This is a genomic window from Frigoribacterium sp. CFBP 13729, from assembly GCF_014841875.1.
Lineage (GTDB): Bacteria > Actinomycetota > Actinomycetes > Actinomycetales > Microbacteriaceae > Frigoribacterium.
This window is the reverse complement of sequence record NZ_JACYUR010000004.1, coordinates 114716-170651: the sequence shown is the minus strand read 5'-3', so window position 1 is coordinate 170651 and position 55936 is coordinate 114716. Positions and strand designations below refer to the sequence as shown.

The 55936-nt window shown below is 73.6% G+C and carries 52 protein-coding genes (2 of these 52 cut by a window edge); 21 read left to right on the top strand and 31 right to left on the bottom strand.

Annotation, left to right across the window (positions count from 1 at the left end; all coding sequences use genetic code 11):
* The 3 genes in view from IFT77_RS13095 to IFT77_RS13085 are tightly spaced (each overlapping or abutting the next) and all read left to right on the top strand, a layout consistent with a single transcriptional unit that may run on beyond the window.
* On the top strand, window positions 1-1124 hold the 3' portion of the coding sequence (locus IFT77_RS13095; protein WP_192170226.1) for an acyl-CoA dehydrogenase. It extends 154 nt beyond the left edge of the window; the window shows 1124 of its 1278 coding nt (coding positions 155-1278); its start codon lies off the left edge, out of view; the stop codon is at window positions 1122-1124.
* Complete coding sequence (locus tag IFT77_RS13090; RefSeq protein ID WP_192170225.1) at window positions 1118-2833, top strand: bifunctional PIG-L family deacetylase/class I SAM-dependent methyltransferase; 1716 nt, start codon at window positions 1118-1120, stop codon at window positions 2831-2833. The genes IFT77_RS13095 and IFT77_RS13090 overlap by 7 nt, the downstream gene beginning before the upstream one ends.
* Window positions 2830-3624, top strand: coding sequence for a glycosyltransferase family 2 protein (locus IFT77_RS13085; protein WP_192042965.1), 795 nt, complete (start codon window positions 2830-2832; stop codon window positions 3622-3624). The genes IFT77_RS13090 and IFT77_RS13085 overlap by 4 nt, the downstream gene beginning before the upstream one ends.
* Window positions 3625-3629: 5 nt before the next feature.
* Here the strand turns inward: IFT77_RS13085 and IFT77_RS13080 are convergent, their stop codons facing one another.
* Window positions 3630-4118 carry a glutathione peroxidase gene (locus IFT77_RS13080; RefSeq protein WP_192042966.1) on the bottom strand — a complete coding sequence of 163 codons (489 nt, stop codon included), beginning with the start codon at window positions 4116-4118 and terminating at the stop codon, window positions 3630-3632.
* A gap of 119 nt (window positions 4119-4237) precedes the next feature.
* Here IFT77_RS13080 and IFT77_RS13075 point away from each other — a divergent pair, with 119 nt between their 5' ends.
* The 3 genes from IFT77_RS13075 to IFT77_RS13065 all read left to right on the top strand — a co-directional run bounded on the left by IFT77_RS13075 (window position 4238) and on the right by IFT77_RS13065 (window position 8035).
* A complete protein-coding gene (locus IFT77_RS13075) occupies window positions 4238-5200 on the top strand; it encodes a helix-turn-helix domain-containing protein (protein ID WP_192042967.1) in 963 nt (320 codons plus the stop codon).
* Window positions 5201-5291: 91 nt separating this feature from the next.
* Window positions 5292-5726 carry a hypothetical protein gene (locus IFT77_RS13070; protein WP_192042968.1) on the top strand — a complete coding sequence of 145 codons (435 nt, stop codon included), beginning with the start codon at window positions 5292-5294 and terminating at the stop codon, window positions 5724-5726.
* 116 nt (window positions 5727-5842) lie between these two features.
* Window positions 5843-8035: a choice-of-anchor I family protein gene (locus IFT77_RS13065; protein ID WP_192170224.1), complete on the top strand. Its 2193-nt coding sequence runs from the start codon at window positions 5843-5845 to the stop codon at window positions 8033-8035.
* Window positions 8036-8284: 249 nt separating this feature from the next.
* Here IFT77_RS13065 and IFT77_RS13060 read toward each other — a convergent pair whose 3' ends face one another.
* The 3 genes from IFT77_RS13060 to IFT77_RS13050 all read right to left on the bottom strand — a co-directional run bounded on the left by IFT77_RS13060 (window position 8285) and on the right by IFT77_RS13050 (window position 11428).
* Complete coding sequence (locus IFT77_RS13060) at window positions 8285-9208, bottom strand: diacylglycerol kinase family protein (protein ID WP_192170223.1); 924 nt, start codon at window positions 9206-9208, stop codon at window positions 8285-8287.
* A 347-nt stretch (window positions 9209-9555) separates the two neighbouring features.
* Window positions 9556-9984, bottom strand: a complete 429-nt coding sequence (locus IFT77_RS13055) for a DUF4383 domain-containing protein (RefSeq protein ID WP_192042970.1) — start codon at window positions 9982-9984, stop codon at window positions 9556-9558.
* Between the two features lie 58 nt (window positions 9985-10042).
* Complete coding sequence (locus tag IFT77_RS13050; RefSeq protein WP_192042971.1) at window positions 10043-11428, bottom strand: AAA family ATPase; 1386 nt, start codon at window positions 11426-11428, stop codon at window positions 10043-10045.
* Window positions 11429-11530: 102 nt separating this feature from the next.
* Between IFT77_RS13050 and IFT77_RS13045 the strand changes: the two genes are divergently transcribed.
* Complete coding sequence (locus IFT77_RS13045) at window positions 11531-12529, top strand: hypothetical protein (protein ID WP_192170222.1); 999 nt, start codon at window positions 11531-11533, stop codon at window positions 12527-12529.
* Window positions 12530-12733: 204 nt separating this feature from the next.
* Here the strand turns inward: IFT77_RS13045 and IFT77_RS16965 are convergent, their stop codons facing one another.
* The 7 genes from IFT77_RS16965 to IFT77_RS13010 form a co-directional block, all read right to left on the bottom strand.
* Window positions 12734-18568 carry a GH92 family glycosyl hydrolase gene (locus IFT77_RS16965; RefSeq protein WP_371741054.1) on the bottom strand — a complete coding sequence of 1945 codons (5835 nt, stop codon included), beginning with the start codon at window positions 18566-18568 and terminating at the stop codon, window positions 12734-12736.
* 436 nt (window positions 18569-19004) lie between these two features.
* On the bottom strand, window positions 19005-19910 hold the full coding sequence (locus tag IFT77_RS13035) for an NmrA family NAD(P)-binding protein (protein WP_192170221.1): 906 nt from the start codon (window positions 19908-19910) through the stop codon (window positions 19005-19007).
* Window positions 19911-20117: 207 nt separating this feature from the next.
* On the bottom strand, window positions 20118-20879 hold the full coding sequence (locus tag IFT77_RS13030) for a hypothetical protein (protein WP_192170220.1): 762 nt from the start codon (window positions 20877-20879) through the stop codon (window positions 20118-20120).
* The gene (locus tag IFT77_RS13025; protein WP_192170219.1) at window positions 20876-21859 is read right to left on the bottom strand and encodes an ABC transporter ATP-binding protein; all 984 of its coding nucleotides are present in this window, start codon (window positions 21857-21859) and stop codon (window positions 20876-20878) included. Before IFT77_RS13025 ends, IFT77_RS13030 begins: the two co-directional genes overlap by 4 nt.
* The gene (locus IFT77_RS13020; protein ID WP_192042976.1) at window positions 21856-22215 is read right to left on the bottom strand and encodes a GntR family transcriptional regulator; all 360 of its coding nucleotides are present in this window, start codon (window positions 22213-22215) and stop codon (window positions 21856-21858) included. Before IFT77_RS13020 ends, IFT77_RS13025 begins: the two co-directional genes overlap by 4 nt.
* A gap of 202 nt (window positions 22216-22417) precedes the next feature.
* A complete protein-coding gene (locus IFT77_RS13015) occupies window positions 22418-24118 on the bottom strand; it encodes a ribonuclease J (protein ID WP_123548473.1) in 1701 nt (566 codons plus the stop codon).
* Between the two features lie 440 nt (window positions 24119-24558).
* The gene (locus tag IFT77_RS13010) at window positions 24559-25068 is read right to left on the bottom strand and encodes a GNAT family N-acetyltransferase (protein ID WP_192170218.1); all 510 of its coding nucleotides are present in this window, start codon (window positions 25066-25068) and stop codon (window positions 24559-24561) included.
* A gap of 43 nt (window positions 25069-25111) precedes the next feature.
* Here IFT77_RS13010 and IFT77_RS13005 point away from each other — a divergent pair, with 43 nt between their 5' ends.
* The 3 genes from IFT77_RS13005 (at window position 25112) to IFT77_RS12995 (ending at window position 27985) form a co-directional block, all read left to right on the top strand.
* On the top strand, window positions 25112-25426 hold the full coding sequence (locus IFT77_RS13005) for a hypothetical protein (RefSeq protein WP_192042978.1): 315 nt from the start codon (window positions 25112-25114) through the stop codon (window positions 25424-25426).
* A gap of 223 nt (window positions 25427-25649) precedes the next feature.
* Complete coding sequence (locus IFT77_RS13000; RefSeq protein ID WP_228506932.1) at window positions 25650-26183, top strand: PadR family transcriptional regulator; 534 nt, start codon at window positions 25650-25652, stop codon at window positions 26181-26183.
* A gap of 101 nt (window positions 26184-26284) precedes the next feature.
* Window positions 26285-27985 (top strand): AarF/UbiB family protein, encoded by a 1701-nt coding sequence (locus tag IFT77_RS12995; RefSeq protein WP_192170217.1) that lies wholly within the window; start codon window positions 26285-26287, stop codon window positions 27983-27985.
* A gap of 21 nt (window positions 27986-28006) precedes the next feature.
* On the opposite strand, the gene IFT77_RS12990 is transcribed toward IFT77_RS12995, so the two are convergent.
* Genes IFT77_RS12990 through IFT77_RS12980 form a run of 3 tightly spaced genes read right to left on the bottom strand, consistent with a single transcriptional unit; the run spans window position 28007 to window position 30751 of the window.
* Window positions 28007-28684, bottom strand: a complete 678-nt coding sequence (locus tag IFT77_RS12990; RefSeq protein ID WP_233569182.1) for a methionine ABC transporter permease — start codon at window positions 28682-28684, stop codon at window positions 28007-28009.
* Window positions 28677-29714, bottom strand: a complete 1038-nt coding sequence (locus tag IFT77_RS17520; protein WP_192170216.1) for an ATP-binding cassette domain-containing protein — start codon at window positions 29712-29714, stop codon at window positions 28677-28679. Before IFT77_RS17520 ends, IFT77_RS12990 begins: the two co-directional genes overlap by 8 nt.
* Complete coding sequence (locus IFT77_RS12980) at window positions 29711-30751, bottom strand: MetQ/NlpA family ABC transporter substrate-binding protein (protein WP_192170215.1); 1041 nt, start codon at window positions 30749-30751, stop codon at window positions 29711-29713. The genes IFT77_RS17520 and IFT77_RS12980 overlap by 4 nt, the downstream gene beginning before the upstream one ends.
* A 209-nt stretch (window positions 30752-30960) precedes the next feature.
* Between IFT77_RS12980 and IFT77_RS12975 the strand changes: the two genes are divergently transcribed.
* From IFT77_RS12975 to IFT77_RS12955, 5 genes are all read left to right on the top strand, one after another.
* Window positions 30961-32268, top strand: a complete 1308-nt coding sequence (locus tag IFT77_RS12975; protein WP_192170214.1) for an acyl-CoA dehydrogenase — start codon at window positions 30961-30963, stop codon at window positions 32266-32268.
* 405 nt (window positions 32269-32673) lie between these two features.
* Window positions 32674-32901: a hypothetical protein gene (locus IFT77_RS12970; protein ID WP_123548481.1), complete on the top strand. Its 228-nt coding sequence runs from the start codon at window positions 32674-32676 to the stop codon at window positions 32899-32901.
* 20 nt (window positions 32902-32921) lie between these two features.
* On the top strand, window positions 32922-33974 hold the full coding sequence (locus IFT77_RS12965) for a phosphotransferase (protein ID WP_192170213.1): 1053 nt from the start codon (window positions 32922-32924) through the stop codon (window positions 33972-33974).
* 245 nt (window positions 33975-34219) lie between these two features.
* Window positions 34220-35383: an inorganic phosphate transporter gene (locus tag IFT77_RS12960; RefSeq protein ID WP_192170212.1), complete on the top strand. Its 1164-nt coding sequence runs from the start codon at window positions 34220-34222 to the stop codon at window positions 35381-35383.
* A 2-nt stretch (window positions 35384-35385) separates the two neighbouring features.
* Window positions 35386-35760 carry a hypothetical protein gene (locus IFT77_RS12955; protein ID WP_192170211.1) on the top strand — a complete coding sequence of 125 codons (375 nt, stop codon included), beginning with the start codon at window positions 35386-35388 and terminating at the stop codon, window positions 35758-35760.
* A 151-nt stretch (window positions 35761-35911) separates the two neighbouring features.
* Here IFT77_RS12955 and IFT77_RS12950 read toward each other — a convergent pair whose 3' ends face one another.
* On the bottom strand, window positions 35912-36880 hold the full coding sequence (locus tag IFT77_RS12950; RefSeq protein ID WP_192042987.1) for a GlxA family transcriptional regulator: 969 nt from the start codon (window positions 36878-36880) through the stop codon (window positions 35912-35914).
* A 97-nt stretch (window positions 36881-36977) separates the two neighbouring features.
* On the opposite strand from IFT77_RS12950, the gene IFT77_RS12945 reads away from it, so the two are divergent.
* Together IFT77_RS12945 and IFT77_RS12940 are read left to right on the top strand one after the other, a co-directional pair.
* The gene (locus tag IFT77_RS12945) at window positions 36978-37679 is read left to right on the top strand and encodes an HD domain-containing protein (RefSeq protein ID WP_192170210.1); all 702 of its coding nucleotides are present in this window, start codon (window positions 36978-36980) and stop codon (window positions 37677-37679) included.
* Between the two features lie 137 nt (window positions 37680-37816).
* Entirely contained in the window at window positions 37817-38866 is a 1050-nt protein-coding gene (locus IFT77_RS12940; RefSeq protein WP_192170209.1) for an LLM class flavin-dependent oxidoreductase, read from the top strand.
* Between the two features lie 187 nt (window positions 38867-39053).
* Here the strand turns inward: IFT77_RS12940 and IFT77_RS12935 are convergent, their stop codons facing one another.
* The gene (locus IFT77_RS12935) at window positions 39054-40034 is read right to left on the bottom strand and encodes a helix-turn-helix transcriptional regulator (RefSeq protein WP_192170208.1); all 981 of its coding nucleotides are present in this window, start codon (window positions 40032-40034) and stop codon (window positions 39054-39056) included.
* Between the two features lie 101 nt (window positions 40035-40135).
* Between IFT77_RS12935 and IFT77_RS12930 the strand changes: the two genes are divergently transcribed.
* Window positions 40136-40828, top strand: coding sequence for an SDR family NAD(P)-dependent oxidoreductase (locus IFT77_RS12930; RefSeq protein ID WP_192170207.1), 693 nt, complete (start codon window positions 40136-40138; stop codon window positions 40826-40828).
* A 174-nt stretch (window positions 40829-41002) separates the two neighbouring features.
* Here the strand turns inward: IFT77_RS12930 and IFT77_RS12925 are convergent, their stop codons facing one another.
* The 14 genes from IFT77_RS12925 to IFT77_RS12860 all read right to left on the bottom strand — a co-directional run bounded on the left by IFT77_RS12925 (window position 41003) and on the right by IFT77_RS12860 (window position 53026).
* Window positions 41003-41188 (bottom strand): hypothetical protein, encoded by a 186-nt coding sequence (locus tag IFT77_RS12925; RefSeq protein ID WP_192042992.1) that lies wholly within the window; start codon window positions 41186-41188, stop codon window positions 41003-41005.
* A 119-nt stretch (window positions 41189-41307) separates the two neighbouring features.
* The gene (locus tag IFT77_RS12920) at window positions 41308-43287 is read right to left on the bottom strand and encodes a cytochrome c oxidase assembly protein (RefSeq protein WP_123548598.1); all 1980 of its coding nucleotides are present in this window, start codon (window positions 43285-43287) and stop codon (window positions 41308-41310) included.
* A 140-nt stretch (window positions 43288-43427) separates the two neighbouring features.
* Window positions 43428-43715: an HU family DNA-binding protein gene (locus IFT77_RS12915; RefSeq protein WP_043595940.1), complete on the bottom strand. Its 288-nt coding sequence runs from the start codon at window positions 43713-43715 to the stop codon at window positions 43428-43430.
* A 138-nt stretch (window positions 43716-43853) separates the two neighbouring features.
* Complete coding sequence (rpsN, locus tag IFT77_RS12910) at window positions 43854-44159, bottom strand: 30S ribosomal protein S14 (protein WP_056058637.1); 306 nt, start codon at window positions 44157-44159, stop codon at window positions 43854-43856.
* A 2-nt stretch (window positions 44160-44161) separates the two neighbouring features.
* Window positions 44162-44329 carry a 50S ribosomal protein L33 gene (rpmG, locus tag IFT77_RS12905; RefSeq protein WP_043595944.1) on the bottom strand — a complete coding sequence of 56 codons (168 nt, stop codon included), beginning with the start codon at window positions 44327-44329 and terminating at the stop codon, window positions 44162-44164.
* Window positions 44329-44565, bottom strand: coding sequence for a 50S ribosomal protein L28 (gene rpmB, locus IFT77_RS12900; protein WP_123548488.1), 237 nt, complete (start codon window positions 44563-44565; stop codon window positions 44329-44331). The genes rpmG and rpmB overlap by 1 nt, the downstream gene beginning before the upstream one ends.
* A 237-nt stretch (window positions 44566-44802) precedes the next feature.
* Complete coding sequence (locus tag IFT77_RS12895; protein WP_133738809.1) at window positions 44803-45240, bottom strand: Fur family transcriptional regulator; 438 nt, start codon at window positions 45238-45240, stop codon at window positions 44803-44805.
* 39 nt (window positions 45241-45279) lie between these two features.
* Complete coding sequence (locus tag IFT77_RS12890) at window positions 45280-46197, bottom strand: metal ABC transporter permease (RefSeq protein ID WP_192170206.1); 918 nt, start codon at window positions 46195-46197, stop codon at window positions 45280-45282.
* Complete coding sequence (locus tag IFT77_RS12885; RefSeq protein WP_370544969.1) at window positions 46194-47000, bottom strand: metal ABC transporter ATP-binding protein; 807 nt, start codon at window positions 46998-47000, stop codon at window positions 46194-46196. Before IFT77_RS12885 ends, IFT77_RS12890 begins: the two co-directional genes overlap by 4 nt.
* A gap of 71 nt (window positions 47001-47071) precedes the next feature.
* Window positions 47072-48079 carry a metal ABC transporter solute-binding protein, Zn/Mn family gene (locus tag IFT77_RS12880; protein WP_192170205.1) on the bottom strand — a complete coding sequence of 336 codons (1008 nt, stop codon included), beginning with the start codon at window positions 48077-48079 and terminating at the stop codon, window positions 47072-47074.
* A gap of 75 nt (window positions 48080-48154) precedes the next feature.
* Complete coding sequence (locus tag IFT77_RS12875) at window positions 48155-49693, bottom strand: 2-oxo acid dehydrogenase subunit E2 (RefSeq protein ID WP_192170204.1); 1539 nt, start codon at window positions 49691-49693, stop codon at window positions 48155-48157.
* Window positions 49694-49706: 13 nt separating this feature from the next.
* Window positions 49707-50672 carry an alpha-ketoacid dehydrogenase subunit beta gene (locus IFT77_RS12870; RefSeq protein WP_244638810.1) on the bottom strand — a complete coding sequence of 322 codons (966 nt, stop codon included), beginning with the start codon at window positions 50670-50672 and terminating at the stop codon, window positions 49707-49709.
* A gap of 95 nt (window positions 50673-50767) precedes the next feature.
* A complete protein-coding gene (locus IFT77_RS12865; RefSeq protein WP_123548494.1) occupies window positions 50768-51925 on the bottom strand; it encodes a thiamine pyrophosphate-dependent dehydrogenase E1 component subunit alpha in 1158 nt (385 codons plus the stop codon).
* A gap of 30 nt (window positions 51926-51955) precedes the next feature.
* On the bottom strand, window positions 51956-53026 hold the full coding sequence (locus tag IFT77_RS12860; protein WP_192042998.1) for a histidinol-phosphate transaminase: 1071 nt from the start codon (window positions 53024-53026) through the stop codon (window positions 51956-51958).
* 30 nt (window positions 53027-53056) lie between these two features.
* Here IFT77_RS12860 and IFT77_RS12855 point away from each other — a divergent pair, with 30 nt between their 5' ends.
* The 3 genes from IFT77_RS12855 to purB are packed head-to-tail and all read left to right on the top strand — an operon-like array spanning window position 53057 to window position 55340.
* Entirely contained in the window at window positions 53057-53461 is a 405-nt protein-coding gene (locus tag IFT77_RS12855; RefSeq protein WP_123548496.1) for a phage holin family protein, read from the top strand.
* A gap of 50 nt (window positions 53462-53511) precedes the next feature.
* Window positions 53512-53961, top strand: a complete 450-nt coding sequence (locus IFT77_RS12850; RefSeq protein ID WP_146905901.1) for a low molecular weight protein-tyrosine-phosphatase — start codon at window positions 53512-53514, stop codon at window positions 53959-53961.
* On the top strand, window positions 53958-55340 hold the full coding sequence (gene purB, locus IFT77_RS12845) for an adenylosuccinate lyase (RefSeq protein WP_192042999.1): 1383 nt from the start codon (window positions 53958-53960) through the stop codon (window positions 55338-55340). Before IFT77_RS12850 ends, purB begins: the two co-directional genes overlap by 4 nt.
* 394 nt (window positions 55341-55734) lie before the next feature.
* On the opposite strand, the gene IFT77_RS12840 is transcribed toward purB, so the two are convergent.
* Window positions 55735-55936, bottom strand: partial view of a hypothetical protein gene (locus tag IFT77_RS12840; RefSeq protein ID WP_123548498.1) — the 3' portion only. The gene runs 44 nt beyond the window's last position; only the last 202 of its 246 coding nucleotides appear in the window; its start codon lies beyond the right edge, outside the window; its stop codon occupies window positions 55735-55737.

Genomic DNA, 55936 nt, shown 5'->3' with positions numbered 1-55936 from the left:
TGTGGCTGGCCCTCGCCACCCTCGCGGCCCACGACGTCGGAGCGGCCCGGGCCGTCGAGCCGCACCTCGACGCGACCGCGATACTCGACCAGGCGCGGGAGGCAGGCACGGTCGTGCTGCCGGCCCGCGCCTCCTCGGCGGAGGGGTTCACCTGGGGCGTGTTCGCGGCCGAGGGCCCGGGTGCGAAGCTCGTGGCCGAGCCCGCCGAGCCCGCCGAGCCCGCCGACCGCGTCGACCCTGTCGACCCTGCCGCCGCCTCCACGACCGGCGGGGGTGCCGGAGACGCGGCCCGCACCTCCTGGACGCTCAGCGGCACCAAGCCGTGGTGCTCGCTCGCGGGCGTGCTCGACGGCGCGCTCGTGACCGCCTGGGTCGGCGACGAGCGTCGCCTGTTCGCCGTCGACCTCCGCGAGGCCGGCGTCGAGGTCGTGCCCGGCGCCTGGCACGCGCGCGGCCTGGTCGAGATCCCGTCGGGCCCCGTGACGTTCGCGTCCGTGCCCGCGACGCCCGTCGGGGAGCCCGGCTGGTACCTCCGCCGCCCCGGCTTCGAGTGGGGCGGCATCGCCGTCGCCGCCTGCTGGTACGGCGGGGCGGTCGGCGTCGCCGGCGCCCTGCTGAGGTCCGCGGTCGCCCGCGACCCCGACCCCTGGGTGCTCCGTGCGCTCGGCGTCGTCGACGAGCGCCTCGGCGACGCACGTCGCGCACTCGAGGAGGCGGCCGTCGCCGTCGACTCCGGCCGGGCGGTCGGGCAGGAGGCGCGGCTCCTCGCGAAGAGGACGCGCGCGACGGTCGCCCACGCGGCCGAGGACGTGCTCGCCGCCGTCGGCGGTGCGCTCGGCCCGGCGCCGCTCGCCTCCGACCCGGAGCACGCCAAGCGCGTGGCCGACCTCGAGCTGTACCTGCGGCAGCGTCACGCGTCGAAGGACGACGCGTCGCTCGGCGGCGCCGTGCGCGACGCGGCCGTCGCCGCGGCCATGCCCGAGGCCGTCGAGGTGACGCTCCCCGGGGGTCCCGCGGCGCCGGACGCCCCCGGAGCGTCACCTCGAGGACCCGCCGACGTCGGCGGAACCGTCGCCACCGCCAGCTCCGGCGGCACGGGCACCGCGGGGATCGCCCCGTGGTGAGCTTCGACGCGCGCGAGCCCGGCACCTCCGTGGCGACCTGGCGCTCCGACCCGCGCTGGGCGATGATGCCCGCGCCGCGTCCCCTCGACCCCGCGATCGTGCCTGCCGTCGCCGAGCCGGACGCGCCCGGCGCGTTCGACCTCGTCGGCGCCTCCGGCCCGGTGGTGGTCCTCGCCGCGCACCCCGACGACGAGACGCTCGGCGCCGGCTCGCTGATCGCGCAGCTCGTGCGGCACGGCCGCGCCGTGACGGTCGTCGTCGTCACCGACGGAGCGGCGTCGCACCCGCGCTCGACGTCGACGCCGGCCGGGTCGCTCCGCGAGCTGCGCCTGGCCGAGGCCCGCGCCGCCCTCGACGAGCTCGTCGGGCTCGGCGACCCTGCCGGACTCCGCCACCGTGCCGAGCAGAGCGCGCAGAGCGCCCCGAGCGCCCAGAGCGCCCAGAGCGCCCAGAGCGCCCTGAGCGCCCAGAGCGCCCAGAGCGCCCTGATCGAGCTGGTCGCCCTCGGCGTCCCCGACGGCGGTCTCCGCGAGGCCCGCGACGACGTCCACCGGCAGCTCGCCGACCTTCTCTCGGAGCGTCGGCCCGTGCTCGTCCTCGCCCCGTGGCGGGGCGACGGGCACCGCGACCACCGGGTGCTCGGCGAGGTCGCGGCGGAGCTCGTGGGAGGCGACGGGTCCGCGCTGCCGGACGCCCGCCTCCTCGAGTACCCGATCTGGATGTGGCACTGGGGCGGGCCCGACCACCCCGACGTGCCGTGGGACGCGCTCGTGCGCGTCGACGGAGGCGAGGAGGCGGGCCTCGCGAAGCAGCGGGCGCTCGCGCGGTACTCCTCGCAGGTGCTGCCGCTGAGCGACCGGCCCGGCGACGAGGCCGTGCTGCGGCCCGACTTCGTCGAGCACTTCGTCGGCGGCGCGGAGGTCTTCGTCGAGGCGCCCGCACCCGCGCCCGAGCCCGAGCCCGCGCCCGAAGATCCCCTCGAGGGCGGGCATTCCGGGTCGAGGGCGGGTCGCGCGGAACCCGCCCTCGACGCGACCGACCCGCCCTCGACGGACAGCACGCTCGCACTCGCACCTGCGCCTGAGCACGTGCCCGCCGACACGCTCGCGCCGTCGTTCGACGCGACGCACGCGCGCCGAGACGACCCCTGGGGCGTCACGACGCGCTGGTACGAGCGCCGCAAGCGCGCCCTCGTGCTCGCCTCCCTGCCCGACGAGCGCCTCGGCCGGGTGCTCGAGATCGGCTGCTCGATCGGCGTCGTCACCGAGCAGCTCGCCCTGCGCGCGGACTCCGTGCTCGCCGTCGACGTCTCGTCGGTCGCCGTCGAGCGGGCCCGCGCGCGCCTGGCCGCCCAGCCGCACGTGCGCGTGGAGGTCGCCGACGTCTCGGCCGGGCTGCCCCAGGGCGACCACGAGCTCGACCTCGTCGTGCTCGGCGAGGTCGGCTACTACCTGTCTCCCGAGGCGCTCGGAGCGCTGCTCGTCGACGTCGACCGCGTGCTCGCGCCGGGCGGCTCGCTCGTCGCCTGCCACTGGCGGCACGGCGCCGACGACTTCGCCCAGGGCGGCGACGAGGTGCACGAGGCGCTCGCCGCCTGGGCCCGCGACTCCGGCCTGACGCGCGTCGTCGGCCACGTCGAGGAGGACTTCCTCCTCGACGTCTTCTCGCGCGACCCCCGGTCGGTCGCGAGCCGGACGGGCCTCCGATGACCCCGCAGCCCGTGACCCCGCAGCCCGCGACCCCGCCGCGGATCGCCGGCGTCGCGGTCGTCGTCCCCGCGCGCGACGAGGCCGAGCTGGTCGCCCGGTGCCTCGCCTCGATCCGCGACGCGCGCCTCCTGCTGGCCGGTCGTGTCGCAGCGAACGGCTCCGCACCAGACGGCGCCGCAGGGCAGGGCCCAGACGAGGAGGTGCGGGTCGTCACCGTCGTCGTGGCCGACGACTGCTCTGACGACACGGCCGCGATCGCGGCCGCCGTGCCCGACGTGACGGTGGTCGAGACCCGCCTCCGCTCCGTCGGCGCCGCGCGCTCGGAGGGCGCCCGGGTCGCCTTCGCCCGGCTCGCGGAGCTCGGCGTCGCCCCCGACGCCGTCTGGCTGGCCGCCACGGACGCCGACTCGGCCGTCCCGCCCGCGTGGCTGACGTCGCAGCTCGACCTCGCCGACCGCGAGGGGGCGGACGTCGTCGTGGGCACGGTGCGCCCGGACTTCGCCGACCTCTCGGACGCGCAGGTCGCGGCCTGGTTGTCGCGGCACACGCCCGGTCGGCCGAACGGACACGTGCACGGCGCCAACCTCGGCCTCCGTGCGACGGTCTACGAGGCGGCCGGAGGCTTCGGCGAGCTCGACCTGCACGAGGACGTCGAGCTCGTGGCCCGCGCCCGCGGCGCCGGGGCGGTCGTCGTCGCGTCGGAGGCCGGTGAGGTCCTCACCTCGGGCCGCCAGGTCGGCCGCACCCGCGGCGGCTACGCCGGCTACCTCGCGAACGACCTGCTCGCGTAGCGCCGTCAGCCCTGCGGCAGAGCCGCCTCGATCACGCCGACGATCGCGGGGTCGTCCGGCTCGGTCGTCGGGCGGAAGCGGTGCACGTCGCCCGAGGGCGTGACGACGAACTTCTCGAAGTTCCACTTGACCTTCCCGGCCTTGCCCTCGGCGTCGGCCGTCTTCTTGAGCTCCGTGTAGAGGGGGTGCTCCGAGCGTCCGTTGACACGGACCTTCTCCATCATGGGGAACGTCACGCCCCAGGTCGCCGAGCAGTACTCGTCGATGGCCTCGGACGAGCCGAGCTCCTGCAGGAACTGGTTGCTCGGGAACCCGACGACGGTGAAGCCACGCTCGCCGTAGGTCTTCTGCAGCTGCTCGAGCTTCTCGTACTGCGGTGCGAGCCCGCAGCGCGACGCCACGTTGACGACGAGCACCACCTTGTCGGTGAAGGCGCCGAAGCGGGTGTGCTCGCCGCGGAGGGTGGTCAGGTCGATGTCGTCGAGGTCGCTCATGGGCGCGACGCTACTCGCACACCTGACGAGCGACCTGCACCGCAGCACGACGCGCCTCCTCCCGTCAACCCCCTCTCGGCGACTTGTCCCGGCCTGTGTCTCCGGCCAAGATCAGAGGGATGTCCGCCGATCCCCGACGCCGTGTCCTGGTGGAGGCGCAGGGCGACGACGTCGACGGGGCGGCCCGGTTCTTCGGCTCGGGCTACGGCGAGGTGGGCGGCCTCCGGTTCGTCGCCTCCGACAAGCCCTTCCACTGGCGGCACACGACGCGCGGCGACGGCGAGCTGACGCTCCGCACGACGCACTTCTCCGGCGAGGTCACCGGCACCATCCAGCCGCGGGGCGAACGGATCATCCAGTGGATCGGCCGTGGCTCCGCCCTGATGGACATCGGGCGCGACGAGGTGACTCCCGAGCTCGGGCAGCCGATGCCGTTCCCCTGGGGCCGGCCCTTCTCGTTCCGCGTGACCGACGTCGAGCAGAACCTGCTGCACCTCTCCGACCGCGTGCTCGACGAGGTGGCGTCCGAGCGCGAGGACGCCTACCCCGGCTCCGTGCGCTTCGACCACACGGCCGTGATCGACGACGAGGGGCGCACCCGCTTCAACGCCGCCCTCCGCCACATCGCGCGGACCTACCTCGACGACGCGTCCGACGACGCGGTCCGGGCCGAGACCGCGCGCTACGCGGCGAGGGTGCTGCTCGACACGTTCCCGCACACCTCGCGTCGCCTCCCCGACGAGGTGCTGGCGCCGCGCAACGCGTCGCTCCGCGAGGCGGTCGAGTACGTCCACTCGCGCGCCCACGAGCCGATCACCCCGAGCGGCGTCGCGAAGCACGCCGGCCTCACGCCGCGCGGGCTGCAGCAGGCGTTCAGCCGGCACCTCGACACGACGCCGTCCGAGTACCTGCGGGCCGTGCGGCTCGACCGCGTGCGGGAGGAGCTCGTCGAGGGGTCGGCGGACACCGTGACGGTGGCCGAGGTGGCCCAGCGGTGGGCGTTCGCGCACCTGGGACGCTTCTCCGCCTCCTACGTCCAGCGCTTCGGCGAGTACCCGCGCGAGACGCTGCACCGGGCCTGACGGGCCTGCACCCGGCTCGCAGGAGGTGCGGGCGCGTACCGTGGGACGCTCAGCCCGTGGGACTTTCCCCCGAGTGAGCCGGAAGAGCCGCATGAAGCGCATCAGCTACGCCGAGGACCACCTGGTCACCGGCGACGACATCGCCGACGCGGTCCTGGCCTACGCCCAGGCCCTGGCGATGAAGGGGCGGTCGGACTCGATCGACGTCCCGGCGATCGACCGGAACGGCGCACCCCGGGTCTTCAGCATCCTCGTCGGGCCGGCGAGCCAGATGCTGACCTCCGACTCGCTCAGCGTCGACGAGGCCCGTGGCGACGAGATCACCGACGAGGGCCTCGTCGCCGACCTCGCGAGCCGCACCGCCGCGCTCGCCGGCCCGTCGCCCGTGTCGGTGCCGCAGGGCACCGACGCCGTCGACCTCGAGACGGAGCAGTTCGGCGTCCCCGATCTCGGCGGCGACGCGCCGGACGAGGACAGCGAGGGCGCCGAGGGCGCCGATGACGAGGGCGACAGCCCCAGCCGTTAACCCGACGGCCATCTCTGCGGCACGTGTCGTGCATATGGTCGTGGCGTCCCGACGCCCGACCGTCCCGAACGCACGACCTACCCGGTCGACCCGACCGCACCAGAGAGAGCTCCCGCATGCGCGCACGCCGCCCGGCCTCCCGCCCCACGACACCGACCTCCACACCGGCCGCGGCCTCGACCTCCTCGCGGGCCGCCCGCGTCCGGCGCCCGCTCGGCGCCGTCGCCCTCACCGGCACCGCGGCCCTCGCCGCCGCCGGCCTGATCGGCCTCTCGGCGCCCGCGAGCGCGGCCGTCGTCGCGGCCCCGATCGAGGTCTTCGCCGACCAGGAGGCCTTCGACCTCCAGCCGGTCGGCTCGTACGAGACCGGCACCTTCGACGCCAGCGCCGCCGAGATCGTCGAGCACTGGACCGGCCCGGCGCGGGACGCCTCCGGCACGACGCTGCACCGCCTCCTCGTCGTCAACGCGGCGGAGGCGGTCGTCGAGGTCCTCGACGTCGGCAGGCCCTCGGCTCCCGTCTCGGCCGGCTTCACCGTGCAGACCACCGGCGTCACGGCCGCCGACGGCTCCGTCGTGCCCGCGGGCGCCGTCGCCAACTCGGTCTCGGTGCGGGCCGACGGCCTCGGCGCCGTCGCCGTCGAGAGCGACGACAAGACCGACCTCGGCTGGGTCGTCTTCTTCGACGCAGCGGGCGACGGAGGCGCCCTGGGCGCCGTGCGCGTCGGCTCGCTGCCCGACATGGTCGCCTTCAGCCCCGACGGCGCCCGGGTGATCGTCGCGAACGAGGGCGAGCCCGCCGAGGACTACTCGGTCGACCCCGAGGGCACGATCAGCGTCGTCGCCGTGCCCGCGACCGTCTCCGCGCCCGCGCAGTCGGCTGTCAGCACGGCCGACTTCCACGACTTCGAGGTCGGCGGCAGCGCCGTCCTCGACCCCGAGGTGCGGATCTTCGGCGGCCGTGAGGACGCCGGCACGGTCACGCCCGAGTCGCCCCTGCTGTTCCCCGTGAGCGAGAACCTCGAGCCCGAGTACGCCACGTTCTCGGCCGACGGTGCGACCGCGTGGGTCTCGCTGCAGGAGGCGAACGCCCTCGCGATCGTCGACGTCGCCTCGGCGACCGTCACCGAGGTCGTGCCGCTCGGCACCGTCGACCGCGCGGTCGTGCCCTTCGACCCGTCCGACCGGGACGGTGCCGGCGGCGGCCCCGCGATCGCCATCGGCACCTGGGCCGGCGTCGAGGGCTACCTGATGCCCGACACGATCGCCAGCTACGAGGTCGGCGGCTCGACCTACGTCGTCACCGCCAACGAGGGCGACTCGCGCGACTGGGACGGCTACAGCGAGGTGTCGCGGGTCAGCGCCCTCGGCCGGGGCGGCGTCCCGCCGGTCTGTGCCACGTCGCCTGCCGCCGGCTCGCTGGCGCCCGCCGCGCTCGGTCGCCTCAACGTCACGACGGCGAACGGCCTCAGCGCCGACGGCTCCTGCTACGAGACGCTCTACACGTTCGGGTCGCGGTCGTTCAGCATCCTCGACGCGAGCGGTCAGCAGGTCTTCGACTCGGGCTCCGACTTCGAGGAGGTCACCGCGGCCGCCGCGCCCGAGTTCTTCAACTCGAACCACACGGAGTCGAACCTCGACGGTCGCAGCGACGACAAGGGCCCCGAGCCGGAGGGCGTCGCCCTGGGCGAGATCGACGGACGCACCTACGCCTTCATCGGCTTCGAGCGCGTGGGCGGGATCGCCGTCTACGACGTGACCGTGCCGACCGCCGCCTCCTTCGTGGCCTACGTGAACGACCGGGACTTCACGGCGCCGCCGGCCGACGCCTCGCCTGCCGCGCTCTCGGCGGCGGGCGACCTCGGGCCGGAGGGGCTCGCGTTCATCCCCGCCGCCGACTCGGCGACCGGCGAGCCGATGCTCGCGGTCGGCAACGAGGTCTCGGGCACGACGACTCTCTTCGCGATCACGGTGCCCGCGGCGGTCGAGCCGCCCGTCGTCGTGCCGCCGGTCGACCCGCCCGTCGTGGTGGACCCCCCGGTCGTCGCACCGGGTGACGGCGCAGGTGCTCCGGGCGCAGGCGCAGGCACCGGTGCCGGCACGCCGGGTGCGGGCGCCCCGGGATCGGGGAACGGTGCAGGCGCAGGAGTCGCGGGCACGTCGTCCGCAGCCGGCACGACCCGCGACGGCCTCGCCTACACCGGCTCGGAGCTGGCCACCTGGGCCCTGCCCCTCGCCGGCGGACTCGTCGCCCTCGGCGCCGTGCTGCTGGTCCGCGCCCGTCGCAAGGCGGCCCGCCTGCGCGGCTGACGCCTCCCCGGCTCTCACGAGAGGCCCCGGATCGACCTCCCCTCGCGGGCGACGGTCGATCCGGGGCCTCTCGCCGGTTCCCGGCCGAGGAGCAGGGTCGTGCGTGCCGAGTGGTCCGATCTGGTCCCCCGCGACCGACAGGAGGACCAGATCGGACCACTCGTCGGACGGACGGACGGACTGGCTGGCGGACAGGAGGGGACGGCGCGAGGCCCCTCAGGCAGGAGGCGTCAGGCGCGAGGCGCGCCCTCAGGCCGAGGCGGCCGGCGCGATGACGTGCAGCACGCCGGGGGCGACCTCGACGGTGACGGGCAGCGGCCCGACGCGCTCGCCGTCCGCGTAGGCGACGATGCCGTCCCCCGACTCGATGACGACCTTCCGCACCCGGTGCACGTGCACTCGGGGGTCGGCGAGGTGCGTGCCCTTCGCGACCTTGAGGAACAGCCGCAGGAACTGCAGCCGCCCGAGCCGCTCCACGATGAGCACGTCGAGCAGGCCGTCGTCGAGGCACGCGTCGGGCAGCACCGTCATGCCTCCGCCGAACGAACGCCCGTTGCCGACGGTCACCAGCGTGCCCCGCACCTCGCGGGAGTCGCCGTCGAGCTCGAGCCGGTACGAGAGCGGCCGCAGCCGCAGCAGCTCGATGAGCAGGGCGAGGTCGTAGCGGCGGCGGCCCTTGGGCCAGCGCAGGGCGTTCGTCCGCTCGTTGACCACGGCGTCGAAGCCGGCCGAGACGATGCAGCCGAACCAGGTGGACTCGTCACCGCGCGTCACCGTGCCCGCGTCGATCACGAGCGGTGGTCGGTCGAGCAGCGAGACGAGGAGGCGCGTCGCGGCCTCAGGGTCGTCGTGCGGGATCCCGAGGGTGCGGGCCATGTCGTTGCCGGTGCCCGTCGGCACGATCCCCAGCGCGACCGGCACCCCCACGACGAGCTGCACGCCGAGGTTGACGACACCGTCGCCGCCCACGACGACCAGGGCGTGGGGCAGGGTCAGCACCTGCGCGCGCGCGGCCGCCGCGAGGGCCTCGACCGTGGGCTCGCGGAGGGGGACCACGTCGTGCCCCGCCGTGCGGAGCGCGGCGACGACGGCGTCACCGACGCCGTTCCCGCTGCCGGCTGACGCGGACGGGTTGATCAGCACGACGACGCGGCGGCGGGGAGTCGGTTCCATGCCCCGATCATGTCAGCGCGGGCGCCGCGCCGCCCCGGCGGCTGCGCCGTGCGGCTGCGCCGTGCGGCCCGCCCGGCGGCCCGGCGGCCCGGCGGCCCGGCGGCCGCGCCCGGCGGCCGCCCGGCGCGGCGGCTGGCCGCCGGGCCGAAGCGTCAGCGGGGCTCTGTAGGCGAGAAGGGACGCAGGAGGCGTGGGCCCACACCGTCCCCGTCCCTTTTCCCCGTCGCTCCAGCCCCGCGTCGGCGGAAGCACACTGCACCGGGAAACGAACACTGCACCGGGTCTAGACCCGGTGCAGTGTACGAAATGCGGTGCGGTGCCGCGCGACAGCGCAGCGGTGCCGCGCGTCAGCGGCGGCGGCGCTCCGCGCCGATCGCGGTGAGCAGCAGCACGCCGCCGGCGACGAGGTGGGTGATGTCGTCGCCCAGGTTGAGCGCGAGGAAGTTGACCTCCGTGTCGCGCACGAGGAACCCGGCGACGCCGAGCACCACGAAGAGGAGGCCGACGGCCCCGTTGATCGTGCGGGCGGGGGCACTGCCGGAGGCGCCCGCGATGAGCAGCGCCGCGCCCGAGAGCACCCAGATGACGACGAGCGCGGGGTTGACGTTGAGGAACCCCAGCTCCGCTCCGGTCGTGTCGAAGAACGAGCCCATGTTCTCGGCGAAGAACCCGCAGGCGCCGACGAGCAGGATCAGCGTGCCGATGGTCAGGGCTGCGGCGCGGTTCGGCGACTCGCGGATCGTGGGCTCGTACGCGGCAGGGGTCGTCGTGGTCATCCCCCGATCATGCCAGAGCACCCGCGGCCGAGGTGCGGAGCGGCTCGCGCCGCGGCCCCTAGCTGGCGGCGTCCGGCGCCGCCGCGCCCGCGCCGTCAGCCGCGACGCCGCCGTCCGCCGCACCCACACCGCCGTCCGCCGCCGCGGCCGCGTCCTCCGCCGCGCGGATCGCGGGCACCCGCGTCGCCTGGCTCATGAACCGCCGCACATCGAGGTCGACGATGATGTCGGCAGGCCGCAGCGGGCGGGTCAGGTAGAGCCCGTCGAGGGCGGTGATGCGGCTGAGCGCGACGTAGGTCTGACCGGCGCTGAACACGCGGGTGCCCAGGTCGACGATGGCGCTGTCGTACGTCTTGCCCTGCGACTTGTGGATCGTCACGGCCCAGGCGAGGCGCAGCGGGAACTGGGTGAACTCGGCCACCACGTCCTTCCGCAGCTGCTTGGTCGAGGCCGACCACGAGTAGGCGAACTTCTCCCACACGGCGGGCTGCACCTCGTGCTCCTCGCCGTCGACCTCGACGAAGACGGTGTCGCGCACCTTCGTCACGGTGCCGGTGGTGCCGTTGACCCAGCGCTGGTCCTGGTCGTTGCGGAGGAACATCACGCGGGCGCCGCGCTTCAGCTCGAGCGCCTCGTCGGCGGGGAACGTGCGTCCGCCGAACTCGCCGCTGACCTCGGCCTTGGCCGTGAGCACGCGCCCGGGCAGCCGCTCGAGCTCGACCTTGTTGATGCGGGTGACGGTGTCGTTGCGGGTCGCGAGCGTGATGGCGGTGCCGTCGGTCGGCGCGGGTCGTGCCCCTGCTCCGTTCAGCGCGCCGGCGATCTCGGCGGTGACGCGGCCGTGGCGCACGGCGTTGAGCATCTCCTTGAAGTCGCCCTCGGTCTGCCGGTGGATGAACGCCAGCTCGTAGATGCGCAGCGACGCCTCCTGCCAGACGTGCGCGTCGAAGAACCACATCGACCGGTAGTTGTCGCGGAAGTACGCCCGCTCCTCGGCGTCGCCGGGCACCGGGGGCAGCTGGTACGGGTCGCCGAAGAGGACGACCTGCACGCCGCCGAACGGCTCGGACCGGCGCTGGCGGGCCTGGCGCAGCGAGCGGTCGATCGCGTCCATCAGGTCGGCGTTGACCATCGAGACCTCGTCGATCACGAGGGTGTCGATCGTGTTGAGCAGCTTGCGCAGCTCGCTCTTCTGCTCGATGTCGTGGTCGGCGATCAGCCCGATCGACAGCCGGAAGAGCGAGTGGATCGTCTGCCCGCCGACGTTGAGGGCGGCCACGCCGGTCGGCGCGCAGATGACGACCTGCTTCGACGTGTTCCACGACAGGTGGTTCAGCAGGGTCGACTTGCCGGTGCCGGCGCGGCCGGTGACGAAGATGTGCTCCTTCGTGTCCTCGATGGCGTCGAACACGGCCTGCTGCTCGGCGGAGAGGGCGACGGACACGGGCGGCACGGACCTTTCGGGCGGGGGAGGCGGACACCCAATCTACCCGCGCCTCCTAGGCTGCACGGCTGATCGTGACCTCGGCCGACCTATGCTGTGGACATGTCTTCGTCCGTGGGGGAGAGGAGGCGACCGTCGTCGTGGTGGCCCTTCGTCGCCATCTGGGGCGGCGCCGCGCTCTTCGTGGTCATCGGATTCGCCGTGACCGTCGTGGCGCTGAACGCGACCGTGTACAGCGCCGGCGGCTTCGCGCGCGGCTACCTCGACGCGATCGACCGTGGCGACACCGCCAGCGCGCTCACCCTCGCCGGCATCGAGCCGACGGGCGAGCTCGAGGACGCCCTGCTCACCGTGCCCTCGCTGGGCGGCCTCGCCGACGTGCAGGAGGAGAGCGAGCTCGACCTCGGCGACGGCACCCGCACCGTGACGCTCTCGTACACGCTCGACGGCACGCCCGGCCAGTCGCAGTTCGTCGTGCAGCAGGCCGGCGCTCGCCTCGGCTTCTTCCGCGCCTGGAGCTTCGCGCAGACCCCGACCGCGACCCTCGACGTCACGCCGATGAACGACCCGCGCTTCACGGTCGACGGCCGTCTCGTCACCACCGAGAGCGGCGACGTCGCGACGCGCTTCGAGGTGCTGGCCCCCTCGCGGTTCGTCCTCTCGCACGAGAGCGCGTACCTCGAGGCGCCGACCGTCCCCGTGACGGTGATCAGCGCGGGGGCCACCTCGTCGGCCAGCGTCGCGACCGTGGCCCGCGCCTCCTTCTCGCAGGTGCTGCAGGAGCAGCTCGACACGATGCTCGACACCGACTGCGTGACCCAGCCGGTGCTGCTGCCCGCCGGCTGCCCCTTCGGGCGGCAGGTCGACGACCGCGTCACGGGCGAGCCCGCGTGGAGCATCGTCGCCTACCCGCAGGTGGCCGTGCAGCCCGGCACGGTGTCGGGACAGTGGCTCGTCACCGAGGCCGCGGGCACGGCGCACCTCGTCGTCGACGCGCAGTCGCTCTTCGACGGGCGCCGCTACGCGATCGACGAGGACGTCCCCTTCACCGTGAGCTACACGATGAGCATCGGCACGGACGACGTCCTGACCTTTCAGTAGGTCAGCCGCTCTCGACGATCAGGAACCGACTGGTCGGATCTCCTGATCCGTGCACGATCCAGGACGCTGGCTCCCCCTCCCGCACCAGGCAGGACGCATCTTCCTGAATGAGGAGAGAGCAGGACCGGACACGAGGAGGCGGCCCCCGCCCCGGTGGGGGAGGGGGCCGCCAGGTGGTGCACCGGCCGGGCAGGCGGGGTCGCCCTACCGCGCGGCGACCTCGTGCCGGCGGCGTCGGCGGCGGGCCGCCTCGAGGGCGAGCACCAGCCCGCCGGCGGCGAGCAGCACGCCCGCGACCAGCCCGGCGTCGACGGCGGACTCGGGCTCGCCGCCCGTGTAGGCGAGCGAGCCGTCGTTCGAGCCGGGCCGCAGCGGGGCGCGACCGGCGTCGGCCGCCGCCGTGTCGACGACCCGGAAGGCCGCCCGCACCGCCACCTGCGACGTCGCGCCCAGGGCCTCGACCTCGTGTGCCCCGGTCGTCGCGGCGGCGGGCACCGTGAACGACCCGCGGACGATCCCGTCCGCGTCGGCGGTCAGCGTGCCGAGCGCGATCGGGTCGCTGAACAGCGTCAGCGACACCTGCTCGCCCGGGGCGAAGCCGTCGCCGTCGACGGGGACGACCGTGCCCCGCGTCGCCGAGTCGGCCAGGACCCGGATCGACGGCGTCCACGCCCCCGGTGTGCCGGGGTCGCCGGGGGTGCCCGGGTTCCCGGGCGTGCCCGGGTTCCCGGGGTTCCCGGGATTCCCGGGGTCGCCGGGGGTTCCCGGCTCGTCCGGGCCCGGGTCGACCGGCGCGGCCGCGATCACCGCGGTCGTCGTCGTGGCCGAGCTCGAGCGTGCGTCGTCGGCCGTGACCGTCACGGTGTAGCTGCCGGGAAGCGCGTAGGTGTGCGCCCCCGAGACCACGCCGTCGACGATCGTCCCCGACGTGACGGCGGTGCCGTCGCCCCAGTTCACGAGCGCGCTGACGCCAGCACCAGCACCAGCGCCGTCACCGCCGCCGACCCCGCCCGTCACGCTCGCGAGCGCGCCCGAGACCTCGACGCCGGCCGTCCCGGCCAGGCCGGCCTCCGCGCCCGTGGCGACCAGCGCCTCCGGCGGTGCGAGGCGCGTGCCGTCCGTGGCGATCGCGAACACGTGGATCCGCCCGGCCGACCGCGGGTCTCCCGTCTGCGTCGGCATCGTGAGCGACACGGCGCGCTTCCCCTCGGGCAGCGTGACGGGTGCCGTCGAGTAGACCCCTGCGACGGCCGTGTCGGAGCCGTTCGCCCCGTTCGTGCGGCCGTCCGACGTCGCGACGACGACGTTCCCGAACGAGGGCGTGGTCACGCCGCCCGTCCAGTCGCCGAACTCCATCGGCAGCGGCTGCGTCGTGCCGTCGTCGAAGGTCAGCGTGCCGACCGTCTGCTGTGGCTTCTCGGTCGCGGTGCCGATCACCGACAGCTGCGTCACGTCGTCGCCGAGGTCGAGCGGCAGCACCTGGCCCTGCCCCGTCGCGTTGTCCGGCTCGCCCGCGGGGACCGCCGGCAGGTCGAACGTCAGCTCGGTGCCGGGCACGGCCACCTCGGTGCCCTGCACGAAGCCCCCGCCCGCCAGCGACGGCCGCGAGAACCCGTTGCCCAGGTAGTCGCAGTTCGCGGCCTGTCCGGGCTCGCCGAGGCAGACGCTGTCGAAGGCGTCCTCGAACGCCGGAGCGGTCCGCGAGACGACCACCGAGGTCGTCGTGCTCGCGGAGTCGGTGCCGTCGGTCGCGGTCACGATCGCCGTGTACGTCGCCGGGGCGTCGAAGACCCTCGCCGGCGCCGTGACGTCCCAGCCGCCGAGCGCGGTCGGGGTCAGGGTCGCCTGCTGCGGTCCCTCGCCGTCGAGCCAGTCGACCGTCGCGACGAGTCCGTCGGGCACGGCACCGGCGTCGCCGCCGCCGGCCTCGGGCGACCCCGTCGAGGAGGCGCGGGTCACGGTGGCGACCGCGCTCTCGAACGAGGCGCCCGCCTCGCTCGTCAGGCCCGGCTTGCCGCTGACCGTGAAGGCTCCGGCCGGTGCCGTCGGGTCGGCCATGAGCTCGATCTCGCTGAGCGTGGCCGCGCGTCCGTCGGTGGTGCCGGTCGTCGCGATCCGGTACCAGGTGAAGGGCCGCGGGTCGGTGACGGCGAAGGGCCGGGTCTGCAGCGCGGAGGGGAACGTCTGCGCCGCGCGCTCGTCGAGCGGCAGCCAGGTGGTGCCGTCGGTCGAGCCCTCGAGCGTCCAGCCCGTGGGGGCCGCGGAGCCGCCCGGCCCGTTCGTCAGCGTGTACCGCGACACGGTGACCGGTCCGGAGGCCGAGCGCCAGGTGACGTCGGCATCGGGCAGGTCGAACGTCGCGGCGGTGCTCGCGGAGTCGTCGGCGAGGCGGGCGACGTCGGTGCCGTCGCTCGCGCTGAGCACGCCCTGGCCCGCCGTGGTGGCGTCGACCAGCGCCGCCGCCGGGTCGGCGGGGTCCGGTGCGTGGGCCGCCCAGCTGCTCGGCTGCTCGCCCATCTCGAACTCGAGCACGCCTCCTCGGCTGATGCTCTGCTGGCTGAGCGACGCGGTGTCGATCGCCTCGCCGTCGAGGGTCGCCGACTGCACGTAGACAGCCTCGGTCGAGTTGCCCTCGGCGCGGACCGTGAAGTCCTTGCCGTTCTCGAGGTGGATCGTCGCCTCGTCGAAGAGCGGCGAGCCGATCGTGTACGAGTCGGTGCCCATCGCGAGCGGGTAGAAGCCGAGCGCCGAGAACAGGAACCACGACGACATCTCGCCGTTGTCCTCGTCGCCGGGGTAGCCCTGCCCGATGTCGCTGCCCACGAAGAGGCGCTGGGTGATCTCGCGGACGACCCGCTGCGTCGTGGCGGGGTCGCCGTTCGCCGCCGAGACGTAGGGGATGTGGTGCGAGACCTGGTTGCTCATGCCGAGCTGGCCGATCCGCACGTCGCGGGCCTCGACCATCTCGTGGATGACGCCGCCGTAGCCGCCCGGCTTGTCCGCCTCCTCGGGCGTCGCGTAGAACTCGGCGAGCTTCGCGTCGAGGCCCTCCGAGCCACCGTAGAGCGCGGCGAGGCCGGGCACGTCGAACGGGGCGTGGAAGGCGAAGTTCCAGCCGTTCGTCTCGGTGTAGGCGCCGCCCCACGACTCGGGGTCGTAGGTCTCGGCGGGCTCCGCGAAGGCGCCGTCGGCGTCGCGCGCCTGGAAGAACCCGGTCGCCGGGTCGAACAGCGTGCCGTAGTCGCGGGCGCGGTCGAGCAGCCAGGCCGACTCCTCCCTCAGCTGCGCACGCCGCGCCTCCGGGGTGGCCGGGTCGTCCGCGAGCTTGGCCGCCATCTGGCCGAGGCCGAAGTCGTTGATGTGGCCCTCGAGCCCCCACGACACGCTCTCGCCCGTGCTCGACGGCGTCCAGCCGAGGAACAGCGACTGGTCGAGGCCCTTGCGGCCGACGCCGCTCTGGGTCGGCTGCACGCTGGCGTTCTTCAGCGCCGCGTCGTACGCCTCGAGCGCGAGGTCGCCGTCGACGGCGCCCTTCACGTAGGCGTCGGCGAACGCGACGTCCGAGCTCGTGCCGGTCATCAGGTCGGCGTAGCCGGGGCTCGACCAGCGGGCGATCCAGCCGGCGTCGCGGTGCTGCTGCACGAAGCCGTCCATCAGCTCGCCCGCGATCTCCGGGTAGAGCAGCGAGTAGGCGGGCCAGACCGTGCGGTAGGTGTCCCAGAAGCCGTTGTTGACGTACACCTTGCCGTCCTTCACGGCGGCGTTCGTCGTCGTGTCCGTGGCGGTGCCGACGGTCGGGGCGACCGGGCTCGCGTAGCGGTAGGTCGGCGCGGCGGCCGTGCCCGTGTTCTCGAACTGCGAGTTCGGGTACATGTTGAGGCGGTACAGGCTGCCGTAGAGCGTCGCGAGCTGGTCGTCGCGGGCGCCCTCGACCGTGATCACGCCGAGGCGGTCGTTCCACTGGCGCTCGGCGTCGGTGCGCACCTCGTCGAAGCTGCGACCGGTGAGCTCGAGGTCGCGGTTGTGCGCCGCCTGCTCGGACGAGATGAACGACGTGGCGAGGCGGAGCTCGACGACGCCGGCGGCGCTGCCGGCCCCCGCGGCGGAGACGTCGAACGAGGCGTACCGGGCACCCTTCCGGTCGCCCGCGGCCGCGCCGACGGAGGTGGGCGTGCGGTCGAACTGGCCGCTGACGAACATGCGGGTCGCCCCGGTCGACAGGCCCGAGCCGCCCTCGACCCAGCCGGAGACCCGGCCGTCGGCGGAGACGGCGAGGGCGGAGTTCCCGGCGACCTGGTCGACGAGCACGCTGCCCGTGCGGGTGCCCGCGGCTGCGCCGTCGGTGCCCGTGCCCTCGGGGGCTGTGCTCTCCGGGAAGGCGAACCGCAGCACGGCGCCGTGGTCGGTGGGCGTGACGGCGGCCTCGAGGCCGCTCGTCGTGTCGACGCTGTAGAGGTCAGGACGCGCGATCTCGGCGCCGTGGTCGAACTGGAGGGCCCGGGCGGCGAGCGAGGCGTCGGGCACGGTGCCGCCTCCTGCGGCTGCGTCCGCGGCGGTCACGGCCGTCGTCGAGGGCAGGATCGCGAGCTGGTTCCGGTCGCCCATCCACGGGCTCGGCTCGTGCGAGACGCCGATGCCCTGCAGGCGGGGCAGGTTCGCGTCGTCGTTGCCGCGCTGGTAGTCGTAGAGCCAGGTCTGGCTCGACGCGTTCGTCATCGGGGTCCAGAAGTTGAACCCGTTCGGCACCGTCGCCGCGGGCACGTTGTTGCCCCGGCTGAAGCCGCCGGTCGAGTTGGTGCCGCGGCGGGTGTCGACGTGGTTCACGAGGCTCGAGCCGTCGACCCGGGCGGGGGCCGGGTCGAGGTCGAGGTCGTCGAGCCAGCCCTGGAACGTCGTGCCGACCGCGCCGCCGGCGTTGTCGTAGTCGAACAGGACGCGCGTCACGGTCTCGCCGGCGAGGTCGCCGAGCGGCACCCGCACCGAGTTCCACTGGTCGGCGTAGAGGATCTTCGACGAGCCGCGGTCGGCGGCCGAGGTGCCCTCGCCGTGGGCGTCGACGACGCCCTCGACGCCGCTCACGACGCGGCCGTCGGCCAGTTCGAGGTCGATCGCGGCGTAGGTGGCGGGGTACTGCAGGTCGCCGCCCAGCTCGGGGAAGATCCGGTACGAGAACTCGGTGTCGTCGCCGATCTCGAGCTCGAGGCCCTCGAACAGGACGTTCGTCGCACGGCCCGCGGCGGCCGTGTGCTCGCCCGCGTAGCGCAGCGACTTGGTGCCGCTGAAGCCCGCGCCGGGCTTCATGTTCGGTCCGCTGACCGGGCCGCCGCCGACCACGGTCACCATCGGGCCGGACTCGGGCACGGCCTCCGTGCCGTCGCCGAGCGACCAGTCCGCGAGCTGGGTGAGGCCCGCGCCCGCGTTCTGCGTGATGTCGAGCCGGTACGCGTCGTAGGCGCCCGGGGCGGCGACCGCGTACTCGTTCGTCGCGCCCCGGCCCGTGAACGCCACGGCCGGCTGCGCGTCGAGGTCGACCCAGTTCGCACCTCCGTCGGCGGAGCCCTGCAGCGTGACCGCCCGCGGGTCGCGCTCGGGGGCGTCGTTGCCGCTCGTCAGCGACCACTCGGTCGCGGTCTGCGGCGAGTCGAGAAGGTAGGTGATCGTCGCGGTGCGCTGGAAGGCGAGCCACTTGCTGGCGGGGTTGCCGTCCGTGAGGTTCACGGCGATCTCGCCCGGGGCGTTGTCAGCGCTCGCCGAGGCCTCCGTCACGTGGCCGAGCAGGCTGCCGGGCGGGAGGCCGTTCGAGGCCTTCACGGTGCCGAGGTCGTCGGGCGTCGCGGGCGTGCTCGCGAGGGGCTGCGCGTCGTCCGCCTCGAAGCTGGTGCGCCAGTCGCTGCCGAGCACGGCTGCGGCCGCGCGCGCGTCGCCGCCGTTGCCGCCTGCACCGCCGCTGCCTGCACCGCCGGTGCCGCCGCGGCCTGCGGCGCTCGCCGCGTCCACGCCGACGAGGGCACCGGTCGCCGCCAGGGCCGTCGCGGTCACGATCACCCCCGCCCGCTGTGCTCGCGTGCGCCAGGTCGCCCTGGGTCGCTGCGGTCGCTGATCGGTCTGTGAACGGCCTGACGCCATCGTCGTGCTCCTGCGGGTGATCCCGTGATCTGGGTGAGGCCGCTCGGGAGCGGCCGCGCATGACGGGGTACACCTGTCGTCGATGACAGCGCCGTCAGCTCGTCATTCCTATCGGCACCGTGGCCCCCGGTCAAGGGGCGTCCACTGGTTCCGGGGTACAGGCGACGGGTCTCGGGTGCGGGGCGGCGCCTCCTCGGCTCGGCCCCTGCCCGCCGGTGAGCCGTCACGAAGTGCTCCCCCGGCGCGTGCGGGCAGCAGTTCGTGCCGGTTCGAGCCGAGGCCGGGCCGAGAAGGGCCAGGGGCGGGGCAGGGCGGGGGCCGGGCAGGGCCTGCCGGGCGGGCCGGCAGGTCAGGCGCGCGAGGCGACGTGCGCGGCGAGGACGTCGCGGGTCGACGTCCAGTCGCGTCCCTCGCCCCAGCGGTCGTTGTCGACGCGGCGCAGCTGGCCGTCGCCGCTGTACATGCTCACGAGGTACTGCATGCCCTGCCAGGCGGGGAACGCCTCGTCGGTCTCGCGCGAGAACCGGCGCATGCCCTTGCTCATCGCCGAGAGCAGGCCCGTCGTGCCGGCCCACTGCACGCGGAACGACTCGCCCGTCAGCGACGACATCGTGCGGGCGAGCTCGCGGGCGGTGACGCGGTCGCCGGCCACCTCGACGTACCGCGGAGCCGAGGCGTCGAGCGCGACGGCGGCCGTGACGGCGGCGGTGTCGTCCTTCGAGGTGAAGTCGAGCACCTGGTCGGCGTCCGACCAGAACAGCACCAGCTTGCGGTCGGCCAGCACGATGGGCGCCTGTCCGGTGAGCATGTCGGCGAACGCCCCGTTCAGCACCGAGGAGGCACGGATCGGGGAGGCGTCGAGCACGCCCGCGAACTCCCGCCGGAACTCGAGGTTCCGGTTCGACCGCGGCGGCAGGGACCGGTAGTCGGCCGAGTAGTCGGACGGGACGAAGCGCGGCACGCCCTCAGCGACCGCGGCCTCGAGCAGCGCGGTCTGCGCGTCGACGATCACGTCGCGCACCCCGCTGACGGTCGACACGACGACGTCGACGTCGCGGACCGCGTCGCGCAGCGCCGCCGGGTCCCCGTAGGAGGCGCAGGTCACGACCACGCCCTCCGTCCCGTCGAACAGGCGGTCGGCCGAGCTGCTCGCGGGGCGGGTGAGCACGCGGACGTCGGCGCCCCGGGCGAGCAGCTCGCGGACGACGCGGCGACCGAGGTCTCCGGTCGCTCCGGCGACGAGGACTGTGGGCATGGAGGGCTCCTGACGTGGGTCCTCCATCAGTACGCGCCCCGCGCCTCCGGCGCCTGTGCGCGCTGCGCCGCGCCGCGGCTGCGGCTGCCGCTGCGGCTGCCGCCCGCCGGAACCCGCGCGCACCCTCGAGACCCGCGCACACCCGCGCTCGCGCGGAGGGGTGTGCGCGGGTCCGGCGGGTGTGCGCGGTGCGCGGCGCGGCGACGGCTATCGGACGGAGGCGCGGCGCAGGAACGCGAACGTCCCCGCGATCGACAGCCCGGTCAGCGCGACGGCCGCGACGGCCAGCCACCAGGGGCGGAACGCCTCGGCGACCGCGGCGAACGAGGGAACCGTGGCGAGCACGACGACCGCGATCACGGCGACGGCGGTCACGCTGATCGCCAGCGGCCCGCGCGGCCCGAACCGCAGCCAGGAGGCGCCGAACACCCCGCCGACGGACAGCGCGAGCCACGACCCGAGGAAGGCGACCACGGTGAGCACGAGCGGGTCGGCTGCCCCCAGCACGTTCACGTCGAAGACGTAGAACTCGCCGAACCAGTGGCCCGTGAGCAGCTCGAGCCCGAGCATCCCGACGAACACCGCGGTGAGGAACAGCGCGGTCAGGGCGTGCGTCGCGGCCGTGCCGAGCGCGAAGTCGCGCCGGGTCGTGCCGAGGGCGGCTGCCAGCGGGAACGTCGACGCGACCGTCGCGACGCCCATCGCGACGAGGTAGCCGCTCAGCGCCCAGGCGACGCCCGGGTTCTGACGTGCTCCCGCGGCGTACGCGATCGTGCCGACGTCGACGCCCGCCCGCTGGATCGCGAGCTGGATGACGATCGACACCACGAGGGTCACGCCGATGACGAACAGCGGCACGAGCAGCAGGTTCAGGCGGCGGGCGAAGTGCAGGCGGACGACGGGCGCGATGCGGGAGGCGGCGCGCGCCTCCTCGGGTCGGCTGCGGGCGGTGAGCGGTGCGGTGGTCACGAGCGGGCTCCTTCCGGGGCGGTGCGGGGGGCGGCGTCGGCGGTCGGTCCGCCGAGGCCACCGCCGTCGAGGTCGTCGCCGTCGTCGGCGTGGTGGACGGCCGAGGAGGCGGCGCTCGCGGCGCCGAGGGCGGCCACGACCTGCTGCAGGCCGACGGGCGAGAGCTCGACGCCCGCTGCTGCGGCGTCGGCGCGGACCCGCTCGTCGGCGGCCCCCTCGACCACGGCCGTGGTGAGCCCGCCGATGCCGTGGCTGCTGAGCACGGTCCGCCCCGTGAGGAACGCGGTGACCGACCGGGTCGTGCCGGCGACCGAGTACGCCGAGGCGCGGGCGTCGTCGACGTCGCAGTCGAGCCGCACCTGCCCCTGGTCGAGCACGACGACGTGCTCGAGCAGCGACTCCATCTCGTCGATGAGGTGCGTCGACAGCAGGATCGTCCGGGGGTGCTCGGAGTAGTCGGCGAGGAGGCGGTCGTAGAAGAGCTGCCGGGCGGTCGCGTCGAGGCCGAGGTGCGGCTCGTCGAAGATCGTCAGCGGCGCGCGGGACGCGACGCCGATGACGATCGCGACGGCCGAGGCCTGCCCGCGCGACATCTTCTTCACCGGCGTCTTCTCGGGCACCCGCAGGTCGGCGGCGAGGGAGCGGGCCAGCTCGGCGTCCCAGCCGCGGTGGAACGCGGGCCCGACGGCGAGCACCTCGCGCAGGCGGAAGTCGTCGGGCCAGCGCTGGTCGTCTTTGACGAACGAGGTGCGGGAGGCCACGCGGGAGTCGTCTGCGGGGTCGTGCCCGAAGACGCGCACCCGGCCGCCGGAGGGGCGCTCCTGCCCGGCGACGACGGACAGGGTCGTGGTCTTGCCGGCGCCGTTGCGGCCCAGCAGGCCGCAGATCGTGTCCTGCTCGACGTCGAACGAGACGTCGGTGAGGGCGTCGGTCGATCCGTAGCGGCGCGAGAGGTCGGTGATCTCGATCGCAGTGGTCATGGTGCGGTCTCCTGATCGATCATGCGCCGCAGGTGGGCGGCGTCGATGCCGAGGGCGGCTGCCTCGAGCACCAGGGGTCGGACGTACTCGGCCGCGAACGCCGCGCGGCGCTGCTCGGCGAGGCGCTCGCGGGCGCCCTCGGCGACGAACATGCCGATGCCGCGGCGCTTGTAGAGCACGCCGCGGTCCACCAGCAGGTTGACCGCCTTGCCGGCGGTGGCGGGGTTGATCCGGTAGAACGCGGCGAACTCGTTCGTCGAGGCGACCTGGTCGCCCTCGGCGTACGTGCCCGAGAGCACGTCGCCCGCGATGCGGTCGGCGAGCTGCTGGAAGATGGGCGTCCCGTCGTCGAACACGTCGCCTCCTTCGTCCCGGTCGGTGCACTGGTTAGTTGGTTCAGTAATGAACCTAGGAGGCGGTGCTCCCGCTGTCAAGGGACCATCGCCTCCTCGTCCCGTCGGTTCCCTCTCCCGCGTCCACGGATCGACGAGAGATGCTCCCTGCACAGGTGCAGGGAGCATCTCTCGTCGGTTCACGGCCCGTCAGGGCCGGGGCGGGTCAGTCGGCGTCGATGACGACCGTCGTGATGACGGGCGTGCGACGGTGGCGACGGAAGAACCAGCGGCTCAGGCCGTCCTCGATGGCGCGCTCGGCGGCCTCGCCGTCGACGTGGCCGCGGGCGGTGGCCTGCTCGAGGGCCTTGGCCGCGACGTCCTCGGCCTGGTCCTCCCAGCCGACGGCCTCGACGAAGCCGCGCGGGATGAACTCGACGGGCTCGACCAGCTTCTGCGTCGCGAGGTCGAAGATGCCGAGCACCGTGATGTGGCCCTCCTCGGCGAGCGACAGGCGGTCCTTGAGGGCGTCCTCGGTGGCGACGCCGATCGTGGCTCCGTCGACGAACACGTAGGGCGCGGGGATGCGTCCGGCGATGCTGGCGCGGCCGCGGTCGAGGTCGACGACCACGCCGTCCTCGACGACGAGCACGCGGTCCTCGGCGACGCCGGTGGCGATCGCGAGGTCGGCGTTGGCCGTCAGGTGGCGCCACTCGCCGTGCACGGGCAGGACGTTCTTCGGCTTGACGATGTTGTAGCAGTAGGTCAGCTCGCCGGCGCTGGCGTGGCCGGAGACGTGCACCTTGGCGTTGCCCTTGTGCACGACGGTCGCGCCCCAGCGGATCAGGCTGTTGATCACGCCGTAGATCGCGTTCTCGTTGCCGGGGATGAGCGAGCTCGCGAGCAGGATCGTGTCGCCCTCGCCGACCTTGATGATGTGCTCGCGGTTGGCCATGCGCGACAGCGCCGCCATCGGCTCGCCCTGCGAGCCGGTGCAGATCAGGACGATCTTGTTGTCCTGCATCTTGCTGAGCTGCTTGAGGTCGACGACCAGGCCCTTGGGGATGTTCAGGTAGCCGAGGTCGGAGGCGATGCCCATGTTGCGGACCATCGAGCGGCCGACGAAGGCGACCTTGCGGCCGTGCTTGTGGGCGGTGTCGAGCACCTGCTGGATGCGGTGCACGTGGCTGGCGAAGCTCGACACGACGATGCGCTTCGGCGCCTCGCGGAAGACGCGGTCGATCGCGGCGCCCAGGTCCTTCTCCGCGGTCGTGAAGCCGGGGACCTCGGCGTTGGTCGAGTCGGTCATGAACAGGTCGACGCCCTCGTCGCCCAGGCGGGCGAAGTGGTTGAGGTCGGTGATCCGCTTGTCCATCGGGAACTGGTCCATCTTGAAGTCGCCCGTGTGCAGCACGAGGCCGGCGCTCGTGCGGAGCGCGACGGCGAGGCCGTCGGGGATGGAGTGGTTCACGGCCACGAACTCGAGGTCGAAGGGGCCGGCCTGGTGGTGGTCGCCCGCGGCGACCTCGTGGGTGATCGGCGTGATCTTGTGCTCCTGCAGCTTCGCCGTGATGAAGGCGAGCGTGAGCTTCGAGCCGACCAGGGGGATGTCGGGGCGCTCCTTGAGGAGGTAGGGCACGCCTCCGATGTGGTCTTCGTGGCCGTGCGTCAGCACGATGGCCTCGACGTCCTTCAGGCGGTCGCGCAGCGGCGTGAAGTCGGGCAGGATCACGTCGATGCCGGGCTGCGTCTCTTCCGGGAAGAGCACGCCGCAGTCGACGACGACGAGCTTGCCCTTGTGCTCGAAGAGGGTCATGTTGCGCCCGACGTCGCCGAGGCCGCCGAGCGGGGTGACGCGCAGGGCGCCGCGCTTCAGGGGCTGGGGCTTCTTGAGGTCGAGGGAGTGCTTGGTCGCTACGTTCGGCATGCTGGCCGCTTTCTGTGGGGGAGTCGCGCGAGGTGTGCCCGCACGGAGGTGTCGGTGTTCTGCCGGCGTCGACCCGCTCGGCGGGCTGCCCGGCCCGCTGTGGCGGGACCGGCGAAGGAGGCTCAGGTCTCGGCCGGCGACTCGCTGTCGAGCGCCGTCGAGATCGACCACGTGGCGATCCGCCTCGCCGCCCGTGTGGGTTTCGGCGGAGGCGTCCGTTGCGTCCACTGGCGTGGTCGCGTCGACCACAGAGAGCGTGGCCAGACGAACTGTCGGACCGCAGTCTAGGCCACCCGGCTCGACGCCCGCCTCCTGCTCTCCTCGCTCTCCTCATTCAGGAACATCCGTCCTGATCTGCGCAGCGGGGGGACTCGCCGTCCTGACCCGTGCACGACTCAGGACCCGCGCCCCGCGACTTCCTGCACGCGGGACGGCCGGGGTCATTCGACGGCGCGCAGGTCCCGGCCGTAGGTCCGCATCGGACGACCGAGCAGCGAGTGCTCGAACGGCTCGCCGACCGCCTCCCAGCCCTCGCTCTCGTAGAGGCGGAGCGCCGCCGCGTTGTCGAGCAGCGCGTGGAGCACGACCCGCGTGTGCCCGAGCTCGGCGAGCTGATCCGTCACGTGACGGATCAGCGCTCGAGCGAGACCCTGCCCCTGCGCGGCCGGTGCGACGGCGAGCAGGCCCAGGACGGCGGCGTCCACCGGGTCGGACGGCAGGCCGCTCCCCGGCGCGGTCGCCAGGACGAACCCGCCGAGCGTGCCGTCGTCCTGCTCCGCGACGAACCAGCTGGTGCTGCGGCCGAACTTCGGGCGTGCCCGCTCGGCGACGCCCGGGAACGCCTGGCCGTCCCGGGCCGCGCACGCCGCGACCCAGAGCGCGACGCACGCCTCGGCGTCGGCGCTCGTGGCCGGGCGGAGGGAGGGGCTGATCGCACGGGTGTCGTCCACAGGTCGATCATGCCGGGGACGACCTCCTCGTAGGATCGCGTGCATGGGGGGCCAGAGCAGGAACGTCGACGTCGTCCGTGCGGAGATCCTCGGCGCGGTCGACGAGCTGCGGAGAGCGGCGGTCGCCGACGGTGACGACGCGCGCCTCTCGGTCGCCCGCCAGCTCAGCGACCGCTTCGCCGGCCTCGTGACCGCGCAGGAGGTGCGCGTCGCGTCCCGGGACGCGCTCGCCCTGTGGCGAGGCGGCATGGGCTCGTTCCAGGACGTCGGCAACGCCGACACGGAACACGCCGTCGAGCGGCTCCGTCGGGCCCTGCGTCGCGGCCGGTGGTCCCGGCCGACCCGTCCGCGTCGCTGACTGCCGCCTCGAGTCCCCGGGCGACCGCGTCGAGTGGTCAGGTCCTGTCCCTCAGGGCGTCGGCACCGGCCAGAACCGACCACTCGGCGCGCGGACGCGGCGCGGACGCGGCACGGACGCGGCACGAAGGCGCACGCTCGCCGACCCTGGGCGCCAGCCCCGCTCCCGCCGAGGCCCGAGGTATATCGTTCGGGCATCGCTCGACCCTCGACAGGAGATCATCATGGGCACCTCGCGCACACCCGGCACCTTCGGCATGGACCTCGACGGGATGTGGCAGGCCATGGACCAGCTCCGCTCCACCTTCGACCGTCGTGACGGCGCCCGCGCCCCGCGCGGCGAGGTCCGCGCCGCGATCCTCGCCCTGCTCGGCGAGCGGCCCATGCACGGCTACCAGATCATCCACGAGATCGACGAGCGCAGCGGCGGCGACTGGAAGCCCAGCGCCGGCTCCGTCTACCCGACGCTGCAGCTGCTCGCCGACGAGGGCCTGATCGTCGCCGAGGAGACCGACGGCCGCAAGGTCTGGTCGCTCACCGACTCGGGCCGCGCCGCCGCCGGCGTCGACCCCTCCGACCCGTGGGCCGCCCCGCGCTCCTCCGGCGACCGTCGCACCGCCCTGCCCAAGGCCGGCGTCGAGCTCGCCCGCGCGACCGCCCAGATCGGCCGCACCGGCACCTCCGCCCAGGTCGACGAGGCGGTGGCGGTCCTCGACGAGGCACGCCGGCGCATCTACTCGATCCTCGCTCGAGACTGACGCGGGTGGCGTCGCCCCGTCCCGACGAGGCCAGCTCCGCGGCAGGAGACCGCGGCTCAACGGAGCGAGACCGCGGCTCCGCGGAGCGCGACCGCAGCTCGGTGGCACGTGACCGCGACCCCGCGGTGCGCGACCGCGCCGGCCGCGCCCGGTACCGCCGGATCCTGCGCTTCGCGTCCCGCCACCTCGCGGTGACGTGGTGGTTCGAGCTCGTGCTGCCCCGGTTCGGGCTCCGCTGGGTCGCCGAGCGCACCCGCGCCCGGCGGATGCAGCGCTTCGCCCGCGGCTTCCACGGGCTCGCGCTCGACCTCGGCGGCCTGATGATCAAGGTCGGCCAGTACCTGTCCTCGCGCCTCGACGTGCTCCCGCCCGAGATCACCAAAGAACTCGAGGGGCTGCAGGACGAGGTCACGCCCGTGCCCTTCCCCGAGATCCGGGCGCTCGCCGAGGCCGAGCTGGGCATGTCGCTCGACCGGGTCTTCGCCTCCGTGTCCCCGGAGCCGATCGCGGCAGCCTCCCTCGGCCAGGCGCACCGCGCCGTCCTCGGCCCGGTCGACTCGGCCGACACCGGTCTCCGCGACGTCGTGCTCAAGGTGCAGCGCCCCGGCATCGACCGCATCGTCGACGTCGACCTGGCCGCGCTCCGCAAGGTCGGCGGCTGGCTGAGCCACGTCCGCCTCGTCTACGACCGCGTCGACGCCCCTGCCCTCGTCGAGGAGTTCGCCCGCACCAGCCTCGAGGAGATCGACTACCTGCACGAGGCCGCCAACTCGGCCCGCTTCGCCGCCGACTTCGCCGACGACGACCGGGTCGGCGTGCCCGACGTCGTCTGGGAGCGGTCCACCCGCCGCGTCCTCGTGCTCGAGGACGTCTCCGCGATCAAGATCACCGACGCCGAGGGCCTCCGCGCCGCGGGCATCGATCCTGCCGAGGTCGCCCCGGTCTTCGCCGCGGTCATGTTCGACCAGCTCTTCGGCAACGGCTTCTTCCACGCCGACCCGCACCCCGGCAACATCTTCGTCACGCCCGTCGAGGCCGCCGAGGGCGAGCGCCCGTGGCGGCTCACCTTCATCGACTTCGGGATGATGGGGGAGGTGCCCACCGGCACCCGGAACGGCCTCCGTCAGCTGCTCATCGCGGCCGCGTCGCGCGACGGCAGCGGCATGGTGAACGCGATGCGCGACCTCGGCGTGCTGCTGCCCACCGCCGACACGGTCGGCCTCGAGCGCGCCGTCACCGCGACCTTCGCCCGCTTCGGCGGCATGGGCTTCGCCGAGCTGCGCGAGGTCGACCCTCGCGAGTACCGCGAGTTCGCCGGGCAGTTCGGCGACCTGATCCGGTCGCTGCCGTTCCAGCTGCCCGAGGACTTCCTGCTCGTCCTGCGGGCCGTGACCCTCACCTCCGGCGTGGCCAGCGCCCTCGACCCGGTCTTCAACCTCTGGGACTCGGTCGAGCCCTACGCGGCCCGCCTGGTGCGCGACGAGCGCGGCAACGCCGTGCAGGACGTCGCCCGGCGAGCGGCCGACGCGGTCGGCGTCGCCGCCCGGCTGCCCGGCCGGCTCGACCACCTCGTCGGGCGCCTCGAGGACGGCACGCTCGAGGTCGGCAGTCCCCGCATCGAGCGGCAGCTCGGCCGGATCGAGCGGACGGCCCGCCGCGTGCTCGCCGCCGTCCTGTTCGGCGGTCTGCTGATCGCCGGTGCGGTGCTGCGCGCCGACGGCGACGTGCTCGGCACGGTGCTGATGGCCGCCTCCGCGGTGCCGCTGCTGTACGCGCTGCTCGCCGGCCGTCTCCCCGGCTAGGAGGCGGCACCTCCTGCAGGGCTAGGCCGTCGCGGTCTCGTGCAGCACCTTGCGGGCGACCACGTTGCCGAGCAGCTGCGCCACCTGCACCAGCACGATGATCAGCACGATCACGGTCACCATGACGAACGTGTCGAAGCGCTGGTAGCCGTACGTGATGGCGAGGTTGCCGAGCCCGCCGCCCCCGACGAGGCCGGCGACCGCGGTCGCGTCGACCAGGGCGACGAAGATGTAGGTCAGGCCGAGCACGAGCGGGCCGAGCGCCTCCGGCACGACGATCGTGACGAGCACCCGCAGGGGCGACGCTCCCATGGCGGCGCCCGCCTCCACCGATCCGCGGTCGACCGCGACGAGGTTCGTCTCGGCGATGCGCGCGATCGAGAACGTCGCGACGATGGTCAGCGCGAAGATGGCGGCGCCCGTGCCGATGCTCGTGCCGATCACGACGCGGGTCAGCGGCGAGATCGCGACGATCAGGATGATGAACGGGATCGGCCGGATCACGTTGATGACCGCGTTCAGGGTCGTGAAGACCGCCGCGTTCTGCAGCAGGTTGCCGCGTCGGGTCGAGTAGAGCACCAGCCCCAGCACGACGCCGAGCACGGTCGCCAGGACGAACGACACCGTCACCATCTGCAGGGTCTGGAGCAGGGCGGTCCAGATCTTGGGCCAGAGCACGGCCGGCTCGATGTCACGCACCGGCGACCACCTCCGTCACGCTCGTGGTGCGGCGCAGGTCGACCACGGCCGCGTCGATCGCCGCGTCGTCGCCGAGCAGCTCGACCGTGAGGTCGCCGAACAGCCGGGACTGCAGCTCGCTGACACCGCCGTAGACGACGTTGAAGTCGACGCCGTGGGTGCGCGCGACGCGGGAGAGGAACGGGTCGTTCGACTCGCGGTCCTCGACGTGGAGGCGCACGATGCGTCCCGTGTGCACCCTGCGGATGCGCTCGAGGACGCCGGGCGTCGCCTCGTGGTGCAGCACGGACGACACGAACCGCCGCGACGTGGGGTGCTGCGGGTCGGCGAACAGGTCGTAGACCGAGCCGGTCTCGACGACCTCGCCGCCCTGCATCACGGCGACGCTGTCGGCGAGCTCGCGGATGACGTCCATCTCGTGGGTGACCAGCAAGATCGACAGGCCGTACTCGTCGTTGACGCTGCGCAGCAGGTCGAGCACCTCGCCGGTGGTCTGCGGGTCGAGGGCGCTCGTCGCCTCGTCCGAGATGAGCACGTCGGGGCGGTTCGCCAGCGCGCGGGCGATGCCGACGCGCTGCTTCTGGCCGCCCGACAGCTTCGCCGGGTACTCGAGCGCCTTCTCGCTGAGCCCGACGAAGTCGAGCAGCTCCTCGACCCGGTCGAGCGTCTCGTCGCGCGACAGCCCCGAGAGGCGCAGGGGGTAGGCGACGTTGCCGTAGACGGTGCGTGACGAGAGCACGTTGAACTGCTGGAAGATCATGCCGATCCGGCGGCGGGCCGCGTAGAGCTCCTTCCCGCGGAGCGCCGAGACCTCGCGGCCGTCGACGACGACCCGGCCGCTCGTCGGCCGCTCGAGGGCGTTCACGGTGCGCAGCAGCGTCGACTTGCCGGCTCCGGAGTAGCCGACGATGCCGAAGACCTCGCCGCGCGCCACCTCCAGGCTGACGTCGCGGAGGGCGTCGAACCGGCGCCCCTGCACCGTGTACGACTTCGAGACGTGCTCGAACGAGACGACCGGGTCGGCGGTCACGAGGTCAGCTCGCGGGCGGCGGTCTCGAGGTCGGCGAGGGTGCTGCGCAGGTCGGCCGCCGAGACGTCGACGAGCACCGTGTTCCCGAACGACTCCTCCTCCAGGGCGGCGGCGACGCGCGGGTCGGCGTAGGCGTCGGCGAGCTTCGTCCACGCCTCGTCGTCGGCGTTGTCGGCCCGCGTGACGACCGCGTTGACGTAGGGCCGCGACTCCTCGCTGAGCGAGTCGTCGAGGTAGAGCGCGTCCTCGGCGTCGATCTGCTGCGACGGGTCGAAGTAGGAGGTGCCGACCACGACCGCGTCGAGGCTCGGGTCGTCGAACTGGGTGGGGATCGTCGTCGCGCCGATCGGGACGAACTCGAGGCCGAGGTCGTTCGACACGACGTCGTCGACGGTCGGGTAGACGCCGACGTCCGGGCCGAGCTCGATCAGCCCGGCAGCCTGCAGGATGAACAGCGCCCGGGCGCCGTTCGACGCGTCGTCGGGGATCGCGATGCGTGCGCCCTGGCCGAGGTCGTCGAGGTCGTCGACCGTCGCGGAGAAGACGCCCCACTGCGTGATGGTGGTCGAGAAGACCGGCGTCAGGTCGGTGTCGTTCGCGACGTTGTACGCGCTGAGGAACGCCGTGTGCTGGAACGCGTTCGCGTCGACCTCGCCGGCCACGAGGGCCGAGTTCGGCAGGGTCCAGTCGTCGAAGTTGACCCAGGTGACGTCGAGGCCGTCCTCGGCCGCGACCAGCTTGACCGCGTCCTGCAGGTCGCTCTCGCCGCTTCCGGCGATCTTCACGCTGATCCGGTCGCCGCCGCCTCCTGCGCCTCCGCCGGTCGCCGCCTGGGCGCCGTCGCCGGCTCCCGCGGTGGCCGATCCGGCCCAGAAGCCGCCGCCGACGAGGGCCGCGGCGACGACGACGCCGAGCCCGGTGAGCAAGCCGCGGCGACGCTTGCGGCGCGAGTCGTCGAGGGAGGCGCGGAGCCCGGCGGGAGCACCGGCGGGCGGGTCGGCGGCGGGCGTGGGCTGCGGTGCGTCGTGATCGGACACGGGGACTCCTCGGGGTGGTGGGCTGTGTGCTGTGGGTGGTGGGGCGGGCGTGCTCCCAGCGGTGTCGTGGAGCTCCGCCGGGGTGATGGCTGCCGACCCTGTCACGGCGGCGGAGCCCGCCGCGAGGACTCTTGCGACATGTGTCGTGACGTGTCGTCATGTGTCGTCGGCCCTGTCGCAGGAGGCGCGGGCATGACACAAAGGAGCGCATGACCGACAGCACGAGCGACCCCACGGCGGCCTCCGGCACGCCCCACCTCGACGACCGCATCGAGGCGGTCTTCGGCCCCCTGGTCGACGAGATCGCGGCGGGCGCGGTCGCCCGGGAGCGCGACCGCCGCCTCCCCGTCGACGAGGTCGACCTGCTGCGCCGGGCCGGCTTCGGCGCGCTGCGGGTGCCGGTCGAGCACGGCGGCTGGGGGGCGTCCCTGGAGCAGGAGTTCCGCCTCCTCGTGCGCCTCGGCGAGGCCGACTCGAACCTGCCGCAGCTGCTGCGCGGGCACGTCGCGTTCGTCGAGACGCAGCGGGCGCAGCCGGACGGGCCGCTCCGCACCGAGTGGCTCGGGCGGCTGGCGGCCGGCGACGTGCTCGTCGGGAACGCGCAGGCCGAGCGCGGCGACGCGACCGCCGTGACGACCCGGCTGACCGAGGTCGACGGCCGCCTCCGGCTCGACGGGCGCAAGTTCTACAGCACGGGCACCCTCTACGCCGACTGGATCTGGGTCGGGGCGCTCCGCGGCGACGAGCCCGTGGCGCTGGCCGTGCGCGCCGACGCGCCGGGCGTCACGCGCCTCGACGACTGGGGCGGCTTCGGCCAGCGCCTCACCGGCAGCGGCACGACGATCTTCGACGACGTCACGGTCGACCCGGCCCAGGTGCTGCCCTGGAGCGACAACGCCGAGCGTCGCCCGCTCGCCTACACGCAGTCGCTCTACCAGCTCGTGCTGCTCGCGGCCGAGACGGGGATCGCCCGGGCGGTGCTGCGCGACGCCGTCGAGTTCGTCCGGCCCCGCACCCGCACGTTCGGCGTCGCGGGGGTGTCGCTGCCGCGCGAGGACCCGCTCGTGCAGGGCGTCGTCGGGCGGCTGTCGAGCATCGCGTCGGCGGTCGAGGCGGTGACGCTGTCCGCGGTCCGGGCGCTGGAGGCGGCCGACGCGCGCGCCTCGGGCGACGACTACCAGGAGGCGCTGGCCACGGTCTTCGAGGCCCAGCAGGTCGTGCTGCCGCTCGTCCTCGAGGCCGCGACCGCCCTGTTCGAGGTGGGCGGCGCCTCCGCGGTGGACGCCGACCGGGCCCTCGACCGGCACTGGCGGAACGCCCGCACCATCGCGTCGCACAACCCCGCGATCCACCGCGAGCGGGCGCTTGGCGACCGCCGCCTCAACGGCACGCCGTTCCGCACGGGGCCGCAGGCGGCTGCCGCTGCGCCTGCGACGCCTGCCGCGCCCGCTGGGCCCGCCGCGCCCCCGGCCCCCGCGCCCGCTGCCGCCCACCCGGACCTCGTCCGCACCCCCTAGACCCGCGCGCACCCCCCGGCGCGCACGAGGGTGTGCGCGGGTCCCGAGGGTGCGGACGCGCCCCCGGCTAGCGGGACCCGGGAGGCGTGCCGCCGCCTCCTGCGCTCCCGCCCCCGCCGCCCGACGGCGCCGCGCCCGTCGTGGGCGTCGTCATCGATGAGCGCCCCCTGCGGCTCCGATGAGCCAGCCATGAGCGTCGACAGTGGCGCCGCCGGTGCGGGCGACCCGCCGAACCGACGCGAACTGCTCGGCACGCAGACGCGACGAGCGCTTCCCGCCGGTTCACCAGGTCCCTCGTCGTCAGGGCGGCGGCCGAGGTGGCGGTGGTCCCGGCATCCAGGACCCGCCCTCGACGACGGCCGAGGTCGTCGGTAGCGTGGGCGGACGCCGTCGAGGGGACACCGCATGAACACCGCCACAGTCGTCATCGCCCTGATCGTGCTCGCGATCGTCGCCGCCACCGTCGCGATCGTGCTCCGCGACCGGCGGGACCGCGCGCTGGCCGCCAGGCTCGACGAGTCCGACCCAGGGGCAGGCGTGCGGGCCCAGGCCGATGCTGAGCGGCAACAGGCCGGCCCGAGGGGCGAGGCCGGCGGTTCGTCGTGGTCGGCCGCCGGCGGGAACTCGGCCTGAGCCGGGGCACGGCCGGCCCCGTGGACAAGGACCCGCACCCGCACCTGCACCTGCACCCACACGACGACGGCCACGAGGCTGCTGCCGTCATGGAGTCGGACTCCTCTCCCGAGCCCGATCCGGACGAGGGAGCGCTGGTCTCCTTGGCCGCCCTGGCGGTCGAGAAGCTCGTCTCTCGCGCTCGCGGCACCCGCCAGGGCGCCCTCCTGCCCGGCGTCGACGCCCACGTCGTCCGGATCTGGGGAGACGGCGTGGACGTCGTCGTGCGCACGCCGCACGGCCCCGCCGGGTCGGCGCCCGACACCTACCCGGCCGAGCGATGGGCCGCCGAGCACGCTGCGCGCCACGGAGTGCCGACCCCTCGGGTGCTCGCCTCCGAACCCGAGTTCGGGGAGGCGCCCCTCATGATCGTCGAGCACGTCACCTCGATCGCCTCCGACCGCGACCCGTGGCACGACCTCGGCCGCCTCGCCGCGGCGCTCGCCGAGGTGCCGCTCGACCCCGCGACGGCGGGCGCGCCCGGGGACGACGACGCTCGCGTGCCCGACGCGCTCCTCACCCGTCTCGGCCGCGACCTGCCGGAGGCCTGGCGCCGCCACCTGCGGTACGGCCTCGACTCCCTGGTGCCCGGCGACCGCCTCCTCGACCTCGGCGTCTACGACGAGCAGCAGCGCGGCCCGCTGCGAGCGGCCCTCGAGCAGCTCGCGGTCGAGAGCGCGGGGTGGCGGCACGGACTCGTGCACGGCGACCTCGCGCCGCGCAACCTCGTGCCCCGGGGGGCCGACGACCCCGTACTCATCGACTGGGGGACGGCCCGGACGGGCCCCGTGCCGTGGCTCGAGCTCGACCGCGTGCACCGCTGGAGCGCCCTCGACGGCCTCGTCACGGTCGACGAGCTGCGGCGCTTCGCGGACGGCGTCGGGGTCGACCTCGACGACGCCCTGCCGACCCTGCGACGACTCGCCCTGCTGCACCACCTCGACCTGGTCCGCTGGGCCCTCGAGCGCCGGCCCGACCGGCTCGCCCGCGAGGTCGAGGAGGCGCGGCGAGCGATCGCGCGCTGCCTGCGCTGACAGCCCGGTCGGCCAGTCCTGACCACTCGAGGCCGCGCCGCGCCTCCGGCGGGCAGAGGGGCACCCGCACCCGTCGTCGCAGCATGTGCATGCCGTGCATGATTCTCCCGTTGTTCACCGACGCGGCCCGCCCGCGGGCCTAGCGTCACCGGTGCAGGAGCAGCGCCCGTCATCGCGACGGGACCCGCACCTCCTGCCTCCGGACGGGCACCTGCCCCGGAGCAGACGACAGAGGGGCGACATCGATGGACGTCTTCGTCACGGTCACGCTGGTGATCGTCGTGGCGCTCGTGTTCGACTTCACGAACGGGTTCCACGACACGGCCAACGCGATGGCCACCTCCGTCGCCACCGGGGCCCTGAAGCCCAAGGTGGCGGTGCTGATCTCGGCCGTGCTCAACCTCGTCGGGGCGTTCCTCTCGACCGAGGTCGCGAGCACCGTCTCGAACGGCATCATCCGCGAGGGCGACGGGGGAGTGCAGGTCACCCCGACGATGATCTTCGCCGGCCTCGTCGGCGCCGTGATCTGGAACCTCGCGACCTGGTACCTCGGCCTGCCCTCGAGCTCGTCGCACGCCCTGTTCGGCGGGCTGATCGGCGCCGCCGTGATCGGTGCGGGCGTCGGCTCGGTCGACTTCGCCGTCGTCCTCTCGAAGGTCGTGCTGCCCGCGCTCATCTCGCCCCTGGTCGCCGGCACGGTGGCGCTGGTCGCGACCTACGCGGCCTACCGCATCACGAAGCAGGCGACGCTGCGCGGCTCGACGGCCGGGTTCCGGCACGGCCAGACGATCAGCGCCTCCCTGGTCTCGTTGGCGCACGGCACGAACGACGCGCAGAAGACGATGGGCGTCATCACGCTCACCCTCATCGCGGCCGGCTACCAGGGCGCGGGCACGACGCCGCAGCTCTGGGTCGTCCTCGCCTGCGGGCTCGCGATCGCGCTCGGCACCTACCTCGGCGGCTGGCGGATCATGCGCACCGTCGGCAAGCGCATCACCGACGTCCAGGCGCCGCAGGGCTTCGCGGCGGAGACGAGCTCGGCCGCGACGATCCTCATCTCGTCGCACCTCGGCTTCGCGCTGTCGACGACCCAGGTCACCTCCGGCTCGATCGTCGGGGCGGGCCTGGGCAAGAAGCTCGCGACCGTGCACTGGGGGGTCGTCGGCAAGATCGCCTCGGCCTGGGTGATCACGCTCCCCGCGGCGGCGCTCGTCGGCGGCGTCAGCGCCTGGCTCGCCAGCACCAGCACCGTCGGGCTCGTCCTCGTCGCGGTCCTCGCGCTCGCCGGGGGCTCGGCCTTCGTGTTCCTCGCCCGTCGCCACCCGGTGACGCACGAGACCGTCAACGACAGCGAGGAGGCGCCCGCCGCGACCCAGCCGGCCGGCGCCTCGCGCGGACAGGGAGAGTGACCGTGTTCCTCGGAGTGGACTGGGGCGCCTTCGTGGTCGTCTTCGTCGTGGCGCTCGCCGCGACCGCCGTCATCGTCACGTTCTTCGCGCTCGGCATCCGGCTGTTCGCCGCGGGGGCGACCGATGCCGTCCCCGGCGGCCCGGTGCCGGTCGAGGCCGGTGCCGGAAGCGGTGCCGGCGGCGCAGGAGCTGCTGCGCTCGCAGGAGGCGCCGGTCACGCAGGAGGCGCCGGTCACGCTGGAGGCGCTGGTCGCCTCCCGGCAGCGCCCGCCGCCCCTCGCTCGCTCCCCGCCACCGTCGGGGGTGCGGCCTGCTTCGCGGTCGGGATCGCCGCCGTGCTCGCGGGCCTGTGGCTGATCGTGCCGCAGTTCCACTGACGCGGTCCTGCGGGGCCGGCCCGCGCCTCCTCGGCTCTCGCCGCGGGGCGACGGCGTCGGGTGGTCGGAAGCGGTCCTTCCCGAGCCGCCGGAGGACAGTTCGCGACCACTCGACTCTCGGCCCGCAGGGCAGGCGGCGAGCAGGCAGCGGTCAGGCGGCGTCGGCCGCGTCCGCCCCGCGGAACGTCGCCCGGTAGGCACGCGGCGTCGTCCCGAGCACCCGCGTGAAGTGGTGCCGCAGCACGGCGGCCGACCCGAACCCGGCCTGCCCGGCGACGGCGTCGAGCCCGAGGCCGGTCACCTCGAGGAGGTGCTGGGCCCGCAGGAGGCGCTGCCTCGTCAGCCAGGCGGCCGGCGTCGTGCCCAGCTCGGCCTTGAACCGGCGGGCGAAGGTGCGGGGCGACATGTGGGCCCGCGCGGCGAGGGCCTCGACGGTCTGCTCCTCGCCGAGGTGCGCGAGCATCCAGTCGGTGAGGGGAGTCAGCGAGGCGTCTGCCTCCTTCGGCAGCGGCGTCTCGATGAACTGGCTCTGGCCGCCGTCGCGGTGCGCGGGCACGACCATCCGGCGGGCGACGACGTTCGCGGCGGCGGCCCCGGCGACCCGACGGACGAAGTGCAGGCACGCGTCGATGCCGGCGGCGGTGCCGGCGCTCGTGATGACCTTCCTGTCCTCGACGAAGAGCACGTCGGGGTCGACGGTCGTGCCGGGGTGCTCGCGCTGCAGCCGCTCGGCGTACATCCAGTGGGTGGTGGCGCGACGGCCCTCGAGGATCCCGGCGTCGGCGAGCACGAAGGCGCCGCTGCAGACGCTGATCAGCCAGGCGCCGCGCGCCTCGGCGGCGACGAGCAGGTCGCGCACGGCGGGCGAGAGCGTGCCGTCGGCCCCGTAGCTGCCGAGCGCCGGGACGCACACGACGTCGGCGTCGGCCGCCGCCTCGAGGCCGTCGGGGACGGCGATGCCGAAGCCCTGGTTCGTGGCGACGACGCCCGGGCGCTCGGTGACGACGCGGTGCTCGAACGACGGGCCGCCGTCGGCGCTGCGGTCGAGGCCGAAGACCTCGCAGAGCACGCCGAACTCGAAGGGGGCGACGCCGTCGGCGACGAGGGTGACGACCTTCATGCGGTCCACGGTGCCTCCCGGCATCTGGCAGTGCTGACGTGTTCGTTGGCGATCCTGCCACTGGTCGGGGCCAGCGTCCACTCGTAGGTTCGGGGGCATGTCGTCCGTCCCGCCCTCGTCCGCCTCCGTGTCTCCGTCCGCCTCCTCGCCCTCGTCCGCCTCCGCCCCCTCGTCTCCGTCCGCCTCCTCGTCCGCCGTCGCGCGCCTCCTCGTCCCGCCCACCGACGTCGCCGCCCGCGCCCGGGAGGTCACCGCGGCCCACGCCAGCCCTGCCCTGCTGGGCCACAGCGTGCGCTCGTGGGCGCTCGCCGCCGAGCTCGGCCGCCGTGAGTCCGTCGCCTTCGACGCCGAGCTGCTCTGGGTCGCCTCGCTGCTGCACGACCTCGGCCTCGTGCCGTCGTTCGACGCGCACGCCGTCGACTTCGAGCACGCCGGGGGAGCCGTCGCCCGCGTCTTCGCCGCCGGAGCCGGCTGGCCGGAGCCCCGACAGCGACGTCTGGCTGAGGTCGTCGAGCGGCACATGTGGACGTCGGTCGACGTCGCGCTCGACCCCGAGGCGCACCTGCTCGAACGGGCGACCAGCCTCGACGTGAGCGGCACAGGAGGTGCGGACTGGGACGTGGCGTTCGTCGCCTCCCTGGTCGCGGCCGTCCCGCGGCTCGGCTTCGCCGCCGAGTTCGCCGCGGCGATCGGCGACCAGGCCGAGCGCAAGCCGGGCAGCCAGGCGGGCCGCACGGTGCGGGGCGGGATGCCCGGGCGCATCGCGGCCAACCCGCTCGACCGCCCGCTGAGCGCCTGAGCGCCTGAGCGGCGGCCGCGGTGGCGGCGGTCCGACGGGCTCCGCCACCGCGCGCCGTGGAATGCCCAGCCTCCGGTCACGGTTCATCCCGTAAGATCATGCACACGCATGAAACGCAGCGGATCGGAGCGCACCCCATGGCACACCCCCTCGAGTTCGGACTCGACACCTTCGGCGACGTCACCGAGCGTCCGGCCGGCGTCGACGGTGCAGGCGAGCTCATCTCGCACGCCCAGTCGATCCGCGACCTCGTCGAGCAGGCCGTGCTCGCCGACCAGGTCGGCCTCGACTTCATCGGCGTCGGCGAGCACCACCGCGTCGACTTCGCGGTGAGCGCGCCCGAGGTCGTCCTCGCGGCGATCGCGGCCCGGACCGAGAGGATCCGCCTGGGCTCGGCCGTGACGGTGCTCAGCTCGGACGACCCCGTCCGTGTCTACGAGCGCTTCGCGACGGTCGACGCGCTGTCGAACGGGCGTGCCGAGGTCATCCTCGGGCGTGGCTCGTTCACCGAGTCGTTCCCCCTCTTCGGCCTCGACCTGCAGGACTACGAGGTGCTCTTCGAGGAGAAGATCCAGCTCTTCGCCGAGCTCCTCAAGGACGAGCCCGTCACCTGGCAGGGCACCAAGCGCGGCGCCCTCAGCGACCAGTGGGTCTACCCGCGCCCCGAGAGCGGCACGCTGAAGACCTGGGTCGGCGTCGGCGGATCGCCGCAGTCGGTCATCCGGGCGGCCCACTACGGCCTGCCCCTCTTCCTCGCGATCATCGGCGGCCAGCCCGCCCAGTTCGCGCCCTACGCCGACCTCTACCGCCGTGCCCTCGGCGAGTTCGGCAAGGAGTCGCAGCCCATCGCGATGCACTCGCCCGGCTTCGTGCTCGAGACCGACGCCGAGGCGAAGGAGGTGCTGTTCCCGTACCAGGAGGCGCAGACGAACCAGCTCGGCAGCGAGCGCGGCTGGCCCCCCTACTCGCGGGCGCAGTACGAGCAGAGCGCGGGCCCGCAGGGCGCCCTCTACGTCGGCTCGCCCGAGACGGTCGCCGCGAAGATCGCCCAGAACATGGCGCTGCTCGGGGCCACGCGCTTCGACATGCGCTACAGCATGGGCCGCCTGCCGCACGCGGAGATGATGCGCAGCATCGAGCTCTACGGCACGAAGGTGGTGCCGCTGGTCCGCGAGATGCTGGCCTAGCCGACTATCGGACCCTGCGCCCGGCCCCGTGCACCTCGCACGCGGCCGGGCGCACTGCTGCCCACTCGGGCTCGGGCTCGACGTCGATGGCCGCAAATGCCGACAGCCAGGCATCAAAACGGCGTTCTGCGACCGGAAATGCCACTATTGCGGGCTCCCCGGTCGGCATTTGCAGTCCGCGCTGTGCCTAGGGCGCCGAGAGCGACGAGGAGGCGGGGGCCGTGTCGGGCGTCTCGCACACGTCGCCGGAGACCCCCACCGCGCCCACGGCTCCGACCCGCAGGAAGTCGAGGGCCGCGGCCGCCGGCGTGCCCTCGGCGGCGGTGTACGCGACGATCGCGAGCTCGCTGCCCGGCACCGTGAACACGTCGCAGTCGAGCTCGAGCGGTCCGACCAGCGGGTGGTCCATCACCTTGCGCGAGGACTCGTGCACGCCGACCGCGCCCCGGGCCCAGAGCTCGGCGAACGCGGGCTCGGACGCGAGCAGCCCGTCGACGAGCGCGCGCAGGCGGGGGTCGGTCGGGTGGTCGACGAGCACCCGGCGCAGGTCGGAGACGAGGGCGGCCCGGAAGCGGGCGCCGCCCGAGCCGTCGAGGTGACGGGTCCGCACTGCCGTGTCCGCGCCTCCTGCGCTCGTCCGTGTCCTGTCCTCCGCCGCGGCGGCAGCCGGGTCGGCCTCGCGACGGGCGTCGCGGAACGCCCGGACGACGATGTTCCGCTCCCCCGCCGGCCAGCCCTCGGGGTCGCCGAGCAGGCGCCCCCAGAGCGGGCTCCAGGTGAGCAGGTCCCAGGAGGCGCTGAAGACCGCGACGGGAGTCTCGCGCAGCCGTCCGACGAGCCGTTGCACGCCCGGGGGGATGTGCCGCGAGACGACGGCCGACGTCGGGGGCAGCAGGCCCGCGCTGCGGAACAGGTGGTCGCGCTCGGCGTCGTCGAGCTGGAGGGCGCGGGCGAGCGCGGTGGCGACCTGGTCGGACGGGTGCCGGGCCCGGCCCTGCTCGAGCCGGACGACGTAGTCGACCGAGAGCCCGGCGAGGGCGGCGAGCTCCTCGCGGCGGAGGCCGACGGCACGGCGTGGACCGCCGACGGGCAGGCCGGCGTCGGAGGGGGCGAGGCGGGCGCGCCACGTCTTCAGCAGCCAGCCGAGCTGGTCGTCCTGTGCAGGCATGCGCTCATCCTCTCCTCCCCAGCGAGGTGCTGCCTGGTACTGGCAGTCCTCCTGCCGGGGCGGGCCACGCGCGCGTCGGCGGCGGCGCGCAGACTCGATCCATGACCACGACACTCATCACCGGATCCAACAAGGGCCTCGGCCTCGAGACCGCCCGCCGCCTGCTCGCCGAGGGCCACACCGTCTGGATGGCGGCGCGAGACGCGTCGCGCGGGCAGCAGGCCGCCGACGAGCTCGGCGCCCGCTTCGTGCAGCTCGACGTCACCGACGACGCCTCGGTCGCCGCGGCGGCCGAGCTCGTCGGGGCCGAGGGCGGGCTCGACGTGCTCGTCAACAACGCGGGCATCACGGGGTCGCACGCCGACCCCGCCGACCTGACGGGCGCCGACGCGCTGCTCGTCCTCGACACCAACGTCGCCGGCATCGTCCGCACGACGCACGCGTTCCTCCCGCTGCTCCGCGCGTCCTCGGCGCCCGCGATCGTCAACGTGACGAGCGGGCTCGGCTCGTTCACCGCGGTGCACGACCCCGACCGCATCGAGTCGACCGTGGTGGCGCCCCTCTACACGGCGTCGAAGTCGGCCGTGACGATGCTCACCGTCCAGTACGCCAAGGCGCTGCCGGGCATCCGGGTCAACGCGGCCGACCCCGGCTACACGGCGACCGACCTCAACGGCAACAGCGGGCACCAGACCGTCACCGAGGGCACCGACGCGATCGTCGAGCTGGCGACGCAGGGGGCGGACGGGCCCACGGGCACGTTCATCGACCGCAGCGGCGTCGCGCCCTTCTAGGCGGTCGCGTGCGGCCTGGCAGCCGTCGCTCGGGTGCCCGGGCGCCCCGCGGTGTGCCGAGGTGCCCGGGTGCCGACCCGGTCGAGCTCCGCTCGACCGACGAGCCGGCGCGGGCTTCGCCTGCAAGCCCGGCCGAGCTCAGCTCGACCGTCGAGTCGGCGTAGGGCCCGGCGCCTAGCGCGTGCCTGCGTCGCTCGCCTGAGCCGCGTCGGAGGCCGACTGCTGCTGGTGCTGCGGCGTCGGCTGCGGTGCGGCGGACTCGCCCGCGTCGCGGTGCGGCAGCGTGCCGCCGAAGAGGGTCGCGGCGGCGATGCCGAGCACGACGACCCCGAGCTGAGTGCGTGCGATCGTGCTGGCCATGGGGCGTCCTCCCGGTCGGGGCGCCTCGTGACGTCCGCGTCCGATCCAAGCCGCCCCACGCCTCCCGCACGACCCCCAGAGCGAGCGCCCCTCGCACGGGGCGCAGCCAGCGCCGCGGCTCAGCCCCGGTCGCTCCGCGCCAGCGCCCCGAGCTGCTCGTTGTAGGCGGTCAGCTCGGCGTCGCCGTCGCGGTCGGCCTGGCGGTCCTTGCGCTTGGCCTCGCGGCCGTCGCTGCGGCTCCACATGATCGCGACGATGATCGCCATCGTGACGGTCGGGATCTCGCCGACGCTCCAGGCGATGCCGCCGGCGGCGTACTGGTCCTGCATCGGGGTCGGCCCCCAGGTGCGTCCCATGGCGCCGTACCAGTCGGCCAGGAACAACCCGGTCGCCGTCATGATGCCGATGCCGAAGAACGCGTGGAACCCCATGGTCGCCAGCAGCACGACGAGCCGCATCGGGTAGGGCAGGCGCCCCTTGACGGGGTCGATGCCGATCATCGACTGCACGAAGAGGTACCCGACGATCAGGAAGTGCACGATCATCCAGTAGTGGCCGAGGTGCGTCGTCGTCGCCCAGCTGAACAGCGACGTGTAGTAGAAGACGAAGAGCGACCCGGCGAAGAGCACGGCGGCGACGATCGGGTTGCTGATCACGTGCGCGTAGCCCGAGTGCACGAGGATCATGATCCACTCGCGCGGCCCCCGCGTGCCGTCCGTCCGCTTGCGGATCGCCCGCAGCGCGAGCGTGGCCGGCGCACCCGGCACCAACAGCAGCGGGATCACCATGCCGAGCACCATGTGCGACAGCATGTGCGCGCTGAACAGGTACGGCTCGTACACGTTCGGGGCGCCGCTCGTCACGTAGAAGAGCACGAGCAGCCCGGCGACCCACGAGGCCGTGCGGCCGAGCGACCAGCTGTCGCCGCGACGGCGCAGGCGCACGACGCCCGCGATGTAGAAGAAGATCCCGAAGGCACAGACGAGGGCCCAGAGCAGGTCGACGTTCCACTCCGTCAGGTAGCGGATCGGCGTGAGCTCGCGCGGCAGCGCCTCCTCCGTGAGGATCTCGGCCGGGGTCGGGGCGGCGAGGTCGCTGGCCGCCACCTCCTCGACCGGGGTCGCGGTGCGGGCGAGCGCGGACGCGACGCCGGAGGCCAGGCCCATGAAGGCCAGCTCGGCCGTGACGAACCACCAGAAGAACCGGGCTGTCCTGGCCGGCTGGGTCTCCATCCGCCTGACCAGGTACTGCCGCTGCACGACGCCGAACAGCCCGAGCGCGACCAGGGCGAAGGTCTTCACCAGCACGAGCACGCCGTAGCCCGTCGACAGCGCCGCCCAGTCGCCGATGCGCAGCGCCGCGCTGCCGACGCCCGAGACGGCCACGACGACGAAGCAGATGATCGCGAGGGTCGAGTACCGCGCCAGCACGACGCCGATGCGGCCCTTCTCGAGCGTGCTCCGCAGCAGCACGAGCGCGACGAGCCCGCCCAGCCAGACGGAGGCGCCCTCGAGGTGCAGCGCGAGGTCGGTCACGGCGGCGTCGTGTCCGCTCGAGCCCGCGGCGTGGCCCTGCTGGGCCAGGGGGATGAGCCCGCCGCCCGCGAGCACGGTCAGGGCGACGAGCGCCCAGATGTTCCGCAGCACGAAGCTGAGCACGGTGACCGCCGCCGCGATCAGGGTCGTGATGAGCCAGGCGCGGCCCAGCTCGGTGTCGGTGAGGAAGAAGGCGAGCGTCCGGCCGAACTGCTCGTCGAGGGTGACGGGCACGTTGGCGACGCTGAGGAACGTGAAGAAGCTGGTGGCCGCGGAGGCGACGGTCCAGAACCCGGCAGCGCCGGCGGCGATGTCCATGGCCCGCTCGAACTCGGGCCGGTCGCGGGACAGGGCGAAGCAGGTGAGGAACAGCGTGCCGATCGTGACGGCCGCGCCGATGTTGCCCAGCATCTTGGCCATCGGCAGCCCGTAGCGCACGACCTGCCCGGGGTCGACGACGAGCGGCGCGTCGGCGGCGCCGCCGAACTTCAGGGCGGCGACGAGGGCCGCGAACGCGACGACCACGAGCAGTGCGGGCCCGGCCGTGCGGGAGAGTCTGGGCATCGGTCCCATGCTAGGTCGCCCCGACTGGGAGCGGGAGCGGTCCGCTCGCCGCCGAGCGACCTCGTCCGCCCCGGGAACGCGAGAGAGGGCGGCGACCGGAGTCGCCGCCCTCTCCCGGGTGCTTCGTGAGAAGCGGAGGACTACTTGACCGCAGCCTTGAGCTTGCTGCCGGCGCTGACCTTGACCGAGTCGCTCGCGGCGATCTCGAGGGCCTCGCCCGTCTGCGGGTTGCGACCCGTGCGAGCGGCGCGGTGCGTCTTCTCGAAGGCGATCCACCCGGGGATGGTGACCTTCGTGCCGTCGGCGACCGACTTCGACACGACGGAGAAGAAAGCGTCGACGACGCCGCTGACGGCGGCCTGGCTCTGGCCGGACTCGGAAGCGACAGCTGCGACGAGCTCGGTGCGGTTCAGTGACTTGTCAGCCATGTGGTGTCCTCCTCGGACTTCGTTCGGTGAGACATGACACGGCGTTCACCGTGCCTGTTCGGATCAGGCGGCAGGGCCGAGGGCCCTCCGCCCGTGTAGCTCAGCCCCGGGGCCTGGGCCCCGGGAAACGGCTCGAACCTACCAGGAAGACTTCGTGATGCCCGGAAGCTCACCACGGTGTGCCATGTCGCGGAAGCGCACGCGGCTGATGCCGTACTCCTTGAGGTGGCCGCGGGGGCGACCGTCGATCGCGTCGCGGTTGCGGAGGCGGACCGGCGACGCGTCGCGCGGCAGCTTCTGCAGGCCGAGACGAGCGGCCTCGCGGCTCTCGTCGGTGCCGGCCGGGTCGACCAGGGCCTTCTTCAGCTCGAGGCGCTTCTCGGCGTAGCGCGCGACGATGACGGCGCGCTGGTCGTTCTTGGCGATCTTGCTCTTCTTGGCCATGCTTAGCGCTCCTCGCGGAATTCGACGTGCTTGCGGATGACCGGGTCGTACTTCTTGAGAACCAGGCGGTCGGGGTTGTTGCGACGGTTCTTCTTGGTCACGTACGTGAAACCGGTGCCCGCCGTCGAGCGGAGCTTGATGATGGGACGGACGTCCTGCTGACGAGCCATTAGATCTTCTCCCCACGAGCGAGCAGGTCCTTGACGACCGACTCGATGCCACGAGCGTCGATGACCTTGATGCCCTTGGCGCTGAGCTGGAGGGTCACCTTCCGGCGCAGCGACGGCACGTAGTACGTCTTCTTCTGGATGTTCGGGTCGAAACGGCGCTTGGTGCGTCGGTGCGAGTGCGAGATGTTGTGGCCGAAACCAGGAATGGCTCCGGTCACCTGGCAGGTTGCTGCCATGATTTCCTCCGTAGGTACCGTAGGAGCTCGCCGTCCGGGGACGACCGACTCCTACCCAAGGTCACTTGTCGGCGCGCGTCACCCCGCTCGGTCCGCATGACGGGCCGTGGTGCTCGGGGATCAGTGCACATGGGCGCAGAGAGCGCCCAACCAAAGGAAGAGCTTACGCGACACGCCCGACCCGGGTCAACTGCGTGCCTGGTGGGCAGGGGGACCCCAGAGCCCAGGAGGCGCGGCTCAGCCGGCAGCGCCGCCGCGCGTCACGGCGGGGTCGCGTCCCGCGGCCTTCTCGGCCGTGCACGCCGCGCAGGTGCCGAACACGTCGACGATGTGCTGGGCCTCGGTGAAGCCGTGCTGGGCGGCGACCTGGCGGGCCCAGGTCTCGACCGCGTCGGCCTCGATCTCGACCGTGGTGCCGCAGGTGCGGCAGATGAGGTGGTGGTGGTGCGTGCCCGGGGTGCAGGCTCGGTAGAGGCTCTCGCCCTCCTGCTGCAGCGAGTCGGCGGCGCCGTCGGTGGCGAGGTCCGCGAGCGCGCGGTAGACGGTGGCGAGACCGATCGGCGACCCCGTCTCGCGGAGCTGCCCGTGCAGCGACTGGGCGCTGACGAAGCCCTCGCTGCGGCCGAGCGCCTCGCGCACGGCCTCACGCTGCCACGTGTTCCGCTTGGCTACCACTGCGCACCTCCGTGCCTCGGTCGTGCAGGTCCGACCACGTCAGGCCTCCGTCGTCGTCGAGGGTACCGGCGCGGCCTGGGGGCGACCGGTGCCGCCTCCGCGGCCTGTCCGCCCGCCTCCTCGGCTCTCGCGTCGCCCGCCGACGATGCGGCAGACGAGCCAGATGAGGAACGAGATGGTCGTGACGTACGGGCTGATCGGCAGGCCGCCGCCGAGCGCCAGCAGGATGCCGCCCACCACGGACACGACCGCGAACACGACGCTGAGCACGGGCACGAGGCGCGGGTCGACGGTGAGCCGCAGGGCCGCCGCCGCCGGGGTGACCAGCAGCGCGAGCACGAGCAGGGCGCCCACGATCTGCACCGAGACCGCCACCGCGAGGCCGAGCGCGAGCATGAAGACGAGGCCGAGCGCCCGCACCGGGATGCCCGCCGCCGCCGCGACGTCGGGGTCGACGCTCGCGAAGGTCAGCGGTCGCCAGATCACGAGCAGCACCACGATCACGACGGCCGAGATGGCGATGAGCCAGCCCAGCTGCGGGTTGTCGACCGACACGATCTGACCGGTCAGCAGGCCGAACTTGTTCGCCGACCGCCCGCGGTACAGCGCGAGGAACAGGATGCCGAGGCCGAGCCCGGCGGGCATGAGCACCGCGATGATCGAGTTCCGCTCGCGCGCCCGCGACCCGAGCAGGCCGATCAGCAGGGCGGCGACGACGCTGCCGACGACGGAGCCGCCCACGACGTTCGCGCCGATCAGCAGGGCCGCCGAGGCCCCGGCGAACGAGAGCTCGCTGATCCCGTGCACGGCGAACGGCAGGTTGCGGGTGATGACGAACGGGCCGATCAGGCCGCCGACGAGGCCGAGCACGGCGCCCGCGATGATCGAGTTGCGCACCAGCACGACGAGCTCGCCGAAGTCCTGGAACGAGAACAGCTGGGTCCAGAGTTCGGTCACCGCACGAGTCCTTCGTCGTCGTCGTGCTCGTCGGCGTGGTGGTCGTCGTGGCCCTGGCCGCCGACGATGACGATGCGCCCCATGGTCCGCACCACGTCGACGGGCGTGCCGTAGAGCTCGCTGAGCACGGGTGCCTGCAGCACCTCGTCGGGGGTGCCGACGCGGAACTTGCCGCCGGCGAGGTAGAGCACCCGGTCGACGACGTCGAGGATCGGGTTCACGTCGTGGGTCACGAACACGACGGCCGCCCCGCGTGCGCGCCGCTGGCGGTCGATCAGCTCCGTGACCCCGCGCTGGTGCCGCAGGTCGAGCGAGATGAGGGGCTCGTCGCAGAGCAGCAGGGCGGGCTCGGCCGCGAGGGCCTGGCCCACGCGGGCGCGCTGCTGCTCGCCGCCCGACAGGCTGGCCACGGGGGCCGAGGCGAACGAGGAGGCGCCCACCTCGTCGACGAGGGCGTCGATCGTCGCGCGCTCGGCGGCCGACTCGCGGCGCAGGCCCCAGCGGTGTCCGGTGACGCCGAGGGCGATCATGTCGCGCGTCCGCAGCGGGGTGCCGGCCTCCATCAGCCGCTGCTGCGGCACGTACCCGATGCGGCGGTGCCCGCGGCCGACCGGCCGGCCGAGGAACTCGAGGGTGCCCTCGGTGAGCTGCTGCTGGCCGAGCACGGCGCGCAGCAGCGTGGTCTTGCCCGCGCCGTTGGGCCCGAGCACGGCGAGGAACTCGCCGGGGGCCACGTCGAGGTCGAGCCCCGACCAGAGCGTGCGGTCGCCGAACGAGACGCCGGCGCCGCGCAGGCGCAGCACGGCGTCGCCGCCGCCCCCGGCCGAGGAGGCGCGGTGGGCGGCGGCGACGGAGGCGTCGGTCGTGCCGGGGGTCACTTGTCGAGCGCCGCCGTGATCGCGTCGATGTTGCTCTGCTGCCACGAGACGTAATCATCCCCTGTCGGGAGCAGCTCCGTGACCGGGACGATCGCGACGCCGGCGTCGGTGGCCGCCTGCTCGACCTGCTCGGTCTCGGGGCTGGAGGTCTGCTCGTTGTAGGCGAGCAGATCGACGGTGCCGTCCGAGAACAGCTGCAGGGTCTCGTTCAGGGCGGCCGGCGACACGTCGTCGCCCTCCTCGATCGCCTCGGAGAAGTCGGACGGGGTCACGTTCACGAGGCCCATCGCGTCGAAGAGGTACCCGGGCACCGGCTCGGTGTAGGCGACCGACTCGCCGTCGTGGGCGGCCTTCACCTCGGCGGCCTGCGCCTCCAGGTCGGCGATCTGCTCGCCGAACGAGGCGGCGGCCGCGGTGAACGTGTCGGCCTGGGCAGGGTCGACCGCACCGAGCTCGTCGGCGATCGCGGTGGCGAGGGCCGCCATCGAGGGGAGGCTGTAGAAGACGTGCTCGTTGAAATCGCCGTGGTCGTGCCCGTGGTCGTCGGCCTCGGCCGTCTCGTCGGCGTGCGCCTCGCCCGACTCGTCGGCGTGGGCCTCATCGCCGTGCTCGTCCGCGTCGAGGCCGCTCACCTCGACGGCGTCGATCACGGCCGCGTCCGACCCGCTGGCGTCGAGCAGCGTGTGCATGAACTCGTCGTAGCCGCCGCCGTTCTGGACCACGACGTCGGCCCGCGAGACGGCGAGCTGCGTGCGGGCGTCGGCCTCGTACGAGTGCGGGTCCTGCGAGGGGTCGCTGATGACGCTGGTGACGTCGACCGCGTCGCCGCCGACGGTCTTCGCGATGTCGCCGTAGACGTTCGTCGAGGCCACGACGGCGATCGCGCCCCCGTCGTCCGACGACGACCCGCCGGCACCGGCACCGTCGCCCGAGGCGCAGCCGCTCAGCACGAGTACGGCGGCGGCGGGCAGGGCGAGCAGCGACAGGGCGCGCGGTGTCTTCATGTCGCCACGCTATTGCTACTGATAATGATTGTCAAAACAGGCTGCCGCGACGGGCGGAGCCGAGGAGGCGACCGCTCAGTCGAGCAGCAGCGCCGGCTCCTCGAGCACGCTCGCCACGTCGGCCACGAACCGGCTCGCCACGTCGCCGTCGACGACGCGGTGGTCGAAGCTCGCGCCGATCGTCGTCACCATGCGCGACCGCACCTCGCCGTCGACGACCCACGGCTTCGCCTTGATCGTGCCGAGGGCGACGATGGCGACCTCGCCCGGGTTGAGGATCGGCGTGCCGGTGTCCATGCCGAAGACGCCGATGTTGGTGATCGTGATGGTGCCGTCGCGCATGTCGGCCGGGCTCGTCTTGCCGTCGCGGGCCGTGAGGGTCAGCTGCTCGAGCGCCTGGGCGAGCTCGAGCAGGCTCATCGACTGCGCCTCCTTGACGTTCGGCACGATCAGGCCGCGGGGCGTCGCCGCGGCGATGCCGAGGTTGACGAAGTGGTGCACGAGGATCTCGCGGTCGGTCCAGGCCGAGTTCACCATGGGGTTGCGGCGCACGGCCCAGATGATGGCCTTGGCCATGATCAGCAGCGGCGAGACCTTGACGCCCGCGAACTGCGGCGAGGCCTTGAGGCGCTTGACGAACTCCATCGTGCGGGTCGCGTCGACGTCGACGAAGAGGCTGACGTGCGGCGCGGTGAAGGCGGACGACGTCATGGCGGCGGCGATGGCCTTGCGGACGCCCTTGACGGGGATGCGCTCGACGCGCTCCTCGCTCCACTCGGGGGTCTCGATGTTGCGGAACACGCTGGCCTGCTGCGCGTGGCGGATGACGTCGTCGCGCGTGACCTCGCCCGCGAGGCCGGTCGGCTGCACGGTCGCGAGGTCGACCTCGAGGTCCTTCGCGAGCTTGCGGATCGGCGGCTTCGCGATGATCGGCAGCGCGAGCGCGGCGGGCACCGAGGTCGTCGGCCGGCGGCGGGCCTGCTCGGCCACGCGCAGCTGGCGCGCGTCGACCTCGCCCTGCGACGGCTTGCGGCGACGGGTCTGGCCGTGGCCGCCCGCGGCGCCGTAGCCCACGAGCACGGCGCCCGAGCCCGAGTCGGCCGACGAACCCGACGAACCCGACGCCGACGGCGCCGAGGCCGACGGAACTGTCGAGGCGGCGGACGGCACGGAGCCCGTGCTGCCGGACGCGGCCACCTCGTCGGCCGAGGGCGCAGGAGGCGCGGGCGGGGCAGCAGGGGCGGGCGCGGACTGGCGAGCGCGCTGCTCGGAGAGCGCCGCCTCCTCTTGCGCGATGATCTGGGCGGTGCGGGCCAGCGCGCCCGACTCGCCGGACGCGGCCTCGGCGGCCCGGTCGGACGGCGTGGCCGGCCCGGTGCCGTCGGCGATGGTGATGATCGGCGTGCCGACGTCGACGGTCTCGCCGCTGGCGACGAGCACGCTCTCGACGACGCCCGCGTAGGGCGAGGGCAGCTCGACGAGCGACTTGGCCGTCTCGATCTCGACCAGCACCTGGTTGATCTGGACGATGTCGCCCGGGGCGACCTTCCACTCGACGATCTCGGCCTCGGTCAGGCCCTCGCCGACGTCGGGAAGGGAGAACTCACTGGTCACGGAGGTGTTCCTCTCAGTACGCGAGAGCGCGGTCGACGGCCTCGAGCACGCGGTCGGCGTCGGGCAGGTAGAGGGTCTCGAGCTTGGCGGGCGGGAAGGGCGTGTCGAACCCGCTCACGCGCAGCACCGGAGCCTCGAGCGAGTAGAACGCCTTCTCGGCGACCGTCGCGGCGATCTCGGAGCCGACGCTGACGAAGCCGGGCGCCTCTTGTGCGACGACGAGGCGGCCGGTCTTGCGGACCGACTCGAGGATCGGCGCGTAGTCGATCGGCGACAGGGACCGCAGGTCGACGACCTCGGCCGAGATCCCCTCGGCGGCCGCGATCTCGGCGGCCTGCAGCAGCACGCTGACCATGGCGCCGTGGCCGAGCAGGGTGACCTCGGTGCCGGTGCGGACGACGCGGCTGGCGTGCAGCGGAGCGTGCGGCTCGGCGAGGTCGACCTCGCCCTTGGGCCAGTAGCGGCTCTTGGGCTCGAAGAACATGACCGGGTCGTTCGACGCGATCGCCTCCTGGATCATCCAGTAGGCGTCGTGCGGCGTGCTCGGGCTGACGACGCGCAGGCCGGCCGTGTGCGCGAAGTAGGCCTCGGGGCTCTCCTGGTGGTGCTCGACGGCGCCGATGTGCCCGCCGTAGGGCACCCGGATGACGACGGGCATCGTGACCGAGCCCTCGTGGCGGTTGGTCATCTTGGCGAGCTGCGACACGATCTGGTCGAAGCCGGGGTAGATGAACCCGTCGAACTGGATCTCGACGACGGGGCGGAAGCCGGCCATCGCGAGGCCGATGGCGCTGCCGACGATGCCCGACTCGGCGAGGGGCGTGTCGATGACCCTGTTCTCGCCGAACTCGGCCTGCAGCCCCTCGGTGACGCGGAAGACGCCGCCGAGCGTGCCGATGTCCTCGCCCATGAGCAGCACGCGCGGGTCGTCGGCCATGGCGCGGCGGAGGCCGGCGTTGATCGCCTTGCCGAGCGGCATGGTCTCGAGGGAGGCGCGGGTCGGCTCGTCGACGTCGGAGCCGCCCTGCGGACCGGCGGCCGGTGCGGCGGCAGCGGTGGTGGTCGTCACGTCGCTCATGCGCGTCCTCCTGCAGAGTCGGAGCCGGCGTCGCCGCCGAGGCCCTGTTCGTAGTGGGTGAGCCACTCGTGCTGCTCGCGCATGACGGGGTGCGGCTCGCTGTAGACGTGCTCGAACATCAGCGACGGGTCGGGCGCGGGCAGCGACGTCGTGCGGGTGCGGACGTCGTGGCCCAGGTCGTCGCCCTCGGCCTCGAGCCCGGCGAAGAACGCGTCGCCCTCGCCGCGCGACCGGAGGAACGCGGCGAAGCGGTCGATCGGGTCGCGGGCGATCCAGCCCTGCAGCTCGTCGTCGGTGCGGTACTTGCTCGGGTCGTCGGACGAGGTGTGCGCGCCGATGCGGTACGTCATCGCCTCGATGAACCGGGGGCCGGAGCCCGAGCGCGCGGCGTCGAGGTCGCGGCGGCTGACGGCGTAGCTCGCGAGCACGTCGTTGCCGTCGATCTGGGTCGCGGGCAGGCCGAAGCCCGCGGCGCGGTCGACGAGCGGCGTGCGCGACTGGCGCGAGACCGGCACGCTGATGGCCCACTGGTTGTTCTGCAGGAAGAACAGCTCGGGCGTCTGGAAGCTGGTCGCGAAGACCATCGCCTCGCTGACGTCGCCCTGGCTGGTCGCACCGTCGCCGAAGAAGGTGACGACGGCCTGGTCGACCTCGGGGTCGCCCGTGCCGCTCTTGCCGTCGAGGCCGAGGCCCATCGCGTAGCCCGTGGCGTGCAGCGTCTGCGAGCCGATCACGAGCGTGTACACGTGGAAGTTCTGGTGCTCGGCGGGCACCCAGCCGCCGTGGGTGTGGCCGCGCAGCAGGCGCAGGATGTCGACCGGGTCGACGCCGCGGGCGAGGGCGACCGCGTGCTCGCGGTACGACGGGAACAGGTGGTCCTGAGGGCGGGTGGCGTGCGCCAGGCCGACCTGGGCGCCCTCCTGGCCGTGGCTCGGCACCCAGAGGGCGAGCTGGCCCTGGCGGGCGAGGGCGGCGGCCTCGCGGTCGAAGCGCCGCGTCAGCACCATGTCGCGGTGCATCGCGCGCAGCTGGTCGTCGCTCAGCGCGTCGACCCAGGGCAGGAACTCGGCCGTGTCGTCGGTGCGGACCAGCTCGCCGGCGGGCGTCAGCAGCTGGACCGTGCCGGGGCGCCGGCTCGTTTCGCTCGGGGACATGCGCACCAACCTACTAGGGCACGCATGCCCTCACACGGATGTGTTCCCCAGCACTTCCTGCGCCGCCCGCAGCACCCGCTCGACCGACTCCGGCTCGCCGATCGTGACGCGGAGGCCCTCGGGCGCGAACGCCCGGACGACCAGCCCGTGGGTCTCGAACACCTCGGCCGCGTGGGCCGTGTGCTCGCCGGTCGGCAGCCAGACGAAGTTGCCCTGGGCGAGCGGCGGCTCCCAGCCCTGGTCGACGAGGGCGCGCCAGACCTGGTCGCGCAGGACCGCGATCCGGTCCACCCGCGCGAGCAGCTCCTCCTCGTGTGCCAGCGACGCCAGCGCGGCGGCCTGGCCCTGCGCGGTCACGGCCAGCGGGATCGCCGTCGAGCGCGCGGCGTCGAGCACCGAGGAGGCGCCGATCGCGTACCCGACGCGGAGCGCCGCCAGGCCGTGCGCCTTCGAGAACGTGCGCAGCACGACGAGGTTCGGGTGCCGCTCGGTGAGCGACGGGCCGTCCACGGCGTGCTCGTCGGTGACGAACTCGGCGTAGGCCTCGTCGAGCACGACCAGGAGGTCGTCGGGGACGGCCGACATGAACTGCTCGAACTCGGTCGTCGTGACGACCGTGCCGGTGGGGTTGTTGGGCGAGCAGACGATCACCAGGCGGGTGCGCTCGCCGACGGCCGCGGCCATCGCGACGAGGTCGTGGCTGCCGTCCTCGCGGAGGGGCACCTGCACGCTGGTCGCGCCGCTGACGGTGACCAGCCCGGGGTAGGCCTCGAACGAGCGCCAGGCGTAGACGACCTCGTCGCCCGGGGCCGCGGCGGCGAGCACGAGCTGCTGCAGCAGCGAGACGCTGCCGGCGCCCACGTGCACCTCGTCGGTGGTGACGCCGAACTTGTCGGCGAGGGCGGCGCGGAGGCCGGCGGCCGTCGCGTCGGGGTAGCGGTTGACCGCGACGGCGTCGCGGAGCGCGTCGACGACGGCGGGGAGCGGCTCGAACGGGTTCTCGTTCGACGACAGCTTGAACGCGTCGGGGGCGGCCTGCTTCCCCTGGCGGTAGGCGGGCAGGGCGGCGATCTCGGGACGGAGCCTGACGGGAGCGTTCACCCGGCCACCTTAGGGCGGCATGATGGACCCATGCGATTCCTCGTGCGGCTGCTGATCAACGCCCTCGCCCTCTGGGCGACCACGTTCGTCGTCGGGGGAGTGCGCGTGGACGCGTACGGCGACGGCGGCACCACCGAGACCGTGCTGACCTACCTGCTCGTCGCGCTCATCTTCGGCATCGTCAACGGGGTCGTCGGCACGGTCATCCGCGTCGTCGCGTTCCCCCTCTACGTGCTGACCCTCGGGCTGCTCTCGCTGATCGTCAACGGGCTGCTCCTCGGCATCGTCGCCTGGATCTCGGGGCAGATCGGCTTCGGCCTCGTCGTCGACGGCTTCTGGTGGGGCGTGCTCGGCGCGCTCGTCCTCGCGGTCGTCGCCTGGCTGATCGGGATCGTGATCCGCCCGATCGTCGAGCCGAGCGACCGCCGGCGGTGAGCCGCCTCAGCGTCGTCTTCGTCTGCACCGGCAACATCTGCCGGTCGCCGATGGCCGAGGTGGTCCTGCGCGAGGTCGCCCGCCGGGCCGGCCACGCCGACTCGCTCGACGTGTCGTCGTCGGGCACGGGCGACTGGCACGTCGGCGAGGGGGCCGATCCGCGCACCGTCGAGGCGCTGCGGGCCCGTGGCTACGATGGCTCCCGGCACCGCGCCTCCCAGTTCTCGACCGCCGACTTCGCTCGTCACGACCTCGTGGTCGCGCTCGACCGGGGCCACGAACGGGTGCTCCGGTCGTGGGCGGAGAACGAGTCGGACCGCTCGAAGGTGCAGCTGCTCATGTCGTTCGACCCCCAGGGCGCGGCGCAGGGCGGCTCCGACGTGCCCGACCCCTACTACTCGGACCCGGCCATGTTCGACGACGTGCTCGCCATGGTCGAGCGAGCCTGCACCGCCCTCTTCCGCCAGATCGAACCCGCACTCCGCAAGGGACCCTCATGACGTTGCCCCCTCAGCCCCTCAGCCCGCTCGACGGCCGCTACCGCGCCTCCGTGGGGCAGCTCGGCGACCACCTCAGCGAGGCGGGCCTGAACCGCGCCCGCGTGCACGTCGAGGTCGAGTGGCTGATCGCCCAGACCGACCGCGGCGCGTTCGGCGCCGAGGCGCTCACGGCCGACCAGAAGGAGGCGCTGCGAGCGGTCGTCACCGACTTCGGGCAGCCCGCGATCGACGAGCTCGCCGGGCTCGAGGCCACGACCCGTCACGACGTCAAGGCGGTCGAGTACTACGTGCGCGCCCGTCTGTCCGAGCTGGGCCTCGACCCGATCGCCGAGCTCACGCACTTCGCCTGCACGAGCGAGGACATCAACAACCTCTCGTACGCGGTGACCGTCAAGGCCGCCGTCGCCGAGGTCTGGCTGCCCGCGCTCGACGCCGTCGTCGACGCCCTGTCGACCTGGGCCGCGGACGCCCGCGACGTGCCGATGCTCGCGCACACGCACGGCCAGCCCGCGACCCCCACGACCGTCGGCAAGGAGTTCGCGGTCTTCGTGCACCGCCTCCAGCGCCTCCGCGCCCAGGTGGCCGGCACCGAGTACCTCGGCAAGTTCAGCGGCGCCACCGGCACGTTCTCGGCGCACGTCGTCGCCGACCCGTCGGCCGACTGGCCCGAGATCTCGCGGGCCTTCGTCGAGGACGCCCTGGGCCTCAGCTGGAACCCCCTCACGACCCAGATCGAGTCGCACGACTGGCAGGCCGAGCTCTACTCGCGCATCGCCCACGTCAACCGCGTGCTGCACAACCTCGCGACCGACATCTGGTCGTACATCTCGATGGGCTACTTCACGCAGATCCCGCAGGCGGGCGCCACCGGGTCGTCGACGATGCCGCACAAGATCAACCCGATCAAGTTCGAGAACGCCGAGGCCAACCTCGAGCTGTCGTGCGCCCTGCTCGACTCGCTCGCCGCGACCCTCGTCACCTCGCGTCAGCAGCGCGACCTCACCGACTCGTCGGCCCAGCGCAACATCGGCGTCGCCCTCGGCCACTCGGTGCTCGCGCTCGACAACCTGCGTCGCGGGCTCGGCGAGATCGCCGTCGGCACCGCTGCCCTCGAGGCCGACCTCGACGGCAACTGGGAGGTGCTCGGCGAGGCGATCCAGACGGTGATCCGCGCCGAGGTCGTCGCCGGTCGCTCGTCGATCGCCGACCCCTACGCGATGCTCAAGGAGCTCACCCGGGGCAAGCGCGTCTCGCAGGCCGACCTGGTCGCCTTCGTCGAGGGGCTCGACATCGGCGCCGACGCGAAGGCCCGCCTCGTGGCGCTCACCCCCGCGACCTACACGGGCCTCGCCTCGGACCTCGTCGCCCGCCTGAGCTAGCCGCGCCGCACGGCGCGCTGCGGGCTGCGTGCTGCGTGCTGCGTGCTGCACGCTGCGCGCTGCGTGCAGGTCGCGCGGCGCCGCACGTTGCGGGCCGCACGCAGGTCTCTGTGTGCGACGAGGGGCCGGGTCCGCAAATGCCGACCGCGGCCCCTCCAATGGTGGCATTTCGCTGCTCTCGAGCGTGCTCAGGGTCCGATCAGTCGGCATTTGCGCTGCGGACCGTCCGCACGAGCAGCCCGCACGTGGTCAGTGGCGGCAAATGCCGACCGCAGAGCACGCAATAGTTGCTTTTCCCGGCACACGGAGTCGCTCCGAGCATGATCGGTCGGCATTTGCGACAGGTGGTCGCGAGGAGGCGCGCTGGGGTACTCGACGGGGCAGCAGGCCCGGGTCAGTGGCCCTTGGGGCGGTCCGACTCGTCGATCTCGTGGCGCTCGTCCTCGTTGGGCTTCGCGGCGAGGGCCAGCATCGCGATCACGACGAGCGCGACGATGAAGGCGATGCAGAGGAAGATCAGCGCGAGCTCGAGCTCACGGGTGGTCATCAGCACGACGAGTCCGACGAAGACGGCGAAGACGCCGCTGAGGCCCAGG

What these genes read in the sequence shown, in the direction of transcription:
- rpmG (WP_043595944.1), bottom strand. Translation starts at nt 44,329, where the DNA reads ATGGCTCGTCAGCAGGACGTCCGTCCCATCATCAAGCTCCGCTCGACG.
- IFT77_RS12950 (WP_192042987.1), bottom strand. Translation starts at nt 36,880, where the DNA reads ATGAAGGTCGTCACCCTCGTCGCCGACGGCGTCGCCCCCTTCGAGTTC.
- IFT77_RS12940 (WP_192170209.1), top strand. Translation starts at nt 37,817, where the DNA reads ATGGCACACCCCCTCGAGTTCGGACTCGACACCTTCGGCGACGTCACC.
- IFT77_RS12920 (WP_123548598.1), bottom strand. Translation starts at nt 43,287, where the DNA reads ATGCCCAGACTCTCCCGCACGGCCGGGCCCGCACTGCTCGTGGTCGTC.
- IFT77_RS13035 (WP_192170221.1), bottom strand. Translation starts at nt 19,910, where the DNA reads ATGCCCACAGTCCTCGTCGCCGGAGCGACCGGAGACCTCGGTCGCCGC.
- IFT77_RS12865 (WP_123548494.1), bottom strand. Translation starts at nt 51,925, where the DNA reads ATGTCCCCGAGCGAAACGAGCCGGCGCCCCGGCACGGTCCAGCTGCTG.
- IFT77_RS12975 (WP_192170214.1), top strand. Translation starts at nt 30,961, where the DNA reads ATGACCGACAGCACGAGCGACCCCACGGCGGCCTCCGGCACGCCCCAC.
- IFT77_RS12915 (WP_043595940.1), bottom strand. Translation starts at nt 43,715, where the DNA reads ATGGCTGACAAGTCACTGAACCGCACCGAGCTCGTCGCAGCTGTCGCT.
- IFT77_RS12935 (WP_192170208.1), bottom strand. Translation starts at nt 40,034, where the DNA reads ATGCCTGCACAGGACGACCAGCTCGGCTGGCTGCTGAAGACGTGGCGC.
- IFT77_RS13070 (WP_192042968.1), top strand. Translation starts at nt 5,292, where the DNA reads ATGAAGCGCATCAGCTACGCCGAGGACCACCTGGTCACCGGCGACGAC.
- IFT77_RS13015 (WP_123548473.1), bottom strand. Translation starts at nt 24,118, where the DNA reads ATGCCGAACGTAGCGACCAAGCACTCCCTCGACCTCAAGAAGCCCCAG.
- IFT77_RS12855 (WP_123548496.1), top strand. Translation starts at nt 53,057, where the DNA reads ATGCGATTCCTCGTGCGGCTGCTGATCAACGCCCTCGCCCTCTGGGCG.
- IFT77_RS13025 (WP_192170219.1), bottom strand. Translation starts at nt 21,859, where the DNA reads ATGACCACTGCGATCGAGATCACCGACCTCTCGCGCCGCTACGGATCG.
- IFT77_RS12925 (WP_192042992.1), bottom strand. Translation starts at nt 41,188, where the DNA reads ATGGCCAGCACGATCGCACGCACTCAGCTCGGGGTCGTCGTGCTCGGC.
- IFT77_RS12850 (WP_146905901.1), top strand. Translation starts at nt 53,512, where the DNA reads ATGGCCGAGGTGGTCCTGCGCGAGGTCGCCCGCCGGGCCGGCCACGCC.
- IFT77_RS12870 (WP_244638810.1), bottom strand. Translation starts at nt 50,672, where the DNA reads ATGCCGCTCGGCAAGGCGATCAACGCCGGCCTCCGCCGCGCCATGGCC.
- IFT77_RS13045 (WP_192170222.1), top strand. Translation starts at nt 11,531, where the DNA reads ATGTCTTCGTCCGTGGGGGAGAGGAGGCGACCGTCGTCGTGGTGGCCC.
- IFT77_RS12930 (WP_192170207.1), top strand. Translation starts at nt 40,136, where the DNA reads ATGACCACGACACTCATCACCGGATCCAACAAGGGCCTCGGCCTCGAG.
- IFT77_RS12880 (WP_192170205.1), bottom strand. Translation starts at nt 48,079, where the DNA reads ATGAAGACACCGCGCGCCCTGTCGCTGCTCGCCCTGCCCGCCGCCGCC.
- IFT77_RS13080 (WP_192042966.1), bottom strand. Translation starts at nt 4,118, where the DNA reads ATGAGCGACCTCGACGACATCGACCTGACCACCCTCCGCGGCGAGCAC.
- IFT77_RS12945 (WP_192170210.1), top strand. Translation starts at nt 36,978, where the DNA reads ATGTCGTCCGTCCCGCCCTCGTCCGCCTCCGTGTCTCCGTCCGCCTCC.
- IFT77_RS13060 (WP_192170223.1), bottom strand. Translation starts at nt 9,208, where the DNA reads ATGGAACCGACTCCCCGCCGCCGCGTCGTCGTGCTGATCAACCCGTCC.
- IFT77_RS13085 (WP_192042965.1), top strand. Translation starts at nt 2,830, where the DNA reads ATGACCCCGCAGCCCGTGACCCCGCAGCCCGCGACCCCGCCGCGGATC.
- IFT77_RS12970 (WP_123548481.1), top strand. Translation starts at nt 32,674, where the DNA reads ATGAACACCGCCACAGTCGTCATCGCCCTGATCGTGCTCGCGATCGTC.
- IFT77_RS13000 (WP_228506932.1), top strand. Translation starts at nt 25,650, where the DNA reads ATGGGCACCTCGCGCACACCCGGCACCTTCGGCATGGACCTCGACGGG.
- rpmB (WP_123548488.1), bottom strand. Translation starts at nt 44,565, where the DNA reads ATGGCAGCAACCTGCCAGGTGACCGGAGCCATTCCTGGTTTCGGCCAC.
- IFT77_RS13065 (WP_192170224.1), top strand. Translation starts at nt 5,843, where the DNA reads ATGCGCGCACGCCGCCCGGCCTCCCGCCCCACGACACCGACCTCCACA.
- IFT77_RS13055 (WP_192042970.1), bottom strand. Translation starts at nt 9,984, where the DNA reads ATGACCACGACGACCCCTGCCGCGTACGAGCCCACGATCCGCGAGTCG.
- IFT77_RS13005 (WP_192042978.1), top strand. Translation starts at nt 25,112, where the DNA reads ATGGGGGGCCAGAGCAGGAACGTCGACGTCGTCCGTGCGGAGATCCTC.
- purB (WP_192042999.1), top strand. Translation starts at nt 53,958, where the DNA reads ATGACGTTGCCCCCTCAGCCCCTCAGCCCGCTCGACGGCCGCTACCGC.
- rpsN (WP_056058637.1), bottom strand. Translation starts at nt 44,159, where the DNA reads ATGGCCAAGAAGAGCAAGATCGCCAAGAACGACCAGCGCGCCGTCATC.
- IFT77_RS12960 (WP_192170212.1), top strand. Translation starts at nt 34,220, where the DNA reads ATGGACGTCTTCGTCACGGTCACGCTGGTGATCGTCGTGGCGCTCGTG.
- IFT77_RS13075 (WP_192042967.1), top strand. Translation starts at nt 4,238, where the DNA reads ATGTCCGCCGATCCCCGACGCCGTGTCCTGGTGGAGGCGCAGGGCGAC.